41 protein-coding genes, 2 tRNA genes and 1 pseudogene are annotated in these 47,694 nt (G+C 48.5%); 6 read left to right on the plus strand and 38 right to left on the minus strand.

Features of this window, described 5'->3' with window-relative positions:
* Window positions 1-108 precede the first annotated feature (108 nt).
* A pseudogene (locus tag BLQ16_RS08220) lies at window positions 109-245 on the minus strand (transposase); the annotation flags it as partial.
* A gap of 196 nt (window positions 246-441) precedes the next feature.
* Complete coding sequence (locus BLQ16_RS08225) at window positions 442-1,623, minus strand: stalk domain-containing protein (RefSeq protein WP_091792259.1); 1,182 nt, start codon at window positions 1,621-1,623, stop codon at window positions 442-444.
* Window positions 1,624-1,734: 111 nt separating this feature from the next.
* Between BLQ16_RS08225 and BLQ16_RS08230 the strand changes: the two genes are divergently transcribed.
* Complete coding sequence (locus BLQ16_RS08230; protein WP_091792260.1) at window positions 1,735-2,238, plus strand: peptidylprolyl isomerase; 504 nt, start codon at window positions 1,735-1,737, stop codon at window positions 2,236-2,238.
* A gap of 109 nt (window positions 2,239-2,347) precedes the next feature.
* Here BLQ16_RS08230 and BLQ16_RS08235 read toward each other — a convergent pair whose 3' ends face one another.
* The 8 genes from BLQ16_RS08235 to BLQ16_RS08270 all read right to left on the minus strand — a co-directional run bounded on the left by BLQ16_RS08235 (window position 2,348) and on the right by BLQ16_RS08270 (window position 10,046).
* A complete protein-coding gene (locus tag BLQ16_RS08235) occupies window positions 2,348-2,530 on the minus strand; it encodes a hypothetical protein (RefSeq protein WP_091792261.1) in 183 nt (60 codons plus the stop codon).
* A gap of 19 nt (window positions 2,531-2,549) precedes the next feature.
* Window positions 2,550-3,002, minus strand: coding sequence for an SsrA-binding protein SmpB (gene smpB, locus BLQ16_RS08240; RefSeq protein ID WP_091792262.1), 453 nt, complete (start codon window positions 3,000-3,002; stop codon window positions 2,550-2,552).
* Complete coding sequence (rnr, locus tag BLQ16_RS08245) at window positions 2,983-5,142, minus strand: ribonuclease R (RefSeq protein WP_091792263.1); 2,160 nt, start codon at window positions 5,140-5,142, stop codon at window positions 2,983-2,985. The genes smpB and rnr overlap by 20 nt, the downstream gene beginning before the upstream one ends.
* Window positions 5,143-5,315: 173 nt before the next feature.
* Window positions 5,316-6,698 carry an argininosuccinate lyase gene (gene argH, locus BLQ16_RS08250; RefSeq protein ID WP_091792264.1) on the minus strand — a complete coding sequence of 461 codons (1,383 nt, stop codon included), beginning with the start codon at window positions 6,696-6,698 and terminating at the stop codon, window positions 5,316-5,318.
* Complete coding sequence (locus BLQ16_RS08255) at window positions 6,695-7,924, minus strand: argininosuccinate synthase (protein WP_091792265.1); 1,230 nt, start codon at window positions 7,922-7,924, stop codon at window positions 6,695-6,697. The genes argH and BLQ16_RS08255 overlap by 4 nt, the downstream gene beginning before the upstream one ends.
* An 11-nt stretch (window positions 7,925-7,935) precedes the next feature.
* Window positions 7,936-8,859 (minus strand): ornithine carbamoyltransferase, encoded by a 924-nt coding sequence (gene argF / locus BLQ16_RS08260; protein WP_091792266.1) that lies wholly within the window; start codon window positions 8,857-8,859, stop codon window positions 7,936-7,938.
* Complete coding sequence (locus BLQ16_RS08265; protein ID WP_091792267.1) at window positions 8,846-9,190, minus strand: hypothetical protein; 345 nt, start codon at window positions 9,188-9,190, stop codon at window positions 8,846-8,848. Before BLQ16_RS08265 ends, argF begins: the two co-directional genes overlap by 14 nt.
* Entirely contained in the window at window positions 9,183-10,046 is an 864-nt protein-coding gene (locus tag BLQ16_RS08270; protein WP_091792268.1) for a prephenate dehydrogenase, read from the minus strand. The genes BLQ16_RS08265 and BLQ16_RS08270 overlap by 8 nt, the downstream gene beginning before the upstream one ends.
* A 107-nt stretch (window positions 10,047-10,153) precedes the next feature.
* Here BLQ16_RS08270 and BLQ16_RS08275 point away from each other — a divergent pair, with 107 nt between their 5' ends.
* Window positions 10,154-11,392 (plus strand): competence/damage-inducible protein A, encoded by a 1,239-nt coding sequence (locus BLQ16_RS08275; RefSeq protein ID WP_159428056.1) that lies wholly within the window; start codon window positions 10,154-10,156, stop codon window positions 11,390-11,392.
* Window positions 11,393-11,481: 89 nt separating this feature from the next.
* On the opposite strand, the gene BLQ16_RS08280 is transcribed toward BLQ16_RS08275, so the two are convergent.
* The 6 genes from BLQ16_RS08280 to ispE are packed head-to-tail and all read right to left on the minus strand — an operon-like array spanning window position 11,482 to window position 19,909.
* Complete coding sequence (locus BLQ16_RS08280; protein ID WP_091792270.1) at window positions 11,482-12,531, minus strand: peptidylprolyl isomerase; 1,050 nt, start codon at window positions 12,529-12,531, stop codon at window positions 11,482-11,484.
* Window positions 12,532-12,576: 45 nt separating this feature from the next.
* Window positions 12,577-16,086, minus strand: a complete 3,510-nt coding sequence (mfd, locus tag BLQ16_RS08285) for a transcription-repair coupling factor (RefSeq protein WP_091792271.1) — start codon at window positions 16,084-16,086, stop codon at window positions 12,577-12,579.
* 51 nt (window positions 16,087-16,137) lie between these two features.
* Window positions 16,138-16,686, minus strand: a complete 549-nt coding sequence (gene pth, locus BLQ16_RS08290) for an aminoacyl-tRNA hydrolase (RefSeq protein ID WP_091792272.1) — start codon at window positions 16,684-16,686, stop codon at window positions 16,138-16,140.
* Window positions 16,686-17,630, minus strand: a complete 945-nt coding sequence (locus BLQ16_RS08295) for a ribose-phosphate diphosphokinase (protein WP_341443796.1) — start codon at window positions 17,628-17,630, stop codon at window positions 16,686-16,688. The genes pth and BLQ16_RS08295 overlap by 1 nt, the downstream gene beginning before the upstream one ends.
* 29 nt (window positions 17,631-17,659) lie before the next feature.
* Window positions 17,660-19,012, minus strand: coding sequence for a bifunctional UDP-N-acetylglucosamine diphosphorylase/glucosamine-1-phosphate N-acetyltransferase GlmU (gene glmU / locus BLQ16_RS08300; protein WP_091792274.1), 1,353 nt, complete (start codon window positions 19,010-19,012; stop codon window positions 17,660-17,662).
* A gap of 12 nt (window positions 19,013-19,024) precedes the next feature.
* Entirely contained in the window at window positions 19,025-19,909 is an 885-nt protein-coding gene (gene ispE, locus BLQ16_RS08305) for a 4-(cytidine 5'-diphospho)-2-C-methyl-D-erythritol kinase (RefSeq protein WP_091792275.1), read from the minus strand.
* A gap of 144 nt (window positions 19,910-20,053) precedes the next feature.
* On the opposite strand from ispE, the gene BLQ16_RS08310 reads away from it, so the two are divergent.
* Window positions 20,054-20,139: transfer RNA gene (locus BLQ16_RS08310), tRNA-Leu, on the plus strand.
* A gap of 76 nt (window positions 20,140-20,215) precedes the next feature.
* Here BLQ16_RS08310 and BLQ16_RS08315 read toward each other — a convergent pair.
* From BLQ16_RS08315 to BLQ16_RS08400, 18 genes are all read right to left on the minus strand, one after another.
* Window positions 20,216-21,688, minus strand: a complete 1,473-nt coding sequence (locus tag BLQ16_RS08315) for an aldehyde dehydrogenase family protein (protein WP_091792276.1) — start codon at window positions 21,686-21,688, stop codon at window positions 20,216-20,218.
* 130 nt (window positions 21,689-21,818) lie between these two features.
* Window positions 21,819-23,459 (minus strand): ribosomal protection-like ABC-F family protein, encoded by a 1,641-nt coding sequence (gene abc-f / locus BLQ16_RS08320; protein WP_091792277.1) that lies wholly within the window; start codon window positions 23,457-23,459, stop codon window positions 21,819-21,821.
* Between the two features lie 823 nt (window positions 23,460-24,282).
* Window positions 24,283-24,353, minus strand: a tRNA-Cys gene (locus BLQ16_RS08325).
* Window positions 24,354-24,492: 139 nt separating this feature from the next.
* Window positions 24,493-25,002 carry a ferritin gene (locus tag BLQ16_RS08330; protein ID WP_091792278.1) on the minus strand — a complete coding sequence of 170 codons (510 nt, stop codon included), beginning with the start codon at window positions 25,000-25,002 and terminating at the stop codon, window positions 24,493-24,495.
* 93 nt (window positions 25,003-25,095) lie between these two features.
* Window positions 25,096-26,544: a sensor histidine kinase gene (locus BLQ16_RS08335; protein ID WP_091792279.1), complete on the minus strand. Its 1,449-nt coding sequence runs from the start codon at window positions 26,542-26,544 to the stop codon at window positions 25,096-25,098.
* Window positions 26,545-26,546: 2 nt separating this feature from the next.
* A complete protein-coding gene (locus tag BLQ16_RS08340; RefSeq protein WP_091792280.1) occupies window positions 26,547-27,245 on the minus strand; it encodes a response regulator transcription factor in 699 nt (232 codons plus the stop codon).
* Window position 27,246: 1 nt separating this feature from the next.
* Window positions 27,247-28,560, minus strand: a complete 1,314-nt coding sequence (locus BLQ16_RS08345) for a hypothetical protein (RefSeq protein WP_091792281.1) — start codon at window positions 28,558-28,560, stop codon at window positions 27,247-27,249.
* Between the two features lie 52 nt (window positions 28,561-28,612).
* A complete protein-coding gene (locus tag BLQ16_RS08350) occupies window positions 28,613-29,359 on the minus strand; it encodes an ABC transporter permease (protein ID WP_200781903.1) in 747 nt (248 codons plus the stop codon).
* Window positions 29,349-30,074, minus strand: a complete 726-nt coding sequence (locus BLQ16_RS08355) for an ABC transporter ATP-binding protein (RefSeq protein WP_091792283.1) — start codon at window positions 30,072-30,074, stop codon at window positions 29,349-29,351. The genes BLQ16_RS08350 and BLQ16_RS08355 overlap by 11 nt, the downstream gene beginning before the upstream one ends.
* 16 nt (window positions 30,075-30,090) lie before the next feature.
* The gene (locus tag BLQ16_RS08360; RefSeq protein WP_091792284.1) at window positions 30,091-31,101 is read right to left on the minus strand and encodes an ABC transporter substrate-binding protein; all 1,011 of its coding nucleotides are present in this window, start codon (window positions 31,099-31,101) and stop codon (window positions 30,091-30,093) included.
* Window positions 31,102-31,109: 8 nt separating this feature from the next.
* On the minus strand, window positions 31,110-32,210 hold the full coding sequence (locus BLQ16_RS08365; RefSeq protein WP_091792285.1) for a Nif3-like dinuclear metal center hexameric protein: 1,101 nt from the start codon (window positions 32,208-32,210) through the stop codon (window positions 31,110-31,112).
* On the minus strand, window positions 32,191-32,898 hold the full coding sequence (locus BLQ16_RS08370) for a tRNA (adenine(22)-N(1))-methyltransferase (RefSeq protein ID WP_091792286.1): 708 nt from the start codon (window positions 32,896-32,898) through the stop codon (window positions 32,191-32,193). Before BLQ16_RS08370 ends, BLQ16_RS08365 begins: the two co-directional genes overlap by 20 nt.
* Window positions 32,895-33,719, minus strand: coding sequence for a peptidoglycan editing factor PgeF (gene pgeF, locus BLQ16_RS08375; RefSeq protein WP_091792287.1), 825 nt, complete (start codon window positions 33,717-33,719; stop codon window positions 32,895-32,897). Before pgeF ends, BLQ16_RS08370 begins: the two co-directional genes overlap by 4 nt.
* Window positions 33,720-33,728: 9 nt before the next feature.
* Complete coding sequence (cydC, locus tag BLQ16_RS08380) at window positions 33,729-35,474, minus strand: thiol reductant ABC exporter subunit CydC (RefSeq protein WP_091792288.1); 1,746 nt, start codon at window positions 35,472-35,474, stop codon at window positions 33,729-33,731.
* Window positions 35,443-37,152 carry a thiol reductant ABC exporter subunit CydD gene (gene cydD, locus BLQ16_RS08385; protein ID WP_091792289.1) on the minus strand — a complete coding sequence of 570 codons (1,710 nt, stop codon included), beginning with the start codon at window positions 37,150-37,152 and terminating at the stop codon, window positions 35,443-35,445. Before cydD ends, cydC begins: the two co-directional genes overlap by 32 nt.
* Before the next feature lie 55 nt (window positions 37,153-37,207).
* Window positions 37,208-38,215: a cytochrome d ubiquinol oxidase subunit II gene (gene cydB, locus BLQ16_RS08390; protein WP_091792290.1), complete on the minus strand. Its 1,008-nt coding sequence runs from the start codon at window positions 38,213-38,215 to the stop codon at window positions 37,208-37,210.
* Window positions 38,206-39,609 (minus strand): cytochrome ubiquinol oxidase subunit I, encoded by a 1,404-nt coding sequence (locus tag BLQ16_RS08395; RefSeq protein WP_091792291.1) that lies wholly within the window; start codon window positions 39,607-39,609, stop codon window positions 38,206-38,208. The genes cydB and BLQ16_RS08395 overlap by 10 nt, the downstream gene beginning before the upstream one ends.
* A gap of 102 nt (window positions 39,610-39,711) precedes the next feature.
* Window positions 39,712-40,437: a metallophosphoesterase gene (locus BLQ16_RS08400; RefSeq protein ID WP_159428057.1), complete on the minus strand. Its 726-nt coding sequence runs from the start codon at window positions 40,435-40,437 to the stop codon at window positions 39,712-39,714.
* A gap of 85 nt (window positions 40,438-40,522) precedes the next feature.
* Between BLQ16_RS08400 and BLQ16_RS08405 the strand changes: the two genes are divergently transcribed.
* Window positions 40,523-41,344 (plus strand): undecaprenyl-diphosphate phosphatase, encoded by an 822-nt coding sequence (locus tag BLQ16_RS08405; RefSeq protein WP_479724473.1) that lies wholly within the window; start codon window positions 40,523-40,525, stop codon window positions 41,342-41,344.
* 52 nt (window positions 41,345-41,396) lie between these two features.
* Here BLQ16_RS08405 and BLQ16_RS08410 read toward each other — a convergent pair whose 3' ends face one another.
* The 3 genes from BLQ16_RS08410 to dinB form a co-directional block, all read right to left on the minus strand.
* Window positions 41,397-42,053, minus strand: a complete 657-nt coding sequence (locus BLQ16_RS08410) for a glycoside hydrolase family 73 protein (RefSeq protein ID WP_091792294.1) — start codon at window positions 42,051-42,053, stop codon at window positions 41,397-41,399.
* A 199-nt stretch (window positions 42,054-42,252) separates the two neighbouring features.
* Entirely contained in the window at window positions 42,253-43,026 is a 774-nt protein-coding gene (locus BLQ16_RS08415) for a ribonuclease HII (protein ID WP_091792295.1), read from the minus strand.
* Window positions 43,017-44,216: a DNA polymerase IV gene (gene dinB, locus BLQ16_RS08420; protein ID WP_091792296.1), complete on the minus strand. Its 1,200-nt coding sequence runs from the start codon at window positions 44,214-44,216 to the stop codon at window positions 43,017-43,019. The genes BLQ16_RS08415 and dinB overlap by 10 nt, the downstream gene beginning before the upstream one ends.
* A 100-nt stretch (window positions 44,217-44,316) precedes the next feature.
* On the opposite strand from dinB, the gene BLQ16_RS08425 reads away from it, so the two are divergent.
* Window positions 44,317-44,592 (plus strand): hypothetical protein, encoded by a 276-nt coding sequence (locus BLQ16_RS08425; protein WP_091792297.1) that lies wholly within the window; start codon window positions 44,317-44,319, stop codon window positions 44,590-44,592.
* A 244-nt stretch (window positions 44,593-44,836) separates the two neighbouring features.
* On the opposite strand, the gene BLQ16_RS08430 is transcribed toward BLQ16_RS08425, so the two are convergent.
* Window positions 44,837-46,903: a stalk domain-containing protein gene (locus BLQ16_RS08430; RefSeq protein ID WP_091792298.1), complete on the minus strand. Its 2,067-nt coding sequence runs from the start codon at window positions 46,901-46,903 to the stop codon at window positions 44,837-44,839.
* A 146-nt stretch (window positions 46,904-47,049) separates the two neighbouring features.
* Here BLQ16_RS08430 and BLQ16_RS08435 point away from each other — a divergent pair.
* On the plus strand, window positions 47,050-47,694 hold a 645-nt coding region (locus tag BLQ16_RS08435), incomplete at its 3' end, for a tRNA 2-thiocytidine biosynthesis TtcA family protein (protein WP_091792299.1).

Consider the following 47,694-nt stretch of genomic DNA (forward strand, 5'->3'; position numbering starts at 1 on the left):
ATAAGGGGCTGTTACTGGCAGCACTCACGTGCTCTGAATTTCTTTCTCTTGCAACAAATCCCCCAGTTGGCGCTAAAGCGCCTATTTTCATACTTTATTTGACCTGCTTCTCTTGCATAGGTCTCTTAACGCTTTTCCTATGCTTTTTTCAATCTCCCATAGATAACCTGTCGCTTATATTTTGGCGCAAACACGATATGATACTTACAATTCCAACTTGTATGTGCTAAGCTTCTCTTATCCATATGGATACCTCCTTGATATTTTATTGCCGATAACACAATAATTTTATCATAGGAGGTTCTTTTTTTACTTGAAGCTAAAGCTTTTGATTCCTACCACCAGCATAGCTGGTGGTTTATTCATGCTAAAGCGAACAAAAAAGATCGCTCACTTCATTAAGAAGCAAGCGATCCATTCGCTTTAAATGCAGGGCTTAGTTTAGTAGGAAGACATCTCCTGCCAAATTTTTTCAACAATGATTTGCCCGTAGCCATTACCGGGCACTGCCCAACGGCCGTTCAAGTCTGACCAAACAGCTGCTTTACCGCGGTTGCCGTGGTTGAAACGACCATCGTAGAGTTCACAACCCATCGGCAAGGGCTGGGCACTGGCGTAAGAGTACAAATGCTGTAAATGGGCCTCAACACCAATGGCCGGCGTCTCATAGCACCAACCGTGCATGCCGACAGTTAAATGCGCTTTCGAGCCATCTATAGCGGAAAAAACTTGTTTCTGTAAGTCTTCTTCTGTCGTTACACGACCGATGGCCCCTAGGCCACAATAATTGTTTTGCATAGGCAAGACTTCATTGCCATACTGAAAATAACCTGTTTCCTGAATGGCTTGTGCCAAGGCTACATCACCGCGAATACCGTAGCGTGGCGCAATGGACAAATATAAGGCACCAATATTGCGCGGAAAGGGCGTAAATGTTTTGCCATTACGTGCGGCCTGCGTCTTAATCTGCACTTCCTTGGCCGCTAAATAACGGTTGACTTGCTCTAAACTTAATTGCGCATCACCTAAAATGGTCATATTATCCGCCCTATTTCCCGGCAAGGCAGGCGTGCTCTGCGGCTGAGCGGGCTCTTCTGCAATAAAGTCACTTGCTGCCGGCAGGGACTCTTTGGGCGGTGCCCAGGTGCTATCCGGCCTGGACTCTTTTTCAATGAGCTGCCGGTTGTGGTCGCGTACCGTTACCAATCCGTCGTGCCAACCCACTTCTGCGCCAAGGCCTTCAGAAATAGCTCGCAAGGGCACCATCGTGTATCCGGGCGCTTTAATATAGGCCTTCCCCATGCTGGCATCCGTCTCCAGCAGAGTCCCATTAATGTAAATAGCAATGTCCCGACCCGGATTGATCAACCCATCAGAGGCGGTTCCCTGTCGATTAATGGTCACCACTCGGTTATCCCCATCCCAGCGAACATCATACCCGAGTCCCTCAGAAATGGTGCGCAAGGGGACATAAACACGTGAAGACACCAGTTCAGGCCTGGGCTCGGAAAAATAAGTTGAATCGTTAATCAATAATGTAATCGCCGCCTGTGCCGGCGTCTGTAAAATCCCCATACAGGCAAAGACCCCCACCAGCATCCCTGCCATGAATTTTTTCAGCATTCGTTCATAGCCTCCTCATCATCGTTTAAAGCAGCCACATAAAAGGTATTTAAACAAGTACGCGACTATATGTATTTTACCGCAAAATATATGACCAAAGGAGACAAATTAATGACAAATCCAATTGTGACAATTGAAATGGACAACGGCGATATAATAAAGGTCGAACTGTATCCGGACATTGCACCGAATACAGTGGCCAATTTTGCCGACTTGGTGAAAAAAGGGTATTATGATGGGCTGACTTTCCACCGAAACATCCCCGGTTTTATGGTGCAAGGCGGTTGCCCCAACGGTACCGGCACCGGCGGCCCGGGCTACACCATTGCCGGTGAATTTACTTCCAACGGGTTTGAAAACAATTTAAAACATGAGCGCGGGGTGATCTCTATGGCACGCGCCATGGATCCGAACAGCGCCGGGTCTCAATTTTTCATCATGCACGCCAAGGCCCCCCATTTAGACGGAGATTATGCCGCTTTCGGTAAGGTGACGGAAGGCATTGAAGCCGTCGATCACATTGTGGAAGTCCCAAGCCGCCCTGCCGTCATTAAGAAGATGACTTTAGAAGCAGGCGACGTGTCACTGCCTGAACCGAAAGTTCATCGTCGCTAAAAATAAAAAAAGAGCTTAGCCAAGGCTAGCTGCACTTCTTAAGCCGAAAAACCGGTCGGCCAGACCTGCAGTCGTCATGGGCTAAGCTCTTTTTTATGCGTAAAATTCTTTAATGCCTGAAGTTTGGGTTGCTGTTGTCCAAGTCCGAATTGGTTGCCGCATCGGCCAAAAAGATGGACACCACGCCGAGGATGGTGATAAAAAGGGTCCGTGCCACCCGGCGGAATAGGCTTTTTTTCACTTCTGCAAAATAAACTTGACGAATATCTTTTGTGGTTAATTTTTGTCCCATAATGGTCTCCTTCCCGGATTTATGACCGTTGGCGCGATTTCAATGCCCGGTCAATATCCCGCCGCGCCGACTTTTCGGCAGCAACGGCGCGTTTATCGTATAATTTTTTACCCTTTGCAAGGGCCAGGTCTACCTTCACTTTATCATGATCAAAATACAACTTTAACGGCACCAAGGTCAAGCCTTTTTCCTGAGTTTTTTGTGCCAAACGCAAAATCTGCCGCTTGTGGAGCAATAATTTTCGCTTGCGCAAAGGATCAACATTGAAAATATTGCCGTGCTCGTAGGGGCTGATGTGCATGCCCTCAATAAAGATTTCACCATTGCTGATGGAGGCATAAGCATCTTTTAGGGTCACATGACCGGCCCGAATGGACTTCACTTCAGTCCCTTTCAGCACGATGCCAGCTTCCACACTGTCTTCAATATAATAATCATGGCGTGCTTTTCGGTTATCTGTGATGACCTTCATTTTCCGCCTCCTGTTCAGAAACCAATTCAAAATCAAGCTGGACCAGGTCAACATTGGCTTTGAGCAAGCGCACCGTGACGCTTTCGCCTAGTCGATAAGACCGGCCGCTATGCTCCCCAACCAGCAAAAGTTGGTCCGGATTAAAATGATAAAAATCATCCACCATCGTTGAAATATGCACCAGACCTTCCACCGAATTGTCCAGTTGAACAAACAGACCAAATCCGGTCACGCTGACCACCCTTGCCGGAAAAATGTCCCCTACATGAGGGACCATGTATTCCACTTTTTTCAAGGCGACCACATCGCGCTCCGCTTCTTCCGCCATACGCTCGGTAATGCTGGCCTGGTCTGCATACCGTGCCACCAGAGCTTCCTGAGTAACCAAGCGTTTTTTGCTAATTTTATACTGGTGACGAATGTGCTCTTTGATCAGCCGATGGATGGCCAAATCGCTGTAGCGGCGAATGGGCGAGGTGAAGTGGGTGTAGTACTTGGACGCCAGTCCAAAATGCCCCAAGGGTTTCGGCGAATAATAGGCGTGTGTCATCGAGCGCAGCATAACCATATTGATTGGATAGGCTTCCTCTGCACTCACTTCATCCAATACGTCCTGATAATCGCCGGGCTTGATTTTATCGTCTTGAATATGTAGGGTGTAGCCATATGTTTGCAAAAAGGTCCGAACATCTTCAAGACGCTCTTTTTCCGGCGCCTCATGCACCCGGTAAATAAAAGGGGTTTTTAACCAGAAAAAGCGCTCAGCAACCGTTTCATTGGTCACAATCATGCATTCTTCAATGATGCGCTCTGCCACGCCACGCGTTTTCCAATAAATATCAATTGGTTTCCCGTCAGCGTCCAAGCGTACACCGCTTTCAGGAAGATCAAACTGAATCGCGCCGCGTGCCAGTCGTTTTTTCAGCAAGACCCGCTGTAGGTCCTGTAAATCTTCTAGCATGGGTACGATATCCCGGTAAAGGCGGGATATGTGACTGTCACCGGCTAAGATGGCATTGACGTCATCATAGGTCATGCGCGCCTTTGTGTGGATAACACCTTCCATGATTTCATGGGCAACCACCCGGCCCTGTCCATCAATTTCCATAGCACATACCAGGGCCAAACGATCTTCGCCCGGATTCAAGCTGCAGATGCCGTTGGACAACTCCGGCGGCAGCATGGGCAGAACGCGATCCAGCAAGTAAACGCTGGTGCCACGCTTGAAGGCCTCTTTATCAAACACAGAGTCTTCCGTAACATAAGCGCCGACATCGGCAATAGCAACCCGCAAGAAATAATGATCGTTGTCCAAAACTTCCAATTGAACAGCGTCATCCAAGTCTTTAGAATCAGCACCATCTACTGTAATAAAGGGGATATGGCGCAAATCATGACGGTTGTTAAAAGCATCCGCCGTCACCTTTTGCGGAAGCTGACGTGCTGCTTTAGCAACTTTATTGGGAAATTCAACGCGCAAATGGTGGTCATAGATAATGGACAAAATATCAATACCCGGTGCCCCCTGTTTGCCCAGCACCTGCTTGATGATGCCTTCATGGTTGCGGGACCCGTCAGACCATTTTGTAATTTCCACCAGAACCACATCATTTTTCTTAGCGCCATTAAAGTCTTCTTTACGCACAAAAATATCGCCGGCATCATCGGTGAGCACAAAGCCAAAATGCTTGCGCGATTCAAAATTGCCGATAAAGGACGTTCTAAACCGTTCTAAAATACGAATAACTTCCCCGGTCGCCCGCATTTGCTCGCCAGTTTTCGGGTTGGTTTTTGCCGGCGCGCCTAAGCGAACAATGACCATATCTTGGTCTAAAACGCCGTTCATGGCATGGGCCGGTATAAAAAGGTCATCTTTATCGGGATTATCCTGGATTAAAAATCCAAAGCCTTTTTTATTTTTTTTAATCCGCCCTACCACTAAATTCAACTGCTCCGGCAATCCATAGCAATTCGTCCTTGTTTTAACCAGGGCCCCCTCAGCGATTAAGCTGTCAATATTTTTTTGTAAAGCCTTCTTCTCAGCCTTGGTTAAGTCCGGAAAAAGCTTTACGATCCCGTCAAACGACAGCGGACGGGTCGCTTTCGTCTGAAAGATTTTTAAAACAAATTCTTTATTCATGTGTCACCTCTTTCCTATGATAAATGATTCTCTCCTAAAAAGATAGGTGTAGAGGTCAGTGGTCAAAAAAATTACGCGAAATTAACCCAGGGGCCGGTCTATACCCAGACCAAAAAAATACGCCCGGAGTCAGCGCAAGTTTGCGCCTCCCCCGAGCGTGGAATTTATTTTGATTATTTTTCTTGGGCTAACCAGGCCTTTGTGTCTTCAAGGGCTTCCTCCACTTGCGGAAAACCAGGTGCCCCCTTGGTATGCCGTCTTTTAACGCAGGTGTCTACGGCGATGGCCTCATAAATATCTGCTTCAATCACCGGAGAAGCTTTCTGTAGCTCAGCTAGGGACAAGTCCCCCAAAGCCTTGTTGGTATTTAAGGCATAGGTGACCAGTTCGCCGACCACCCGGTGGGCATCTCGAAAGGCAACGCCCTTGGTCACCAGATAATCTGCCAAGTCTGTGGCATTGGTAAAGCCACCTTCGCTGGCGCTGCGCATGCGATCGGCGCGGACATTCAGTGTTTTCAGCATGGGCGCCGCCATCATCAGGCATTTTTGCCAGGTGTCGATGGCGTCAAACAGGCCCTCCTTATCCTCCTGCATGTCTTTGTTGTAAGCCAGGGGCAAGCCTTTCATTGTCATCAACATGGCCATCAGATGACCGGTCACCCGGCCGGCCTTGCCACGAATCAATTCAGCCACATCCGGATTTTTCTTTTGCGGCATAATTGACGACCCGGTGCTATAGGCATCATCTAATTCAATAAAGGCAAATTCTTGGCTGGCCCACAGCACAATTTCTTCACTTAAACGGGATAAATGCATCATGCTGGTCGCCGCAGCATAGAGGTAATCCAAAACAAAATCCCGATCGCTGACCCCGTCCATAGAATTGGCGCAAGGCGCATCAAAGGCCAGGGCAGCCGCGGTCTGTTCGCGATCCAGCGGATAAGTTGTACCGGCTAAAGCACCGCTGCCCAAGGGCATAATGTTGTTATTTTTTTGCCAATCGTTTAAGCGCACCACATCACGGCGAAACATTTGGATGTAGGCCAAAAGGTGATGGGCAAAGGTGACCGGCTGGGCCCGCTGCAAATGGGTATAGCCGGGCATAATGGTTTCAACATGGCGGACCGCCAATTCCTGCAGGACCTCAATAAGTGCCAACAGGAGCTGGCGGGTTTCTGCCACTTGCTCCCGCACATACATCCGCAAATCCACGGCCACTTGATCGTTGCGGCTGCGGCCGGTGTGCAGTTTTTTGCCTACATCGCCAACCTTGGCCGTCAGCAGCCGTTCGACATTCATATGGATGTCTTCATCTTCCGTGGTAAACTGCACCTTTCCTGCTTCAATATCCGCTTGAACGGCCTGTAAACCTTGGACCAGTGTCTCCGCCTCTTCAGCGGTCAACACGCCTACAGCCCCTAGCATCTGTGCATGGGCAATGCTGCCGCGAATATCTTCACGATAGAGCTTTTGATCAAAGCCAATGGATGAATGAAAATCTTCCATCAAGTGGTCGCTGTCTTTTGAAAAGCGACCGCCCCACAATTTACTCATTTTTCCTCCGTGTTTAAGCCTGCTTTTTCTTTCATGAGAGCGTTCACTTTCACCGGCAAGCCGAATAAGTTGATGAAGCCTTCTGCATCCGCTTGGTTGTAAACTTCATCTTCACCGAAGGTTGCAAATTCTTCATTGTACAAGGAATAAGGTGATGTCATGCCGGCAGAATGGCAGCTGCCCTTATAGAGTTTCATCCGAACCTGGCCGCACACCGTTTTTTGGCTAGCGTCCACAAAAGCGTCCAGGGCTTCTTTAAGGGGGGTAAACCAAAGGCCGTCATAAACCAGTTGGGCATATTGGTTGGAAACAGTGTTCTTGAAAAAGATGGTCTGCCGGTCCAGGGTCAATGATTCCAGGGCCAAGTGTGCTTCGTGCAGTAAGGTGCCACCCGGGGTTTCATAGACACCTCTGGATTTCATCCCTACCAGGCGGTTTTCGACCAAATCTTGGATGCCCACACCGTGTTTTGCCGCCAATTCATTGGCCTTTTCCAATAAGGCCAGCGGTGCCAATTTTTCACCGTTGATGGCCACCGGCGTTCCCTTGTCAAAATCAATGGTAACGTATTCGGCTTCATCAGGTGCATCTTCCGGCCGGGTGCAAATCAAGCATAAATCGGCCATCGGTTCATTGGCCGGATCTTCCAGGTCGGCGCCTTCGTGAGATAAGTGCAGGACATTCCGGTCCATACTGTAGGGCCGTTTCTTCGTCACAGGCACTTCAATGCCGTGTGCATCGGCATAATCGACTGCATCTTCCCGGCTCTTAATGTCCCAAATACGCCAGGGTGCAATGATTTTTGTACTCGGAGAGAGCGCCTTAATGGCCAATTCAAAGCGCACTTGGTCATTCCCTTTACCGGTGCAACCGTGACAAATATAATCTGCGCCTTCTTTTTTAGCCACTTCCACCAGGGCCTTACCAATCAAGGGACGCGCACAGGAGGTGCCGAGCAGATACTTGTGCTCATAAATGGCGCCGGCACGAATCACCGGAAAGACATAGTCTGCCACAAACTCGTCTTTCAAATCCATAATATATACTTTTGATGCACCGCTGGCGATGGCCTTATCGTGCACCTGCTTGACTTCATCGCCTTGGCCCACATCGGCACAGCAGGCAATCACTTCACAATTATAATTTTCTTTTAACCAGGGAATGATAATAGAGGTATCCAAGCCCCCGGAATAAGCCATAACCACTTTTGTTACTTTGTTTTCCATATTTTTTCCTCCTATTTCATAACCGATGCCATAATCGCTTTATGGGCGTGCAGTCTGTTTTCCGCTTCATCAAAAACTACAGACGCTGCGCCTTCCAGCACCTCTTCCGTGACCTCCAAGCCCCGGTAAGCCGGCAGGCAGTGCATAAAAATGGCCTCCGGCTTGGCAGCCGCCATCAAGGCTTGGTCCACTTGGTAAGCGCTGAAAGCCGCTTGTCGCTCAGCCTTTTCATCTTCCTGTCCCATGCTGGCCCAGGTATCGGTATAAATCACATCCGCATCAGTCACCGCTTCATAGGGGTCTGCAACCAAGCTGATACGGTCACCGCCGATGGCCTGAGCTGCTGCCAGAACTGATGCATCCGGTTCATAGCCTTTAGGACAGGCACCGACAACCGTCATACCGACTTTGGCACCGCCGATATATAGTGAGTGTAACATATTATTACCGTCACCGACATAGGCGATTTTAATATTTGCCAGCTGGCCCTTATGCTCTTTGATTGTCATCAGGTCGGCAATCACTTGTGTCGGGTGGCACTCATCTGTCAACCCGTTGATGACCGGCACATCTGCACAATCAGCTAATTGCTCTACTTCCGCTTGGGCAAAGGTGCGAATTAGTATGCCATCGACAAAGCGACTCATCACGCGAGCCGTATCGGCAATGCTTTCCCCGCGTCCAATTTGCAGGTCTCGGCTGCTTAAAAAAAGGGCATGCCCACCGAGTTGATACATGCCCACTTCAAAGGCCATGCGCGTCCGGGTCGATGCTTTTTCAAAAATCATGGCCAAGGTTTTTCCTGCCAGATGCGGGTGGGGAATCCCCGCTTTCAATTCTTTTTTCAGCTGCAAACCGGTTGCCACCAAGTGCTCAATTTCCGCACCTGAGAAATCGGCCAGCGCTAAAAAATCCCGTCCTTTAAGATTGATCATCGTTTTTCTCCTTTGCAGGTGACGGCAACAATTTAAAAACAATATTTTTAAAACCGATGCAGCGCGCCCGATAATAGGGGCGGATTTTAATCTCTGCCAGCTCTTCCGGCCTGCATTGCCGATAGAGGGCGCCGGTTTCAGCGTTTATTAGGCAGAACTGCTGGTCTTCAAATGATAAATGGGCATTGAAAAACCAGTCCGTTTCGCTGCCGTCGGTGTTGACAAGGCGGTAATTGACGTGGGTCAAGCCTGCTCTTTCCTGCGCTAAAAAATCATGGATGCCCTTGATCAAAGCAGCAGGCGTTGAAAAGCTTTCAATCCGGTCATTCATCCTCTTCCCTCCAAGCAGCCATGTCCGCATCATTGCTTTCTTTGCGACGCGACCCTTCCGCTAGGAGGCTTTTCAAGAGAACGCCATCCCCTGCATCAATGGCACGGCGCAAATCAAGCAAGTGGGCAATAAGCTCATCAATTTCATGCACCAGATCAGGAGCATTGAATAAAAATAAGTCCCGCCACAAGTTGGCATCCAGCCGGGCCACGCGCGTCAAATCTCGAAAGCTGCCGGCAGAAAAACCGGCCTGCAGGTCTGCTGTCGGACTCATCATGTAGGCGGAACTGACCACATGCGCCAGCTGAGAGGTATAGGCGATAATACGGTCGTGGGCTTCCGGCGTCGTGATAACTGTCCGGGCAAAGCCGATGGCTTTTGCAAAGCGGTCGATCTCCGCCAATACAGGCTGTTCCCTAAATGGTCTCGGCGTCAGTATGAGCGATGCGCCGTCAAACAAATCCACCAAGGCGTGGTCATACCCGTAACGTTCACGTCCAGCCATCGGATGCCCACCGATAAAAATTGGTCCCTCTCCGGCCAGCTCGACAGCCAGCGCCTCATAAATCGCTCCTTTGACGCCACAGGTATCAAAAATCATCGTCTCCGGTGAAAACTTTCTCCAATTGTCTTTTAAATAATCAATGGTTGCTTGGGGATGGAGGGCAACAATTACCACATCTGCCGTTTGAAGATCCCGTTCCGTTGCACGCCTGGCAATAGCGCCTTCGTCAACAGCCTGGGCCACAACAGCAGCATTAGTATCCAGCCCAACGACCAAGTGGTCCGTTCGTCCACTGATGGCCTTGGCCAATGAGCCTCCGATCAAGCCTAAGCCCACAATAAGAAAGGTCATGTATTCACGCTCCTCGCTTGGATAATTATACATCCTAGCTTAATTTTATGCAACACCTTGTTATTGAATCTTTAAAAGCGTATAGTGACATACGAGGTGATCTACTTATGTTAGCTGAAATTATTGCCGTTGGCAGCGAACTGGCCAACGGTGCGGTTATCAACACCAATTCCGCTTGGTTGGCGCGCGCCCTGCAAAAGTACGGGTTAGCCGTCACCCACCACACCATCGTCGGTGACCATACAGCATATCTACGTTCCACGATAAAACAAGCCCAGGCCCGGTCTCAATGGATATTTATCACTGGTGGCCTAGGGCCGACCTATGATGACATTACCAAAGAATGTGTCGCTGCAGAGCTGAATAGACCCTTACACCTGTCCCCATCGGCTATGGACCACGTTGAAGATTTTTTTCGCAACCGGCAAAAGCCCATGACCGCCAACAACCGTAAGCAAGCCCTTGTTCCTCAGGGCGGTGAAGTCCTGGAAAATCCCGCCGGCTTGGCTCCCGGCATTTGGTTGGAAGAGGGAACAAAAACCATCATCCTCTTGCCCGGCCCGCCCCACGAAATGAAAGCCACCTTTGAAACTTCAGTAGCGCCGCGCTTGGCCAGTTTACGCCAATCTGTCATTTGCACGCATTCTCTGCATTTTTATGGTATTGGAGAAGCGGAGCTTGACAACACCCTATCTGATCTGATGGCCTCTTCTGAAAACCCCAAGGTTGCCCCGTATGCAAAAGGTGGCGAAGTGGAATTGCGGTTAACCGCTCAGGGCGAGAGTCCCGCTGCTGCTGAAAAACTCCTAGCGCCCTTAACCCTATCCATCGCTGAACGCTTTCAGGACAATTACTACGGTAAAGATGTCGGCCATCTAAAAAATGCTTTGGCGGCTGCCTTGTCCGACCGTGAATTGACCATTGCTGCAGCTGAAAGCTGCACCGGCGGCTTGATTTCAAAATGGCTGACTGATATACCCGGCAGCTCAAAATACTACCTCGGCGGCATTTGCACCTATTCAGAAACAGCAAAGCAGCATTTCCTCCACGTTTCCCCAAAAACCTTGGCCACAGAAAGCGCCGTCAGTGCCGATACCGCCGCTCAAATGGCCATCGGCGCCAGGCGTGAATTTCAAACAGACATTGCTGTGGCCACCACCGGCATTGCCGGACCCGGTGGTGGAAGCGCCAAAAAACCTGTTGGCCTCGCCTACATCGGACTGGCAACCGCCGATGGGGTAAAAACCTGGCGTTTTCAAGCCGGCAGCCTCCAATGCAAAAGCCGGGATGCCGTCCGCGAAGCCGTTGCCAAAGAAGCTTTTTTCCGCATTTTAAAATCCCTATAGCCCTTTCTTGAACAGGCCACTAACCCTATAAAAAAGAACCGTGCCAACCCTTGAGCACGGTTCTTTATCTATGATCTTAAGCTAATGCCTTATTTTGCTGCAGCCGATGTTTCTTGGGCAGCAGGCGCAGAGCTTTGGGCAGCGGATTTTTGTTGCTGTTTTTCCATCTGTTTCTGCGCTTTTTTCATGAGCTTATCCGGATTGTAATTGTCATCCAGGTATTCGATTTTAGCGTCTTTTTTCAATTTAGCAACCAGTTCTTGCAGTTTTGTTTTAACTTCGCTTTCTTGAAGTTGCTTGGTCAGATCGGCCTTCACTTCATCATAGCTTTGTTGGTGCGGTTCTTTTTTATCTTCTACCTTGATGATGTGGTAGCCGTACTGGGTTTTGACCGGTTCCGTGCTGATATCGCCAGGGTTCATGGCAAATGCAGCATCGGCAAATTCAGCCACCATGGCGTCTTTAGAGAAGTAGCCTAGTTCGCCACCTTTTTCCGCGCTGGCGGTATCTTCACTGTTTTCTTTAGCCAATTTCGCAAAATCGCCGCCATCATTTAATTTCTTGATCAGCTCTTTCGCCTTGGCTTCATCTTTTACAAGAATATGAGAAGCCTTAACCTGTTCGCCAACGTTGAACTGGTCTTTGTTCTCATTGTAATATTTTTCCGGATCAACTTTAATGTCTTTTTTTAATTGATCGGTCAGTTTTTCATACCGCAATTGTTCCTTGAGCATTTCATCAAATTGGTCATCATTGATTTTGTATTTTTCCATAGCCGATTTGAAATTTTCTTCAGAACCGTAAGACTTGATGGATTTCTTCCGCAGTGCTTCAATATCTTTGTCTGTAATTTTAATGTTACGACGGTCTGCTTCTTGGCGAATCAATTCAGTGGTCACCAGTCCGTCAATAATTTGAGCCCTGTAGTAGTCTGCCATGGCGTCGCCATCTTTAATTTGGTTAATGGTCAGCATCTGGTCAATACGTCCGTCCAAGTAGCCGGTCTTCAAGGATGCATCATTAACCTTAATGACCGTCTTGCCGGAATTGACGCCATCAGAACCGCAGCCGGCCAATACGGAAAAGGCCATAATACCTGCCATCATTAGTGCGAGAGTTCTTTTCAATTTCAAATTCATTCGCTCCTTTTCAATTGTCGAGATCTGTCCCTTATTATAAGCGGTTTAATCGACTACCGCAATCTTTTGCATGCCTTTTAAGCGTTCTTTAATTGAATCTACATAAGTTGCCGTTAAACGTTCTTTTAAAAGCGTCAATTTCACTGCCAGCTCACCGCTTTGGTTGCCAATGGTAATATTTTTATAAGCTTGAACATAGGCCATCAGCGCAGGCATGGAAATCGGTGTATCCGGATAAAACATCAGCTCTAGCTGATTATGACGTTGCTTGATTGAGCGAATGCCCAGTTCCATGGCCAGCAGTTTCAGGGAAACCAAAGCCAATAAGTTCACCAGGGGCTCATCAAATAAACCGAACCGGTCTTGCAATTCATCAGCCAAGGCCGCCAGTTCTTCTTCACTTTCAGCTTGCTCTAGTCGCTTATACATGCCCAACCGCACCGCATCGTCAGGAATATACGTTTTTGATAAAAAGGCATTCATGTGTACGTCCAGTTCGACAGTATGCTTTTCTTTAACGACCTGGCCGCTCTGCTTGCGAATGGCTTCATCCAAAAGCTGCATGTAGAGGGCAAATCCAACATCGGCTACATGACCATGTTGCTCGGCGCCTAGGATATTTCCGGCACCACGCAGTTCCAGGTCTTTCATGGCAATGCGGTAGCCGGAGCCTAAAGCGGTGTACTCCTTTAAGGTATTAAGCCTCTTTTCAGCGATATCGGTCAGCATTTTATTCCGTTCGTAGGTCAGATAGGCGTAGGCGATGCGCTTGGAACGGCCCACCCGGCCGCGCAATTGGTAAAGTTGGCTGAGGCCAAAGCGGTCTGCATGGTGGACAATTAAGGTGTTTACATTAGGAATGTCCAAGCCTGTTTCTACAATGGTGGTGCAAATTAAAATGTCGTATTCCTGATTGACAAAGGCCATCATCGTTTCTTCAAGCCGTCGATCTGTCGACCGTCCATGGGCAATGGCCAGCCTGGCTTCAGGCACCAAGGTCTGAATATGCGCGGCCAATTCATTCAGTTCGCTGACGCGGTTATGAATGATGTAAATTTGTCCGCCTCGGTCCAATTCCCGGCGGATGGCCTGGGTCAAAATGGCATCGTTAAACTCAACAATATAGGTCTGTATGGGGTACCGGTCTGCCGGCGGCGTTTCAATAACGCTCATATCACGCAGGCCGACCAGTGACAATTGCAGGGTCCGCGGAATCGGTGTGGCAGATAAGGTCAACACATCCACATCCGTCTTCAGGGCCTTAATGCGCTCTTTATGGGTAACGCCAAAGCGCTGCTCCTCATCGACCACCAGAAGGCCTAAATCGTTAAACTTAACCGATTTACCCAGTAATTTGTGGGTGCCAATAACCACATCTATTTTGTGATCGCGAAGGTCGGCCAAAATTCCAGCCGTTTCTTTAGCGGTATTGAAGCGGCTAAGCACGGCCACTTTTGCCCCATAGGGGGTAAAGCGTTCGGAAAAGGTTTGGTAATGTTGCTGCGCCAATACCGTGGTCGGCACCAGTACTGCCACTTGCTTGGCATCGCAAAAGGCTTTAAAGGCTGCACGCACCGCCACTTCCGTTTTACCATAGCCGACGTCTCCGCATATCAGGCGATCCATGGGCCTGGTCCGCATCATATCTGCTTTGACGTCTGCAATGGCTTTAAGCTGATCATCCGTTTCCACATAGGGAAAGTCCGCTTCAAAATCACGCTGCAAATCACTATCCGGCGGAAAGGCATGCCCCGGCTCCTGCTCGCGCTTGGCATAAAGACGAATCAATCGGTCCGCCATATCTTGCACAGACTGGGTCACCCGTTTTTTCGTACGCTGCCAGTCACCAGTACTCAAGCGGTTAAGCTTGGGCTTCTGCCCTTCATGGCCGATGTACCGCTGCAAGAGGTCAAACTGGGACACTGGAATATACAACTTGTCCGTGCCGGCGTATTTAACGATGAGGTAGTCTTTTTCCACGTCACCGATTTTTTGGTGCTTCATGCCTAAAAATTGACCAATTCCGTGTTGGTCATGCACCACATAATCGCCAACGCTCAACTCTTCCGCACTGTCGTAACGGTCTGCTTCATCTTGGCTCCGCCGCCGGCGGCGCTGTTTTTTACTACCGGTGAGCGCTTGCCGAAGCGGCAAGACAACCAACCGCTCTTCCCAAAAGATACCGCCCACAGCCAAGGGACTCGGCTGCAAATAAAGTCCTGGCCGCTCAGCCAGGTCCAGTGTATCCACAAAAGGAAGATCATGGTCTTGCAAAAAAATGCGAAATTTTTCTCTGATGGCTTGGTCATCATAAAGCGCTAAAATCCGCATGCCCAGGTCACGCCACCGCAATAATTCGCTTTCAAGTAGGTTCAGTTGATTAAAGTAGTGGGGCAAGGATTCTGTCCGGTAGAGGCTGTAATGAATGTCTGTCCAAATCTTAGGCACTCTCTTTAAGACCTGAAAGGCCAAAACCGCCTGGTTGGCAAACAGGGGTTTAAAATCCTCCGCCGTAAGATAGCTATCCCACTGACCCGGCAAAACGATGCCCTGGGTGAGCAAGTCGGTAAATTGCAGATGACGTTCTTCATCCGAGGCCAAAATATCGTCTTCAATCCGGTTCAGTTCATCAAAAATAACGAAGGGCCGCTCCTGATAATAATCCAAAAGCGTGGTGATTTTGTCAAAAAAATACCCGCGAAACAAGTCCAGCTCTTCATCGGCATTGGCTGATTTGAGGGCCGCGTAAACGGGGGCCAAACGCGCTCTTAAATTTTGTGCAGCCTGTTTTTCAGTTTTGCCGTTAAATTGTTGCACCAGGTCTTTTTCCGCCTCTTTGATGCGCTCTGTCCACCTTGCCGCCAAGTTGGAATCGACAAAAACCTCTCTGGCCGGCGTCAGCACAACTTCTTCCACCGATTTAACAGAGCGCTGATCCCGCGGATCAAAGAAGCGCATTGAATCAATTTCCGTATCAAAGAACTCAATCCGGATCGGTTCTTCATAAAGCGGTGAAAAAACGTCTAGAATCCCACCCCGCAAAGAAAACTCACCACTCTGTTCCACCACCGGCTGATGGCGGTAGCCTTTCTCGACGAGAGAGGCCATTAAGGCTTTCAGGTCAATATCTGCATTAACGGCCAATGCGGTGCTGTGCGCCATCCAGTCAGCGCAGGACATCAAACGCGCTTTCAAGGCATCCGGGGTCGCAATAATGATGCCATCATAGCCCTTCTGGCTGACCTGCGATAAAATGCGCACGCGCGCATTGGCCACTTCCCGGCTTTGCGCCAACACTTCAAAGGCAATGGCCTCCATGGGCAAAAAAAGCTCTACCGGGCGCTGGGTCAAGGGCTCCAGTAGGTCGCGCAAGCTTTTGGCCCGTTTTTCCGAGGCACACAAAATAAGCACCGGCCCGGCTTGGCGGTTGATGGCTGCGGCCATAACCAAGGCCCGCACCTCATCTTCCAGACCACTATAGGTGATTTTTTCGCCGTACGTCGGCAACTGGGGCAGACAGATTAAGTTCGTCAGTGTCACCGATTGGGTGCTCATCTCATCCCTCCACGTCAAATAGGTGGACGTCCTAGGACCCCCACCCTGTGTTTAATTGTATTCATTCATGGCCCGATCAATGCCCACATCCAGCCATAGATCACAAGCCTGGACAAGGGTGATCAGCGCGTCGTCAATTGCTGCCCTCTCCTGCTTGGAAAAGGGCGACAAGACGTGACCGATCACATTGTCTTTTTTCCCAATGCCTATTTTTAAGCGGTCAAATTCCTTGGAATTGATGCATTGGATAATGGACTTAATGCCATTATGCCCACCGGATGAGCCGCGCCTTTTAAAACGGACCTGGGCCACCGGTAAATCCATATCGTCATAGATGATTAAAAAATCATCCAGTTGGTCTGCATAGTAATCAATCAGCTGCCACACCGCATCGCCGCTTAAATTCATAAAAGTTTGTGGTTTGACCAAAAGCACCTTTTCGCCATTGTGAACACCACGGCCGGTCAAAGCGCTTTTTTCTTTCTTATCAACCACTAGGCCCCAGGCATCTGCCAAGGCATCAATGGCCATAAAGCCTACATTGTGCCGCGTGCCGTCATATTTTTTCCCCGGATTCCCCAATCCGACAATCATTTTCATTAACGAAACATCCTGCTCACAGACGCATCTTGGAAAATACGCATGATGGCTTCAGCAAACATTGGGGCAACCGATAAAACTTCCAGCTTATCGCACTTTAAGTGTCCGGTTGGAATGGTGTTGGTCGTAACCACTTCTTTCAAACCCGATTGATTAATCCGGTCAATGGCCGGGCCTGAGAGGACCGGGTGGGAGCAGGAAGCGTAGATATCTTTTGCACCACGTTCATGCAAGGCATTCACCGCATTGGTCATCGTACCGGCAGTATCAATCATATCGTCAATCATAATGATATTTTTACCCTTAATATCGCCGATGATGTTCATCACTTCAGAGACGTTCGGCATGGGACGGCGTTTATCAATAATCGCTAAAGGCGCTTCCAACATCTCGGCTAAAGTCCGTGCACGACGTACTCCGCCCATATCCGGAGAGACCACACAAATATCCTTTAATCCAAGTTCTTTATAGTATTCAGCAATGATGGGCGCAGCAACCAGGTGGTCCACCGGTACATTGAAAAAGCCTTGAATCTGCTGTGCGTGCAAATCCATGGTTAAAACTCGGTCAACACCGGCTACAGTTAGAAGGTCTGCCATCAACTTAGCGGTGATTGGCTCACGGCCACGGCTCTTGCGGTCTTGGCGGGCATAGCCGAAATAAGGAATAACAGCTGTAATGCGTCTAGCCGAAGCCCGCTTTAAGGCATCAATCATAATCAACAGTTCCATAATGCTGTCATTAACCGGTGAACAAGTGGATTGGATGAGGAATACATCACACCCGCGAACACTTTCATCAATGTTCACGTTTAATTCGCCGTCACTGAATTGCGTATTACTGCTTTTACCCAATGGAATTCTCAAACAATCTGCTACTTCTTGCGCAAGCACTTTAGAGGAGCTGCCGCTAAAGACTTTCAGATGTCGCAAATCTTTTTCCAAAGGAAACTCGTACATGGTCTCTGCCTCCATTATTTGTCCTTGTTCCAATCGTCGCGTGTTTTTAATTTATAATCCATAAAGCTCAGGGACTCACCTTTGACATCTTTTCTAATGGTGGCACCTGCCGCAATATAGGCGTGTTGACCAACGGTGACCGGGGCAATCAAATTGGTGTTGCTGCCGATGAAAGCATGGTCTTCAATCGTCGTACGGTATTTTTTCTTGCCGTCATAATTACAAGTAATGCTGCCACAACCGATGTTAACACCACTACCGATGTCCGCATCACCCATATAACTCAAATGAGGGATTTTGCTCCCCTGGCCAACATGACTGTTTTTCACCTCAACAAAATCACCGATTTTAACTTGGTCGGCTAAAACCGTTCCGGGACGTAAATAAGCAAAAGGCCCAATATTTACCCCCTTGCCCACTGTCGCATCCCAGATCACCGTCTGCTTGATGTGGCAATCTTGGCCAATCTGCGCATCGATTAATTCACAGTTCATGCCGATGACGGTGCCGCTTGCTACGCTGGTATGGCCTTTTAAGGCAACCGGGGCCTCCAAAGTGACATCCGCCTCCAAGCTGACATCCGATTCAATGGTAATTGCTGCCGGATTGGTCATGCTGACCCCTTGGTCCAACCAGTGATCGTTGATGCGCATTTGCATCAAGCCTTGTGCCCTTGCCAATTGCTTGCGGTTGTTAACGCCTAGCGACTCATTGGCATCAGGCATTAAAAATGCATCGGCGCCGACACCTTCTGCATGTGCCGAAGCGATCAAATCCGTTAGATAAAGCTCCCCTTGGGCATTATCCGTTGTCAAGGCCTGAATAGCCCGACGCAAGAATCCCAGGTCAAAAACATAGGTCCCGACATTGATCTCTTGAATTCCTTTTTCCTGCTCATTGGCGTCTTTTTCTTCGACAATCCTACAGACCGCACCCTTTTCCCGGACGATGCGACCGTAACCGAAGGGGTCTGCCAATACGGTGGATAAAACCCTTACCGCTGCAGGATTGCTGGTTTCTGTTAAGGCCTCTAGCGTTTCCGACCGCAGCAAGGGGGTATCTCCACAGGTCACCAGCACCTGCGCCTGATCAACATCTGTTACAGCCGCCAGGGCCACCTGGACCGCATGGCCTGTGCCAAGCTGTTGGTCTTGTTGGACATAGGTCACCGAGTCGCCTAGAATCTCCTGGATTTCATCTGCACGGTGCCCGCAGACAACATAAATGGTTTCATAACCGGCATCTCTCACCGCATCACAGACCCAGGCAATCATCGGTTTCCCGCACAACTGATGGGCTGCTTTGGCGTGGGCAGACTTCATCCGCGTTCCCTTGCCCGCCGCCAGCACGATAGCAATTTTCTGCATTATCTCCCTCCCTTAGCTGATTACAATACGCCGTTTCAAATCATTTTCACTAACCGTTGATGTTAAATAAATCACCGGAAAATGCGATTTTGCCCTTTGATAAAAACGCCAAGCCGCTTTTTCTTCTGTAAAAGCGGCAAAAACGGTCGGCCCGCTGCCGCTCATCAGAACATGCTCAGCGCCCAAGCTATATAATTTTTCTTTCACACTCTGCACTTTAGGATACATTGAAAACGTTGTTTCTTCAAGGTCGTTATACAAAGAATTTAAAATAGCCGACACATTTTGACCTTTTATATCCGTTAAGAATTCCCTTAATCGGTCAGCCGGTGCCTTGGCTTTTTCCGGACTGGAGTAGGCCTGATAGACCTTAGCCGTTGATACGCCAAAATTTGCTTTAATCAAAACCAGATGAAAAGGCTGCAATAAGGGCAGCGGCTCAATCAGCTCGCCGCGTCCGGTGGCCAAAGCGGTCCCGCAGGACAGGCAAAATGGCACATCAGATCCGATTTCCGCCGCATAGGTCATCAGTGTTTGTTGGGGTAAGTTTAAGCGGAAAAGGGCATTTAAGGCCAATATCACCGCGGCGGCATCGGTTGAACCGCCCGCCATCCCTGCTGATACCGGGATACGTTTTTCCACCTTAATGGTCACCGGCGGCAGCTCCAGCTTGGCCTGCATCAACAAGGCCGCCTTCAAGGCCAAGTTTGAGGCATTATTCGGCACATAGGGGCTGTTTGTAAAAATATGATTGGCATGAGCCTCTGCCACATGAATGCGGTCGCTTAAACGTACGCCCTGCATAATCATATTTACGGCATGATAACCGTCTGGACGTTGGCCAAGCACCTCCAGCAATAAATTGATTTTACCAAAAGCTGCCACCTGCACTTCCATCAAACCGCCTCCTCGCCTCTATTATAGCAGGCAAAGGCCGGACGGTCATCCTTACGACTGCCTGATTTTACAAAAGCATGGTATTTCAGCCTTTGTGCTTGACATTTTAAGTGTCACCGCCTATAATTCGATAGTAAGCTTTTTGCCGGAGTGGCGGAATAGGCAGACGCACGGGACTTAAAATCCCGCGAAGGTAATACTTCGTACCGGTTCGACCCCGGTCTCCGGCATTTTTTCTATGAATACAAGAAACCGACCTAAAAAAGTACCGAGCCTCATGGCTCGGTACTTTTTTTGTAAGCACATTTATTCCGGGAACCGAATGGTTGCCACCGCTCTTTCAGTGAAAAATTCAATGCCATCATGGCCTTGTGCCTTCAACCCGGAGCCTAAGAGAGAATCTTTCGTGCCACCAAAGGGCAAATACGGCATGGCCGCCGGTACGCCAATATTGACCCCGGCCATGCCAACGTCAATACGGTTCAAAAATTCTTCCGCATAATGGCCGCTTTGGGTAAATATGGCACCACCATTCCCATAACGAGAGCTATTCATAAAAGCCAAGCCCGCTTCAAAATCCGCCACTTTAATCAAAGACAGGACTGGCCCGAAAACCTCCTCTTGAGCAATGGTCATTTCCGGCGTCACATCCGCCAGTATGGTGGGTTTGACAAAGTATCCCTTTTCCAGTCCGCTGGCCATCTCCGGATTTCGTCCGTCTAAGATAAGCTTGGCTCCTTCGCGAACAGCCCCCTCAATATAACCGTTAATCCGTTCCACGCTTTGCCGAGAAATCACCGGACCCATATACACTTCTTCATCACGTGCATCACCAACAGGCACCGCCTTGGCCATTTCAACAATCTTCTTAACCATGGCATCATAGCAAGCCGCTTCAATCACAACATTTGATCCAGCCATGCAACGTTGTCCTGCTGCGCCGAAAGCCGAATTTTGCAATTGTGCCAAAAAATCTTCTACTCGGCAATCTTTTAACACCAGGAGCGAATTTTTTGCCCCAGCCAATACCATGGCCCGTTTTTTATTTTGAGCCGCTTTTTCTGCAATATGCTGTCCGACAGTCGTTGACCCGACAAAACAAATTCCTTTAATTTTTTCCGCCGCTAAGAGGGCTTCACCAACCCGGTAATCACCGTTGACCAGGTTAACAACCCCTTTCGGTAACTCGACCTCATCAAAAATTTCCATCATCCGTTGCATAAAAAGCGGCGACTGTTCACTAGCTTTATAGACAATGGTATTTCCGCACCCGATGGCGTAGGGAATAAACCAGCCAAAAACCAAGGCCGGAAAATTAAACGGAGATAAACCGCCGATTGGCCCCAGGGGCTTGCGCAACACTTGCCCACGTGTACTTGCTGAAATTTGAAACGTTTCGCCAATTAACATATTGGGCAGGCCACAGGCATTCTCAACAATTTGAATAACCCGTCCCACTTCCCCTCGGGCATCAGCGATATGCTTAGCCTGGTCTCTTGCAATGATTTGGGCCAACTCCTCTTGATACGCCACCATCTTATTGCGAATGGCAAAAAGATACTTGCAGCGCCTGCCGGCGTCCACGTGCCGCCATTTTGTAAAGGCTTCTGCAGCAACATCCACCGCCCGTTCCACCTCTTCAGCAGGTGTCAATGGCACATTACCAATCTCCTCCCCTGTAGAAGGATTGTACACCGGTAACCTCTCCTCCGTTGCCGGCCTGCTCCATTCGCCGCCGATTACATTACGCACATCAATATAGTCTTTTCTGTAATCCATTGATACCACAAACTCCTTTCAAAATAAGCTGATAATTCTAATTAAACTTATTCTTATTATATCTGATGACTGCAAAATGTACACAAATAAATCATCCGGATAAGAAAAAAGCACCTGCAACTGCAGATGCTTATAAGTTTAAAAACCACAAATAAGGGATTAAAGAGTTGGCTATTTTTTTCATTTTGATGAGATTGTTATAGGCTGCTGTTAAAGCAAGGCGTTCTTTTTCGGGAATATCCATTGAGAGCCTAGCATTAATCGCCGATATCCGAAAATCCCTCAACAGACTATCCCCTGTCCTTCTATCATCTGTAGATATTTTCTTATGACTTTTATCATACGCTTCTAGATTACCTTTAAAATCAATTATTTTTTTATCCTTAATCATCAAAATTGACGTGGCGATATGGTTGATAAAAGCAACATCATGGGTGACAAATAAACAGGGCCTGTCATACGCTTTAAGAAATGCTTCCAAACTTTCCAAGGCTTTGATGTCTAAAAAATTAGTCGGCTCATCCAATATTAAATAATTGAAATCTGCTGTTAATAATTTTGCCAACTTTACTTTAGCCCGCTCACCATCGCTTAAAACAGCCACTTTTTTATATACATCGTCTTGTTTGAAGCCCAGTCGCGAAAGAATGATGCGCGTCATTGTCTCATCATATATAGATGTGTCGGTTAAGTTATCCAAAATATTTCTAGAAATATCCAGCATGTCTTCGGTCTGACTATAGTAACCAATGTTCAATTTCGGGTGTACCCAAATATTGTCTTGCTCTCGTATCATCCGCAACAACGTTGTTTTACCGGAACCATTTGGACCAAGGAGGGCAATTTTGCTCTCATTTTCAATGGCAAATGCTGCCTCTTGAAAAATAAGCTTATCGCCAAATTTTTTGTCCAAATGCTCCGCTCGGATTAAAATTTTAGCGTGCAGTTTTTCTATTTCTGGAATGGTTAATTTTATTGGAAGGCTCTCTTTCGGCTTTTCTTTTATCTCCAACTGTTGCAGCTTTGAAGCAACAGCCCTCGCCTGTTTATCCAATTTCTTTTTATTCTGCTGGCCACCCATCTTATGAAGTCGGGCTTCTGAGTTCCCCATGCGCTTGGGAGTTGTTCTTACAGCCCGTGACTGCTTTTGGATATCAACGGCCAATTTTTCTAATCGTTTCTTTTCGCTTACATAGTGCGCATATTCTTTTTTTGCAAACTTATCTCTTTTTACTTTCTCATCCTGATAAAAGGCATAATCACCGTTAAAAACCTCTACTCTCCCATTCACCAATTCAAAGATTTCATCACAAGTCTTACTAATAAAATCCCGATCATGAGAAATAACGATGAAGCCTTTTTCCCTGGTTTGAAGTCGCCTAACCAATTCATCTTTCTTTTCAATATCCAAATGGGAGGTTGGCTCGTCAATCAATAAAAAGCTTTTTTCTTTCGACAATATATTCTCAAGTCGTCTGTATTGATATTGGCCCGGGCTATACGGTTTCTCACAAGTGCCAGAAGCTGAACCGTATGCCCTAGCAATGTACTCCTCATCCATATCATTGAAAAGATAGTCAATCGACGTATGAACAGATACAGAACCGCTATACTCCTTATCAAGACCTGCTAGTATTTTAAAGAAAGTGGTTTTCCCTACGCCGTTATCGCCGATTAAAGCAATCTTGCGATTTTCATGAATCCTCAAGGCCTCCACTTCAAACAGCCTTCCGCTTGCAACTGTTTTGACCACACGATTAAGGCTTATCATAAATCCTCCTCGTAAATATTGAGAGGATTTCTCCCCTCCTACAACATCGCTACATCAACTTGATAAACCATTTATCGCTACCTCCAAATCTTGTAATTATTACATAATATACCACATGCCACCTATTTCAAACACCATCTGGTCGTTATAGTAAGGACATCCACAGTGGCTTTAGCCACGCACACAGGTATCGTTTTACAGAAACCCAACAGATTTAACATCTGTTGATGGCGTATTGGTCTTTATTTGCATTTATATAAAATTTCAGGGGTACTTTATTATAAGTGCTAGCTTCCGACCCATGAAAGATAATTCATCATAATCATCAAATAGTATCGCTTGACCTTATATTTATTTTTGTGCTTTAAACAGGGATTACCCCTCCAGCTGTCTCTGCACCCTCGGTATGTACCTTGACATACACTCATAGGGCTTACCTTCTCTTTAAACGGATTGGCCGACTTTAGATTTCCATTTTTCCGTGCTATACTAAGGCCTGCAAAAGGACACCGACTTGAACGACAAGGGCCCAAGCTTAATCGCCAGGTCGATGCCAGCAACCAGAACCCACGGTTTTAATTCTTCCCGCATACGCGGGGGTGATCCCATGATACTTATGTAAGAGGGGTCTATTTTTTATTTTTCCCCGCACACGCGGGGGTAACCTGGTGGTAAAAACAGTGGAACAAGCACAATAGCCCCAAATATTATTGTATTTTGTCCTGCCGGCAGACTCGCCATCGCGTGTAAGCTGGGAGGACAAAATTATAAAACACAAAAGCGGGTCCCGAGACTTATCTCGGGACCCGCTCCACTAACGTAAAGGCGACACCCAGATTCGAACTGGGGGTGAAGGATTTGCAGTCCTCTGCCTTACCACTTGGCCATGTCGCCGTGTCAAATGAGTGACAACAAGATTATTATAGTTTCAAAAGCGTCATATGTCAAGCACTTTCGCCGTTTAACGCTGTTAAACTTATTAAAACTAAAAAGACCTGCCGGCATCTGCCAGCAGGTCTTTGCACTTAATGGCTTAAGCTATGGTTGGTTCAACAAAAGTACGTGCAAGTAAGTCTTGGTTCATTTCCCAAAGGGCATGCTTGTCTTCGCCAAAGATTTCGTAGCGGTCAATTAAGTTTTGAGCGTTTACTTCTTCTTCATATTGTTCACGGATAAACCAATCTAAAATTTGGCGGGTACGGTAGTCATTGTCCTGCACCGACAATTCGTACAGGTTATTGATGGAGGCAGTGATTTCCTTTTCGTGTTTTAAAGAAGCTTCCAAGGGGGCTTTGTAGTCATTATATGTTTGGCCCGGTTTGGCAATGGATTCCAAGTTGACGTGACAGCTATGGTCTAAAAGATAGTTAACAAACAACATGGCATGGGCCATTTCTTCTTTGGCTTGGACGTTAAACCAGTTTTGGAAGCCATCCAGCGATTCGTCTGCATAATAATTGGCCATCTCCAAATACAGGTAAGCAGAGTAGAATTCTTTGTTGATCTGCTGATTGAGGGCTTCTGTCATTTTTTCACTTAACATGTAACCGTCTCCTTATTTTTTCGTCTTCGCGTTTATCGTTACTGACTATTACATACCCAAAAATGTTATTTTAAAACAAAAATCGACCGGCGGTTAAGCGTCGGTCGATTTTCGTTTAGAAGCGGTATCGGTCATCATGCTGTCCTCCAAATCGCGATCGGCAATCGGCAGAACAACAGATACTTTTGTACCGATGCCACGAATGCTGTCGATGTATAAGGTGCCCTTGTGAAGCTCAACAATTTCGTTGGCAATGGATAGGCCTAATCCGGTGCCGGATTGTTTGGTGGAACCTTTGTAAAATTTTTCTTTTACGCGTACCAATTCTTCAGAGCTCATGCCGGGCCCATTATCTTCTATTGTGATGACGACTTGGTCATCCAGCATGTGAGATTGAATGATAATTTCCGCATTGGGCCGTCCTTTTACAAACTTAAAGCTGTTGTCAATAATATTGATCAGTACTTGGCGCAAGCGGTCTTCATCCGCAAGAATGATGGGCTCTTGGCTATCCAAATGGAGACGCATAATGACATTTTCCTGGTTGGCCTTGGCTGCAAATTGGTGATAAATGCCTTTAAGCAAGTCGTCCAACCACAGGGTGTCAATGTTTAGCTCAATCCGATGGGACTGTAATTTAGAAAAATCCAGCAGGTCGTTGACCAAATGAATTAACCGGTTGGTTTCCCGGTCAATGATGTCAATCCCAAGCTGAACGGTTTCATCGTCTTTGATGTTATCATCAATGGTTTCCGCCCAGCCTTTAATGGAGGTCAAGGGCGTCCGCAATTCATGGGAAATGCTCGAAATAAAGTCGGTTTTTGCCTGGTTACTGCGCTGTATTTCGTCGGTCATTTTATTAAAAACGTTGGCCAAATGACCAATTTCATCGTGATAGTAACGTTTTGCTTTGACGGTCAGATTACCGGCGGTCACTTCCTGGGTGACCCGGATCAGGTCTTTAATGGGCACCAATATCCGATGACTCATCATATATCCCAATAAGGCGGCAACCAAAAGAATGGTTAGCCCTAAAATCAGCGCCATAACCGCATTGCTCCGCATAACACTGTGGGCGGGGGCCATGGAACTGACGTAACGTAAAACACCGACGACTTGATCCCTGTCTTTGAGGGGCACGGAAACGGACATAATGGATTCATTGGTCTTGGTCCTGCCACGCCATATGGCTGTATCCCCCAAGAGGGCTTCCTCGTAATCTTTGCCCAGCGTAACATGGCTGGATTTATTGCCGGTGTTGTCAATGATGAATTGTCGATTAGGCCCGTAAACTTCTACCAAGGCATTTTCATCGACTTTCATGTTTTCGTAAATATAGGCCGCTTTATCGTCAATGGTGCCGGCCGGCGCATATTTATCGTACATAGTGGCACTTGCTTCAGCATGATTAACTAAAGTTTGGCTCATACCAGACACGTAGTACTGATAAATGGCCATGCCAAATAAGCTTTCTAAAACAAGAACGGTAATGAGGCTGATTAAAACATAGCTATAGGTCAGTTTCCGCCCTATACTCGGCACCTTCAGTCACCACCCCACCAGCGATATCCGTAGCCCCATACTTTTTCAATAAATTTAGGTTCCGACGGATCGTCTTCAATTTTTTGGCGAATTCGCCGAATGTTCACATCGACGATTTTAAAATCGCCTACATAGTTATATCCCCAAACGTTGTTTAAAATTTCATCTCTATGGATGGCCTTGTTGGCATTTTCCATAAAATATTTGACCAGAGAGAATTCAATTGGTGTCAGTTCAATCTCTTCGCCATCTTTGGTGAAACGACGCTCATCAACAACCAAGCGAAAAATACCGGATTGAAGTTCATTTTCATCTTCCTGGATATCGTCCACCTGAATGGATAAGCGGCGCAGCAGGGAATTGATACGTGCCAAAAGCTCTTTTGGACTAAACGGCTTAACGATGTAATCATCTGCACCGGCTTCCAAGCCTTCAATTTTATTATCTTCCTGTCCTTTAGCCGTCAAGATGATAATGCCCAGCTGCGGGTACATTTCTCGTGCTTGCCGGCAAACTTGAAAACCGTTGATGCCCGGCAGCATCACATCAAGTAGCACAACGTCAATGCTTTCATCCAGACGCTCCAGCGCTTCTTCACCGCTGCCGGCTTCAATTACATCAAAGTTATTGCGCTTTAGGTTAACTTTTATAAAGCCGCGAATGGCTTCCTCATCTTCAACGACTAAAATTTTTGTTGCCATTTTACTGGCCTCCTTCAATACGAAATGCTTCTGCAATATCAGCAGTGGTTATTTTTGCTTTGCCAAAGCTGTCTTTACCCAGTTTGGCCAAATAAACCCGCTGATTTGAGGGCGATGCGCCAAGGAATAGATAGTCTTGCTTTAAGGCATCAATATCCACATTTTTATCGACTTCACGCGTCATAACCGTAATGGACGGCTCGCCGGTATTATTATCTTTATCGAAAAATTTAAGCTGATTATTACCGCTTTGCGGAACATACTGGTACTGCAAACTCGCCAACCAAGGAACGGGAATGTTAAAGCGATAACCATCTGCCTTGTTATCAATGTAGGCTTTAATCGGCGTCAATCCGGCGTTACCATCCCAGGTGTTCCAAATCTGTAAAAACTGGCGCGGTTCCATTTTTGAGGCATCCGTAGGCGGAAGAACAGACAAGACATCCAAAACACCATCTTCATTGATGTCGCGAATCATCCCTTCCGGCTGCTCTGCTAAAGCATTAACGTATAGTACCTCACGTCGCAATTGTTCCCGCAACACCTGATCTTGGTAGCGTAAAAGGACAATATTCAGGTTGTTGAAGTCTGAACTCAAGGCCAAATACAAGCCGTTTTCAGCAGAAGCAATCGGCCCGTATTTCATTTCTTGGCAAAAACCATCATATTGCTTACGGAAGATGCGATTAATGCGATTATCCACCCAATCATAAATATTGATATCTGTTCGTGGCGATTCTTGTGCCGCATCGGTTAGAGCAGTAATCAAATTCAGCCGATTATTGCCTTGTAAAGGGGCAAAGGCCAAGTGGGTGTAATTGATTTGGTCCACCAAAATCAACCCCTCTTTGGCATCTGCACCGAAAATGTAGAGGGTATTATAAGCACCGCTGTCAATGCCGAGGAATAATTCTTCCTGGCCGTTGCCATCCAAATCGTAGGCTTTGAAATAGGATACCGACCGACCGGACAGCCGTTTCTGGTCCCAAACAACCCATTGATCGCCTTTCTGCTTCTGTAAAATATTGATCCCCGTTTGGTAGCCGTTATTTTTCGCCCAAAAAACAATTTTTTCGTCAACCCCATCTTTGGTCAAGTCCAAATTGATGTAGGGGGCCGGGTTATCCATCTTGCCTGGAACCACCAAATGCTCGTCGTCTGCCAGTAAGGACATAATGATTTTGCGTTCTTTCAACTGAGCCGTATCGGTGGCCGGCGCTGTGATTAGGGTTTCCGGTTCTGCCAACACCATGGAACAGCCGGACAAAAAAGTCAGCCCGACTACTAAGCCTAAGGCCAAGGCACGTTTTTTCATAAGCGCCTCCTTTTTGCTCACATTATACTGAAAGATCTCCCATGATACAAGTTTATATCTTTTGAGTTCTTTTCCAACGACACAAACGGCGTTCAACCAGGCCAATCACTTCATAAAAGAGTACGCCCAAGAGCGAAAGTGCAATAATGGCGCCATACATAGCCGCATAATCACGCCGCTCCATCCCATTTAAGATAAGCGTCCCCAGGCCATCAAAAGAAGCAAAGGTCTCTGCAAAGAATAGGACTGAAACCGCCGTTCCCATGCTAACCCGCAAGGCCGTCAATAAGTCGGGCAAGCACCAAGGCCAAAGCAAATGTGTAAACATGGCCAGGGGGGACGAGGACAGCATCCGCATGGCTAAGAGGCTTTCCATCGGGACAGATGTGGCCGCATCGCGAACCACAACTAGAACCTGGAAAAAAATAATTAAGGCAATCAAAGCTATTTTCGGTGAATTGCCCAGCCCTAAAAGGACCACAAAGATTGGTAAAAGGACCACTTTCGGCACTGGGTATAAAATAGAAATAAAGGGATCCAAGAGTGCATTAATCCGCTCATGGCGTCCCATCAAAAGTCCGGCCGGTACGGCAAAAACCAGCGCCAGCGATGTACCGGCTAAAACGCGCGCACTGCTGATGGCAAAATTTCTTGCTAAGTCACCACTTTTTGCCAACAGTAAAAAGCCTTTAAAAGACGCTGCCGGCGTTGGTAAAAAAGGCTTGTCTACCACTAAACTCAGCAAGTGCCACAATACCAATAATATAAATGTTGCTACAAGAGCTGACTTAACTTTCATGGAGCCCCTCCCGCAAGGCATCGGAAATGCGCATCGCCACAGCTGCGTCATCCTCCTGGTCCGCTTTTTTATGCAATAAGGCACTGCCACTGCCCTGCGGATACAAGAGCAAAAAATGATCCGCCAGGCGCACGGCTTCATCAATTTGGTGGGTCACCAAAACGGAGGTCATATCATGTTTTTGCAAGAGGTCCATCAAAAACAATTGCAGCGTATCGCGCGTAAAGGCATCTAAGGCTGAAAAAGGTTCATCCAGCAACAAAACTTCAGGGCGTGTCATCATGGCACGCCCCAAAGCAATACGCTGACGCTGCCCGCCGGAAAGGGCTTGCGGATAAGCATCTGCATAGTTTTCAAGTTGTAGATGACGCAGCATTTCTTTTCTCGCCAGTTCGCGTTCTTGCCTGCCCAGGCCTTGCAACCGCAAGGGCAGCTCAATATTCTCCGCCACTGTTTTCCAAGGAAAAAGCCCGTAGGTTTGAAACACCATTTGAATGGACGCATCCGGCGCCAACAGATCTTTGCCCTGATACTGTACATGCCCCTCCATCGGCTGAATAAGACCGGCCAACAGTTGAAGCAAGGTGCTTTTCCCGCTTCCTGAACGGCCGATAACGGCCCAGCGCTCACCGCCCTTAATCTGCAGAGACAAATCTTTCAATACAGGTTGATCGCTTGCATAATTAAAGTTCAAATGCGTCAATTCATAGATCATGATTACTCCTTAGCATCTATTTAATAAATTGTTGGTCCACCATTTCCTCATAAGTATAGGCTTTGTCAATCAATTGCCGCTGAACGAGCCAGTCCGTGACACGTTTAACCTCTTCCTTGGTTGGCACTGCATTTGGGGTATATGTCGGCATCCGATAAGTGGACTTAATCGCATCCGGCACATGAGCATTTTCAAGGGCCAAGGCCTTATATTGATCCGGATGGTCATTAATGCGTTTCATGGCGTCAAAATAAGCTTGAGTAAATTTTTTCAGCATTTCCGGCTGGTTTTTAATGCTGTCTGCTGACGCCAAAACCACCGATTGTGAAAAGTTTTTATCTAAGCTTGTATCGTCAATGACCGTCTTGGCCCCTTGGGCCACAGCAGCACTGGCCAATGGATCCGGCAATATGGCCGCATCAATGTCGTTGCCGGCAAGCAAGGTTTCCATGCGCAGCATTAAATCCGGCATATTGACCCGTTCAACGCTGTCGCGGTCAATCTTGTAGTAATCCAGATACTCGTCCAAGAGAAAATCCATCATGGTGTTATTGGAGATGGCCACCCGTTTGCCAACCAAATCTTCCGGTGAGGTAATGTCGCTTTTTGGAGAGGATACAATTAAAAAGCGTCCTTCTTCAGGATTAGCGCCAAATGCATAAGAAATAATCCGTGTGTCCGTCCCGCTTTTTTTCATCAGCCCTTGAACAATCATGTCATTCATGACCACATCCAACTGACCAGCTTCAAAGGCCTTGGATTGATCAATACTGCTTTTAAAGGGGAAGAGCTTAACATTAACACCGTATTTTTTAAACAGGCCGTCTTTTTCAGCGACGACAAAGGGCAGGACATCATCAATAGAGAGGACCCCAACTCGCAAGGTAGCATCGCTCCCATTATCAGATGCAGCAAGGGAAGATTGGCCGCTGGCCTCTACCGGTGCTTTCTGGCCACCACAAGCGGTCAAGATGCCAATCGAAAAAGCCAACAGGGTTACTACAGAAAAAATCTTTTTAAAATTCATATAACACCTCACATAAATTGATTTTTTTCTTGTCCATCAATCATAATATCCACTTGGTCACCAAAACAATTTTGCAAGTGGTCCCGAACTGCCGACAAGACCGGTCGCTCGGTGGCAAAATGGGTCCCGTCAATCAGAGCAATGTCCAATTCCATCGCTTTCTGAAAATCGTGGTAACTGAGATCACCGGTGACATAGCAATCGGCACCGGCAGCTTTAGCTTGGGCAAGGTAGCCGGATGCGGCACCACCGCAAACGGCCACCCGTTGAATCAACCGTTCCCTGTCAGGACTGGTTCGCACGGCTGCCTTCAAATTTTTCGCCACTTGTGCGCTGAACGTTTCAAGGGACACAGCAGATGGCAATTGGCCAATGCGTCCCAAACCCAACGCCTTACCTTGCTTTTCTTCCCGGAAAATATCGTAGGCAACTTCTTCATAGGGATGTGCTTTTTTTAACGCTGCACACACATCAGCCAGGTTTGGTTCAGAAACCAACACTTCCAGACAGTGTTCGGCAACGGTAGAAACATGACCGGCCCTTCCCAAGAAGGGTTGAGCTTGCTCTCTTGGACGGAACTGCCCCTCGCCAAGCACTTGCCAGGCACAACGGTCATAATCGCCCTGTGCGCCGGCACCTGCGGCAAATAAGGCTTTTTTGACCACTTCCAGGTGGGTTTCCGGGACGAAAGCACGCAATTTGTAGAAGCCCTCTACCCTTTCCACCGTAAGCGGTTTAAGGTCTGTCAGGCCCAAGTGTTCGGCCAATACATCGTTAACGCCGCCCGGACAAATATCCAAGTTGGTATGTGCTGAAAAAAGAGCCATCTGTCCACGGATCAAATAGGTCAGTTCTCGTGCCGGAGAGGCCGTTTCCGCCAGTGATGCCACTGGTTTAAAAATAAGCGGATGGTGGGTAATAATCGCATCACATCCCTCGTTCCGGGCGCGGGTGAGCACATCCATGGTCGGCGTCAATGCCAGCCAGACCTTGCGAACTTCCTGGCCCGGATGACCACAGGCCAAGCCCGGATTATCCCAGGACTCTGCCAAGGCTTGCGGCGCCATATCATTCATTGCCGATATGACATCAGCCATTAAAACCGTCATATTCTTCCTCCCAGCTTTGCCAAATGCACAGCAAATAGTCAATTTTTGCTTGAACTGCCGGATTTTCTGCCGCCACCTTACGCATATGCGCCAGAGCCCGCTGATCAGCCTCTTTTCGCCAGGCCAAATATTGCCGCGTGAACAGATCCTCTCCAGCGGCCAATACTGGCCCTAAGTGAATGGCCACATCACTTAACGGGGGGCCAGCAGACCCGGGCTCCAAGACAATCACCTCATAAAAATAACCATTTTCCATGATAACGCGTTCATCGACAATCCTGAATTGATGTTCAGAGGCCCACCGACGCACCATCCAGGGCGACCGCTGGGGTGAAAGAATGAGCCGCTTGGCCTGGTCCACCACCTGCGGCACCTGGTCCAGCATTTTTTGGATCAACTTACCACCAACACCGGAAATAACGATCACATCACATTCTCCAGGCGCCAAAATTTCCAAGCCATTTCCCTGGCGAAAAATCAACCGTTCACTTGAAAGGCCTTCCGACTGCGCCGCAACCTTTGCGCGGCGCAAAGGCTCCGCGCGCAAATCAGCGGCAATGGCCTTGGACACATGGCCACGTGCCGTTAAAGACCGGGCCAAGAGGGCATGGTCACAGGCAATATCTGCAAGGGTCCCCCCTTTTGGAACGTAAGCGGCAATAGCCTCCAACCGTTCAGACAGGCTCATCGTTGACTGTCCAGCATAATGAAAGCCCCCATGCGGCCGGTTTCACCGGCACTGCGCCGGTGAGAAAAGAACAAATCCTGCCGGGCGAATGTACAGAGGTCAACGTGACCAATATTCGTCGGTAAGACACCGGCCGCTTCCAGTTGCCAGGTCAGCGCACGGCGAATATCAAACAAGGCCCTCTCCCCATTGCTGCTCTGCTTGAGAAGGTCCATCCAGTCGCCACTATGGGCCATTACCTCTTCAATCACTTCTGTTGACACCTCAAAGGCCTCTTGAGCAATGCAGGGACCAATCACCACTTCAAGGCGCGCCGGATCACTCTCAAAATAGAGCTGCATGGCACGCGCTGTCTTGGCCGCAATACCGGCAAGAGTACCACGCCAGCCGGCATGGCAGGCACCGATGGCGCGGTGAATGGGGTCAAAAAACAAAACGGGCGGGCAATCTGCAAAGGTCAAAAACAAGGCACAGCGCTCGGCCTGGGTAATCATGCCGTCTGCTTCCGCCGACGAAGAATCAACGCTTAAAAAACCTGTGCCCCGATCTTCCGCACCAATATAAGCCACCTCATTGCTGTGCACAAAGGACAAGCTGACCGCTTCATCTGCCGAAATACCAAATTCACCCATAAAAAGCGACCGGTTGGCACGAACATTGGCCGCATCATCGGCTGTTTTAAGCCCCAGGTTCAGCCCCCGGTAGGGATGGGGGCTCACACCGCCGAGGCGCGTGGAAAAGGCATGAACAAATCCCCGATGCCGTTGCCATTCGGGGATATCCAGCCAGGTTATCTTGCCATTAGTCTTTAATTCAACCATGTGCCCTCCCTAAATACGTTCCTGCTCCAACTGCCATAAGTCACGATATTCCGCCGAATGCTGAATGAGCTCCACATGTGAACCACTGGCTAATATTTTACCATATTGAAACAGGCAAATAAAGTCAACAAGGGGTAACGTTTTTAGATCGTGACTGATCAAAATAACCGTCTTGGCCTGCGCCCAAGTCGCTAAAAATTCTTCCAGCATGCGCGAGGTGACGCCATCCAAATTGTGCAGGGGTTCATCCAAAATAACAACAGACGGATTTTGCAAAATAATGCGCGCCAGTGCCAGGCGCTGCCGCTCACCGCCGGATAAGCGGCAGCCATTTTCCAGAATAGACGTATCCAGCCCATCTTCCCAACTGGCAACCAAGTCGTACAAGTGAACGTCTTTAAGCACTTGCCAAAGCTCTGCGTCATTTGCTTGAGGATCGGCCAACCGCAAATTATCCCGCAAGCTTGTATTAAAAAAGGATGGCGTTTGTTCCAAGTAACCGATGTGCTGACGCAGGCAGGTTTCGTCGATGTCATCCAAAGGCACACCGCCGATTAAAATTTCCCCTGTATCCGGCCGCCACAGGCGAAGCAGCAAACGCGCCAGACTGGTTTTGCCGCTGCCACTGCTGCCCACAAAGGCGACATGACGTCCATAAGTAATGGCTAGGTTAAGGCTCTTCAATACAGCCTGGTCCGCCCTATGATAATTAAAAGAAAGGTTTCTTATGTCAATATCCCAGGAAGCCGGTTTTCGCTCACCTTCTGCCGGCATATCCGCCGGTGGCTGGATCGCGGCCAGGTCTTTTGCCGCCTCTATGGACATCCAACATTCCCGAAGGGCTTGTGGCATTTGATTAACCGTTTCAAACGATGCCATGGCCACCAGGGTCAACATTGGCAACACCCAAGGCGACAGTTCACCTTGATGAACCGGCGGCAGCGTGAAAAGTAAGACCACCAGAGCCGTTTCGTGTGCCACAAATTCCAAACCGTGAATGGCCAAGCGCTCCGTCCAAATTCCCCTGCCTTGTTCATGTAAGTCTGCTTGTGCCAGCGCATCCACCCGGTCTTGACGGTCATCACCGCCGGCGGATGTTTGCCATTCAAACAAGCCATGCACCAGATCGCCAAAGGCATTGGACAAGGCATCCCGCAGCTGGCGACGTTTATGGTCAATTTGTATTTGCCGGCGGACCGTTGCCAGTGGCACAGCGATAACGGAAAGGAGTAAAGCCCCTGCTAGAAAAGCGCCAGCCGCCGGAACGAAGAGAGCCGTATAACCAGCAACACCTAGAATTACAAGGGCAGTGCCCAAGGGTAGGGATACCACCCGCAAATAAAAGAATTTCAGGATTTCCACATCGCCAATCAACCGATTGTACAGTTTGCCTTCAGAGTACCCTTGTACGCAGTCCGGTACCAAAGGTTCCAGCCGGCGGTACAAGTCTTCCCGCAGACCGGTGAGCAAGCGAAAGGCAAGGCTATGGTTAAAAAGACGTTCAGCATAGCGCAAAGCCGCCCGGGCCGTCCCGAAAAACCGTACCCCGGTAATGAGCGGCATCAAGAGCAAGAGTTCCGGCTTAAAGGCAGCCCGCGTCAGCAGGACGCCGGATGTCGCCAAGAGGCCCACATTGCCGAAAACTGTGGCCGCCACTAAAAAGGCACCGAGAAAAATCCGATATTTCATCGGCTGCAAAAGTCCCAGTAAAAATGCCCGCGCTTCATGCATGTCTTTCACCTCCCACCAAGGCATAAAAAGCCCCCTTCTCTTGCATCAGCGTCCGGTAATTGCCTTGCTCAATGATACCGCCATGCGACATAACCAATACCTTATCCGCGTCGCGAATGGTGTGTAAGCGGTGCGCGATGATAAATGCCGACCGGTCCGCCAGCAACGTTTCCAGCGCCGCCAGCACCTTTTTCTCACTCTTCAAATCCAGATGGTCTGTCGGTTCATCTAAAAAAATGGCTTCCGGCGAACGATAAAAAACTCTGGCCAAAGCCAACAAGGCTGTTTGCCCGCCGGATAAGGTGTGTACCCCCTGTCCGACAGGGGTATCCAGCCCTTCCGGAAAGTCGGCAATAAGCGTGCTTAAACCGGCACGATCAGCAGCTTGGCGAACTTTTTCTTTATCAGCTGCCTGGCACATGGCGATGTTTTCGCCAATCGTTTCACGAAATACATGGGGGTCTTGCGGCACAAAACCGATGGAGGGGCCCCAGTTACCGCCCTTTTCGGACAAGGGCTGGCCATTGCGTAAAATGACCCCTTCCGTTGGCCTTAAGAAACCCAAGGCCAAGTGCATGAGCGTCGTTTTCCCGCTGCCGCTGGCCCCGACAAGAGCTAATTTTTCGCCGGCATGCCAACTGAATTGAATGTTTTTGACCGCTGGTTGGTCTGCTCCCGGATACGTATAGGATACATTTTTAAATTCTAAGCTTTCAAAAGCTGTCGACAGCTGGGCCTCAGCCGGCATCATATCCGGACGCGCCAAGAAGGCATAAATATCCTTTGCCGCTTCATCTGCATCCAAACCTGCATGAAAAAATCCGCCCAGTTCACGCATAGGTTGATAATATTCCGGGGCCAGAAGCAAAATAAAGAGCGCCGGCAGGTAAGTTAATTCGCCGTTGACCAACCGTAGGCCAAGCCCTACGGCAACAACGGCAATAGACAGGGTTGCCGCCAGTTCCAACACCAAGGCCGATAAGAAGGCCCAGCGCTGTACCCGCAGCGTGGTGATCCGATAAGTTTCGCTCACTTGGGCAATCCGCTGCCCTTGTTGCCGGCTTCGGCCTAAAACCTTAAGGGTTTCGAGCCCGCGCAGAACATCTTGCAAGTAGGCGGCAAGGGTCAATAATTTGTCCCATTGTAAGCGCGTCATACTCTGCGTCCATTTACCGATTAAAATCATAAAAAATGGAATAAGCGGCAAGGTCACCATCAGTATAAGCCCGCTGATCCAATCACGTGGTAAAATAAAAATCAAAAAACAGACAGGAATGGCACAAGACTTGACCAGTTGTGGCAGGTAGCTATGAAAATAAACCGCCAAACTGTCAACGCCTTCCAGATAAGTGCTCATCAACTTGCCGATTGACACCGATTGCGTTTCCAGTGGATTGGCTCGCCGTACTTTTTCCAACAAGGCCCGACGCAATTCTCCTTGAACTTTTTCGCTCAAACGCAGACCAAAATAATCTGACATTGCCCGCGCAAGAACTTTTAGTCCCAACCCGACCAAGGTCCACAACAAGTTTGCCCAGAGCGTCTGTTCATCGGCATGGGTAAAAATAATGCCATTGATTAGTGAGGCCAGAGACCAATATTCCAACACTGTGGCAAAAGCGCCGACAAGGGCTAATAGAATGGTCCCAACAAAAAAGCCGGGCGCTTGTTTTAATTCTTTTACTAAATTTTTATTAACCAATAGAGGCCTCCGTCTAAAAGAAAACGACCACCCTCAGGTGGTCGTTTTACTTGCCTTAATAATGAACGTCTTCCTTTTTGATCCGTTTGCGGAACACGTAAAAGGACCAAGTTTGATAAGCCAACACAACCGGTACAAGGCAAATCGCTACAATGGTCATCAATTTCAGCGTATACGGACTGGATGACGCATTGTAAATATCCAAAGACCATTCAGGATTTAAAGTGGAAATCATGATGTTCGGGAAAAGCCCTGCAAAAACAGTGACCGTGGTCAATGCGATGGCCAAAGCGATGAAGATAAAGGCAATCCCATGGCGAGCCTTTAAATTGCACAATACAGAAAGAATCATGCAAACAGCAGCGCCGGCGCAAAGAGCGAAGCAAATCGGTTTATCAAACATACCGGTGGTAAGATAAGCATACACCACCCAAAGAACCGTTGCAACAATCATTGCAATACCCAATTTAGGCGCCAAGGCGTGTAAGCGATCCAAAACCGTCTGTTCTCCAACTTTCAGTTGCAGGTAGGTTGCGCCATGATACAGGAAGATCAGGGCAAAAACAACACCGCCAAGCACTGTAAAGGGAGACAAGAGGGTGAAGAAATTGCCTACAAATTCCATATTTTGATCAATGGGCACACCGGCAACCAGGTTTGCCACAGCAACGCCCCAAAGAACGGCTGAGAGCAAGGAGGTCACTGAGATAACTTTATCCCAGTTGTTGCGCCAGCTGCTTTCCGCTCTTTTAGACCGGAATTCAATGCCGCAAGCGCGTAAAATTAGGCAGACAAGAATCAGGAACAGGGCCAGGTAAAAGCCGCTGAACAAGGTGGCATACACATGCGGAAAAGCTGCAAAGATAGCCCCACCGGCTGTGATCAGCCACACTTCATTTCCATCCCAGAAAGGCCCAATGGTGTTTAATACCACGCGTTTTTCCTCATCGGTCTTACCGACAATGGGAATCAAGGCGCCGACACCGTAATCAAACCCTTCCAGGAAGAAGAATCCGATGAATAGAACGGTAACGAGAATAAACCAAATGATATTTAAATCCACAATGAGCCCTCCTCTTTTGCCATAGGTTCTTTGGCTTCATCGTCAATTTTTTTCGCATATTTTACAATAAGCTTCACGTCAATAATTGCCAATACCAGGTAAAGCAGGGTAAAGCCAACCAAGGTAATGAGCACATATGCGTCCGGCATCGCTGTGGAAACAGCGTCTTCGGTTTTCTGCAAGCCATATACGATCCAAGGCTGACGGCCCATTTCAGCAATCAACCATCCGAAAGTGTTGGCCAGATAAGGCAGGGCCATCGCCGGAAGCAGGATCTTATAGAGGACATTCACCGCGCCGCCGGCGTGATATTTCTTCCGCCAAGCGACAAGCAAGGCCAAGAGCGCCAGCAAGACCATGACACTACCGGCACCAACCATGATGCGGAAACTCCAGAACATGCTGAAAACATCCGGAATATAGTTGCCGTCACCATATTGGGCGACATATTGTTCTTGCAGGTTGTTGATCCCTTTAACTTCTGAATTGAAATCATTATTGGCCATAAAGGACAACATCTTAGGAAGCCCAATTTCAGTCGTATTCATGCCGTTTTCTTGATCAATACCGGCAAAGAGTGCTAAGGGGGCACCTTCCGTATCTTCCCATAAAGCTTCCATAGCAGCCAACTTCATCGGTTTTTCCTGACCTAAGTACTGGGTCTGGACGTGACCGACACCGGCCACAGCCAAGGAAGCAATGATGGCTACAACAGCAGCTAATTTAAAAGATGATTGGAACACCGGCTTATATTGACCCTTGGCCAAGTGGTAAGCGCTGATGCCCAGGACAAAGAAAGCGGCAGTGCAGAGACCAGCAGTAAAAACATGTGGAAATTGGTGAAGCACGTAGGGGTTTGTGATGACTTCGGAGAAGCTTGACATTTCTGCCCGCTCCATTCCATTGTCTTGAGTGACAATCTGATAACCGACCGGATTTTGCATGAAAGAGTTGGCAATCAAAATCCAAACGGCGGACAAGTTGGAAGCAAAAGCCACCAACCAAATGCAAAGGCAATGAATTTTTTTCGGCAACCGATCCCAACCAAAGACCCAAATGCCGATAAACGTCGATTCAATAAAGAAAGCCGCCAGCGCTTCAATGGCCAACGGAGCACCAAAAATATCCCCCATAAAGCGGGCATATCCGGACCAGTTCATCCCAAACTGGAATTCCTGTACCAGCCCGGTGGCAACCCCTAATACAAAGTTAATAATAAATAACTTACCCCAAAATTTCGTCATGGTTTTGTATTTAGGGTCTCCGGTGCGCACATACTTGGTTTGCATCAAGGCAATCATAATCGGCAGTCCCATGGTTAAGGGGACAAACAAGAAATGATACACCGTTGTGACCGCAAATTGCCAGCGTGCCAACAACAACTGTTCAAACATAAACTAACCTCCCTTTAATTTGGAACGCAACCGTCCAACCGCGCCCCTACACGAGGCCAAACGGCATTGTTCTTTTAATATAACCCGCATTGTCACTTTTACTCAATACCAATTATAAATATTTTGCGGAGAAAAATCAAGATAATCTGACGAAACTAATTGAAATTTCGTCGAATTCATTAAAATCGGTTCAAATGAGGCACAATCATCCCCATGAAGATGGCCATAAACACAATAATTCACCTGATATTTTTGTAAAATATCCGTAAAAATGCTGGGCACCCCCGGCCGTTTAAAGGGGGGAAAGTGCAATAAGGCAAATCGCACGCTTGCATCTTGTGGAAATTTTGATAAGCTGGCTTCCAAGCGCATGGCCTCACGGCGCATCATTTTTTCCTGATGATGCCCCCCTTCCTGGTCAAAGAAGCTCCAGCCCCGGCTACCCCCGAAAGCCATTCCTTGGATACAAACCGCATCATTATGAATGATCTGCACCCCCGGCGGTAATTTTTCGCGAAGCCGCCCAATGCTCTGCCACCAATTGTCATGATTGCCGCGGCCAAGTATTTTTTGCCCCGGGAGGGCCGCCAGCCATTCAAGCGTCGGCAAAGCATCTTCCGGTTTGTTTCCCCAGCAAATATCACCGGGAATGAGGACGATGTCCTCAGGCCCCACCGCCAGGCGCCAGGCATTTTCAATCTGTTCGGCATGGTCTTGCCAAAAATCGCCAAAAATATCCATCGGTTTTGCCAATTCCGGCCTCAAGCCAATGGACAAATGCAAGTCACCAATAGCCCATACCGATCGCACTGGTTTTGACGTCGTCAATACAATATTCCTTTCTAACCTCTTGAACAGAAATGGCATATCCATTAAAATGAGCGTATTGTCATTGCCATTTAGGAGGAAAAACGTGAGTATTATTGAATTGGTAAAAATATTAATTCTCGGTATCGTCGAAGGGATTACCGAATGGCTCCCCATTTCCAGTACCGGACACATGATCTTAGTTGAGGAATTCATTAAGTTGAACGTTTCCCGGGAGTTTTGGGAAATGTTTTTGGTGGTCATTCAGCTGGGGGCAATCATGGCCGTCGTCGTCCTTTATTTTGATAAGCTCAACCCCTGGGCAAGGCGTAAAACCGCCATTGAAAAACGGGCGACCTTCAGCCTGTGGGGAAAAACCTTGGTCGGCTGTTTGCCGGCTGCGGTCATTGGCCTCCCGCTCAACGACTGGATGGAAGCACATTTTTTTAATGCCACGGTCGTTTCAATTGCCCTGATTGCTTACGGGATTGTTTTCATCGTGATTGAACGGCGCCATCAAAACAAGGCCTTTAAAATCCAATCTTTTTCCGACCTCAGCTATAAAACAGTGGTCGCCATCGGCTTTTTCCAAGTGCTGTCCCTTATCCCGGGCACGTCCCGGTCGGGCTCGACCATTATCGGCGGGATGCTTTGCGGCACCTCTCGCTTCATTGCCACAGAATTCTCCTTTTTCATGAGCATCCCCGTGATGTTTGGGGCCAGCTTACTGAAATTGGTAAAATTCGGTTTTGACTTTACTGCCGTAGAAGTTATTTACCTGCTCTTCGGTATGGTCGTGGCTTTTGTGGTCTCCATACTGGCCATTAAATTCCTATTGAATTACCTGAAACGAAATGACTTTAAGGCCTTCGGCTATTATCGCATCGTGCTGGGCCTCATCGTTTTAGGCTACTTCTATTTCATATAAGACGACAATTGCTTAGCCCAGCTTGCCTGATGATTTTATCATCGGGCTTTTTTTATTGCCCATCATATTGCTTTAAATTATAGGTTTGTATCATATGGATGAGTTTTTCCGCGTAAGCCGGATCCGTAGCATACCCGCCCTGGACCAAGGCCCGTGCCGCTTCTTCCGGTGAATCGGCTTCAACAACGCCCCGATACCTTGGCAAGGTGCCCACTAAGACGGCGTAATCTTTGACTGAGTCCTCCACCGAATCATAGGCACGAAAGTTGGCCGTTACCGTGACCGACTCGCCCCCCAAGACCTCTTCCGTCTGGTAGGCCGCACTACTTTCTTGAGCAGTGCGTTTTATGCCGAAGAAGTTATGGTGGACCTTCGCTAAATCCGATTGACCAAAGCCCGATTCCAAAGCGGATTGGGCCAAAATCAAAGACGGATAGATGCCTTGCTTCCGGCCATACTTTTGCGCCAATGGTGCCATCTGCTCAAAATAGGCCTCATGGTTGCCGGTAAATTCTCCGGTAAATTCTATTGAAGCGCCCCTTGTTTGGTTAACATTTAAACCGATGGCTAAGGCCAAAAGGGCAAAAAACACAAGCAAAATAAAGGCCCGGCTTTTAAAAACTTGCGCATTGCGCTGTCGATAGCGCCGGTTTCTTGGAACCGCTCGCTTTGAACCACGTCGTGGACGACGGGAAGGGGTTGTCACCATAGGCACCTCCTATTATCTTTATTGTACCCTATTGCCGGCTTTTACAAAAGCCCCGCCTTCACCCTGAGAAAGTCGGTAATCGCCTATAGCTGGATAAGGGCGATTGTAGCCTATTGGCTTACAGGCGATAAGTCTTTTTTACTGGCAATCTGCTTGCTGGTCACCAACAAGCGACGCTTTTCAAGGGCCATCATGCCTTTTACTGAAACAATTTAAAAGACTTCCGATGACAGGGAGACGGTCCATACCGACGAATGGCGGCATAATGGTCTGCGGTACCATACCCTTTATGCTGGGCAAATCCATATTGGGGATAGCTTTGATCCAGCTTTAACATTAAGGCATCCCTATGCACCTTTGCCAAAATAGAGGCCGCTGCAATGGAAGCACTTTTAGCATCCCCGCCAATGACATTTTTCTGCCGATACTTTCCGTCAACTCGATTCGTTCCGTCAACCAGCACAATCGAAAAATCCCCCAAAGCCGCCAAGGCACGATTCATTGCCAATTCGGCTGCATGTAAAATATTAAGCCGATCAATCTCAGCCTCTGAAACCTCGCCAATGGCATAAGACAAGGCCGCTGCCCGTATCCGTGCCGCCAAAGCCTCTCTTTTAGAGGCATTTATTTTTTTAGAATCGTTTAGTCCGGGCAAAAATAAATTATCCGGCAAAATCACCGCCGCCGCCACAACCGGCCCTGCCAAGGGGCCCCGACCGGCCTCATCGGTGCCGGCTATACGGCAATACCCGTCTGCCTGAAGCGCTCTTTCAATCTGCCACATATGTGCCAACCGCTCTTCTTCCATGGCAACCTTCTGCAACCGACGCTCAATTTGCTCTGCCAAGGCTTGAATGCCCTTGCGCTCATCGGCGCGCAATATGGGTATCCATGCCTTTTGTTCCGCAAGCGATAAGTCTGAAAGCTGGTTTTTAACCGCCATGACCGATTTTTTACTGATATTTATTTCCACTGGCCCTCCTCCTCATGCTGATGCCCCGACAAGGCGTTGGCACGCATAATCCTGTCTTTACCGTATTTTTCTTGCAAGTCTTTAATCAAGCCGGTTAATCGGTTTGATTTTGCCGCTTTTTGAACCGCGTCATCAAAAAAGGATAATTGTACGTCTGCTTCCTTTTCGCCAACCAATTGGGAGGCGGTCATGCCGATGAGACGCCAGGGTTCACCGTGAGCGCATTCATTTAACAGGCTAAGAGATGCTCTCCACAAGAGGTCAAAATGATTGGTGGCCCGGGGCAGTTGAACCTGTCGGGTATGGGTCGTAAAATCCGTTAACCGCCATTTGAGAGTTACCGTTTTGACCAAGAGCTCCTGTCGACGCAAGCGTCTGCTGACATCTGCAACCAAATCGGATAATATTTTTTCTAAAATTGGACGGGAGACAATATCCTTGGGAAAGGTCTGTTCTCGACCGACCGATTTGACGTCACGCTCTACAATGACCGGGCGGGGGTCAAGGCCGTTGGCGCGCTGGTAAATGTCCGTGGCGCGTTTTCCCAAGAGGTTCTGCAAAAGAAGTGGGTTGACCTGGGCCAGCTGCCCGATGGTATACAGGCCTTCAGCTTCCAAAAGGGAGCGGCTGCGCGGGCCGATCCCCATCATCCGCTCAACGGGCAGGGACCATACCAAATCCTTAAAGTGCCTTTCTTCAATAACCGTCAAACCGGCTGGTTTATTGAAATCGCTGGCCAGTTTGGCGGCAAACTTTTGGTAGGACACGCCCACTGAGCAGGTCAGCTGACGCAGTTCAAACAGACGACGTTGAATCGCTGCCGCCAAATGCACGGCCTGCGCCATATCAGCTGTTTGCTCTGTTACATCCAAAAAGGCTTCATCCACTGACAGCACCTCGACCAAGGGGGTCACCTTACGAAACAAGCCCATGATGATTTTCGATTCTGCACGATAAACGCCTTTTCGCACCGGCACATAAATACCCTGCGGACAAAGGCGTTTGGCCTGCATTATAGGCATGGCCGAATGGACCCCGTAAGCACGGGCTTCATAAGATGCCGTGGTCACAACGCCGCGATTGTCTGAAGCACCAGCCACAATAACCGGTTTGCCTTTTAAAGCAGGATTGTCCCGCTGCTCAACGGATGCAAAAAACGCATCCATATCAATGTGTAAGATTCGTCGCATAGGCACCCCCCCTTCGCTTTATACTACCTTGAAAAGAAAGCCTGCGCAACAGAGTTGGTATGAACTTCTCCCTATGCTATAATGGCCTTGAGGTGATGATATGAAATTTAATGGTGCATTGGTAAAAACCGATGAACGCGTTATCGGCGTAGCCGTCGTTGAAAATGATTTTTTGGATTTGGATCCCGAGGTGCGCGCCAAACGCTTGATGCAGTATCACAAAGGATTTGGCGGGCAGGTGCCGGTCCTCGTCCTATTGGAATCTGTCGAAAATAAAGAAAAATATTGGGGCCGCCCTGATTTGATCCCTTTGGTCAAGGATGTTCCCTTAAACATGATGACCTTCAAAACCTGGACGGCACCTGATGAGGTTTAGCCTTTTTATTTGAAGATAACTGCACCAGCCTTTTATGACCCTGGTCTTTCCAATGAAGTTTTTACTTTGTGGATAGATGAGGGTCCTTTTTTTGAAATAACCTGAGGAAAATCCCGGCAAGACCTGTCCTGACTGGCCCTCGGACCAAAAAAAGTCATCGGCATCCGAGGCTGGCCCCTATCCCGATGACTTTTTATAAATCATTTTTTAACTGAACCGCCCAGCTGAGGCGTATTTTTTATGCTCACCGTTTGGCAACGATACTAACCGTTCGTGAAGCATTGTCATAGCTGACGTCCATGCCAATGGCCTCGCTAATGAAACGCACCGGTACAAAAGTGCGACCTTGGCGAATTTGCGGCGCCACGTCAATGGCACGGGTTTGTCCGTTTAAGGTCAGTTGAGCCTGATCCACCGGTAAAATGAGATGGTCATTATTGATGACAATGTCCACCTCTCTGCTGTCCGCCAGCCAATTGACTTGACCACCGTAGGCTTCTGCGATCAAGCGCAAGGGCACCAGGGTGCGGTCTCCGTAAATGAAGGGGGCTGCGTCCAGTGGGTGCTGACTGCCATCCAGCCAGTAATAGGGTTTAGCAATGGTCATGTCTAAAAAGCGGTAAGCCGGGTTGCCCAAGTAAACGTGGGCCTCATGCTGGCCGAATTTTGCGGTCACCACACCATTTGCCTGACCGGCCAAGTCGGTTATGCTGAAGGCGCCGTATTCACTGATTACATCTCCCTTAAATCCGGATAAGGACCAGTCAATGACACGGGGCGACAAGCCCACAGTCCGGCCATCCGGCATAACAGCGAAGACCCCAACGTTAACGGTCTCGCCCGGTTTCACCATAAACTTATCTGCCTTTAAATAAATTGAACTGGCGGCTTCCGGTCCCAGGATGGTGATGTCTTTGCGTGCAATTTCTCCTCCGGCGGCATTCGCTTTTAAGGTGACTGGACCCGGCTGAAGGGCTAAAAACCAAGGGCCGTCCCAAGCACCGTGGGCACCGTCATCCGCATAGGTCAACGGTGTTTCGTTTGGCGCTTTCGGATGATAGTTGGCATCCCAGGCCTTGGTCAAGGCAAATTGGGCACTTGCACCTTGAAGAAGCGTCGACGGGCCGCCCATCCGCCCTGCTGCTATGGGACCTACCGGTGTATTGTTGTAGATACCAATGCCGTTGACCACCGGTCGCTGGGCTGCATAACGTTCCGGCGCAATGGCCACTTCACGGTTAAAGCTGCCCAAAGGACGGCTGACCAAGGTGCTGGACCCACCGCCATCTAAATTTACAGCCTTGGCACATCCCAATTCGGTCATAAACCGGCTTAATTGGGGCAAAGACAGGCCAGCGCTTCGGTTTGTACGCCCTTCTGCACAGACAATATAAACGGTCTTGCCGTCTGCTGAAATCCCAGCCGCAGTCCGCGCCCGCACACCGCCTAAAACGTTGATATCTTTGGTATAGGGAACCGGCTGACCCTTGTTGACCAGCAAGGCATGTCCGCCGACCAGAAATTGCCACTGGCGATTCGGTTGAACGCCGGCCCAGACAAGGGCTTTTTGGCCGACCCGCAAATGCTTGGTCACAAATTTTTCACCCTGTCCATTGGCTTGCAAGATCATTTTACCGTCGGGCACCGGGTAGGGTAGGGTTTTTCCCATGGAAATGCGCTCAACAGTCCCATCATAGCCAATCAAAACCTCGGTATTGTTCGCATGTCCCCGGGAAGCGCTGCCCCAGAAATCATTGTAGAGCTGGATGGTATCCGTATGGCTTTCTTGACCGGAGGGATCATGCCAATAGTAGGTTTTGTTCAAACCATCCAAGGGAAAACTGGCCCCATCCGCTGCCTTAACGCCGCCATTAAAGGTAAAGGCTTCAATATACGCTGTACGGGTATTGTCAATGCCCAGAGAATACAGTCCCATGATCACTGCAGGAGAACTTTGCAGGCGACCGTTCACAATGGACGGGCCAATCGGTGACCCCTGCAAGGCCATGTTAAAATAATCCCCATTGGTCATGGCCACTGCATTGGTCGTTGCGGTCATTTGACCGACCGTCGCCCGCTTGGTGTATTCGCCGGCGCCTGCGGCTAAGCGCAAATCCGTATTGGGATTGGTCAAGTCACAGCGCAAGACACCAATGCGTGCATTCTGCCAATGATGGATTTCCTGCACCACCCCGGGCGCTATCGGCTCAGCGCTGACCGGCGCTGCAAGGGCCAGGGGTGCCAGGGCCATTGACCAGATGACGGTGCAAAGCACGCCGCTCAATAGCGCAAGGATAAATTTCTTTTGCATCTTACCTACCTCCTAGTTTCATTTGCTTTTACTATACCCCAAGGCGCCGGTGCGCTCAACCGGTCCGGCAAACTGTTTCTTTTTTGTTCCTCTTGCTTGCCGTTTGCCCTCTCCTTTCCTATAATAAAAGGCAAAGGAGCGATAAAATGAAACGAAATTGGCGTGCATTAAACAAAGAGCTGTTTGCCCCCATGCGACGGGCCAGCCGAGACTATGGGCTGATCCAAGAGGGTGACCGCATCTGTGTCGGTCTATCCGGTGGCAAGGACAGCACCCTCCTCCTCTACAGCTTAGCGGTTTTACAGCGCACCCTGCCGGTGGATTTTCAAGTGAAAGCCATGAGCGTTGACATGGGCTGGGAAAATGATTACAGCGGTCATAAACGTTTGTGCGCCGAGCTGGACATTCCCTTCGATATTGTAGAAACGAACATCGGGCCCATCGTTTTTGAGGAACGCAAAGAGAAAAATCCCTGTTCCCTATGTGCCCGCATGCGCCGCGGCGCCGTCAATAACTGGGCCGCCGAAAATGACTGCAACAAGGTTGCCCTGGGCCACCATTTGGACGACGTGATTGAAACCTTGCTGATGAGCCTGTTTTATGAAGGTCGCCTGCATACCTTTGCACCTTACGCTTATTTAAGTCGGGCAGATGTTACAGTGATTCGGCCGCTGATTTTCGTCAAGGAAGCGGACATTCGCCGGGCCGTCAAAAAATTAGACCTGCCGGTCATGCACAACGCCTGCCCGGCCGACGGTTTTACCCAGCGCAGCAAAGAAAAAGAGCTGATC

The organism is Peptococcus niger (assembly GCF_900101835.1).
Taxonomy (GTDB): Bacteria; Bacillota; Peptococcia; order Peptococcales; family Peptococcaceae; genus Peptococcus; species Peptococcus niger.

Excerpts from the sequence above, each read along its gene's own strand:
- BLQ16_RS08225 (WP_091792259.1), bottom strand. The coding sequence starts at position 1,623 with ATGCTGAAAAAATTCATGGCAGGGATGCTGGTGGGGGTCTTTGCCTGT.
- BLQ16_RS08230 (WP_091792260.1), top strand. The coding sequence starts at position 1,735 with ATGACAAATCCAATTGTGACAATTGAAATGGACAACGGCGATATAATA.
- BLQ16_RS08235 (WP_091792261.1), bottom strand. The coding sequence starts at position 2,530 with ATGGGACAAAAATTAACCACAAAAGATATTCGTCAAGTTTATTTTGCA.
- smpB (WP_091792262.1), bottom strand. The coding sequence starts at position 3,002 with ATGAAGGTCATCACAGATAACCGAAAAGCACGCCATGATTATTATATT.
- rnr (WP_091792263.1), bottom strand. The coding sequence starts at position 5,142 with ATGAATAAAGAATTTGTTTTAAAAATCTTTCAGACGAAAGCGACCCGT.
- argH (WP_091792264.1), bottom strand. The coding sequence starts at position 6,698 with ATGAGTAAATTGTGGGGCGGTCGCTTTTCAAAAGACAGCGACCACTTG.
- BLQ16_RS08255 (WP_091792265.1), bottom strand. The coding sequence starts at position 7,924 with ATGGAAAACAAAGTAACAAAAGTGGTTATGGCTTATTCCGGGGGCTTG.
- argF (WP_091792266.1), bottom strand. The coding sequence starts at position 8,859 with ATGATCAATCTTAAAGGACGGGATTTTTTAGCGCTGGCCGATTTCTCA.
- BLQ16_RS08265 (WP_091792267.1), bottom strand. The coding sequence starts at position 9,190 with ATGAATGACCGGATTGAAAGCTTTTCAACGCCTGCTGCTTTGATCAAG.
- BLQ16_RS08270 (WP_091792268.1), bottom strand. The coding sequence starts at position 10,046 with ATGACCTTTCTTATTGTGGGCTTAGGCTTGATCGGAGGCTCATTGGCC.
- BLQ16_RS08275 (WP_159428056.1), top strand. The coding sequence starts at position 10,154 with ATGTTAGCTGAAATTATTGCCGTTGGCAGCGAACTGGCCAACGGTGCG.
- BLQ16_RS08280 (WP_091792270.1), bottom strand. The coding sequence starts at position 12,531 with ATGAATTTGAAATTGAAAAGAACTCTCGCACTAATGATGGCAGGTATT.
- mfd (WP_091792271.1), bottom strand. The coding sequence starts at position 16,086 with ATGAGCACCCAATCGGTGACACTGACGAACTTAATCTGTCTGCCCCAG.
- pth (WP_091792272.1), bottom strand. The coding sequence starts at position 16,686 with ATGAAAATGATTGTCGGATTGGGGAATCCGGGGAAAAAATATGACGGC.
- glmU (WP_091792274.1), bottom strand. The coding sequence starts at position 19,012 with ATGCAGAAAATTGCTATCGTGCTGGCGGCGGGCAAGGGAACGCGGATG.
- ispE (WP_091792275.1), bottom strand. The coding sequence starts at position 19,909 with ATGGAAGTGCAGGTGGCAGCTTTTGGTAAAATCAATTTATTGCTGGAG.
- BLQ16_RS08315 (WP_091792276.1), bottom strand. The coding sequence starts at position 21,688 with ATGGATTACAGAAAAGACTATATTGATGTGCGTAATGTAATCGGCGGC.
- abc-f (WP_091792277.1), bottom strand. The coding sequence starts at position 23,459 with ATGATAAGCCTTAATCGTGTGGTCAAAACAGTTGCAAGCGGAAGGCTG.
- BLQ16_RS08330 (WP_091792278.1), bottom strand. The coding sequence starts at position 25,002 with ATGTTAAGTGAAAAAATGACAGAAGCCCTCAATCAGCAGATCAACAAA.
- BLQ16_RS08340 (WP_091792280.1), bottom strand. The coding sequence starts at position 27,245 with ATGGCAACAAAAATTTTAGTCGTTGAAGATGAGGAAGCCATTCGCGGC.
- BLQ16_RS08345 (WP_091792281.1), bottom strand. The coding sequence starts at position 28,560 with ATGAAAAAACGTGCCTTGGCCTTAGGCTTAGTAGTCGGGCTGACTTTT.
- BLQ16_RS08350 (WP_200781903.1), bottom strand. The coding sequence starts at position 29,359 with ATGAAAGTTAAGTCAGCTCTTGTAGCAACATTTATATTATTGGTATTG.
- BLQ16_RS08355 (WP_091792283.1), bottom strand. The coding sequence starts at position 30,074 with ATGATCTATGAATTGACGCATTTGAACTTTAATTATGCAAGCGATCAA.
- BLQ16_RS08360 (WP_091792284.1), bottom strand. The coding sequence starts at position 31,101 with ATGAATTTTAAAAAGATTTTTTCTGTAGTAACCCTGTTGGCTTTTTCG.
- BLQ16_RS08365 (WP_091792285.1), bottom strand. The coding sequence starts at position 32,210 with ATGACGGTTTTAATGGCTGATGTCATATCGGCAATGAATGATATGGCG.
- BLQ16_RS08370 (WP_091792286.1), bottom strand. The coding sequence starts at position 32,898 with ATGAGCCTGTCTGAACGGTTGGAGGCTATTGCCGCTTACGTTCCAAAA.
- pgeF (WP_091792287.1), bottom strand. The coding sequence starts at position 33,719 with ATGGTTGAATTAAAGACTAATGGCAAGATAACCTGGCTGGATATCCCC.
- cydC (WP_091792288.1), bottom strand. The coding sequence starts at position 35,474 with ATGCCTTGGTGGGAGGTGAAAGACATGCATGAAGCGCGGGCATTTTTA.
- BLQ16_RS08395 (WP_091792291.1), bottom strand. The coding sequence starts at position 39,609 with ATGTTTGAACAGTTGTTGTTGGCACGCTGGCAATTTGCGGTCACAACG.
- BLQ16_RS08410 (WP_091792294.1), bottom strand. The coding sequence starts at position 42,053 with ATGGTGACAACCCCTTCCCGTCGTCCACGACGTGGTTCAAAGCGAGCG.
- dinB (WP_091792296.1), bottom strand. The coding sequence starts at position 44,216 with ATGCGACGAATCTTACACATTGATATGGATGCGTTTTTTGCATCCGTT.
- BLQ16_RS08425 (WP_091792297.1), top strand. The coding sequence starts at position 44,317 with ATGAAATTTAATGGTGCATTGGTAAAAACCGATGAACGCGTTATCGGC.
- BLQ16_RS08430 (WP_091792298.1), bottom strand. The coding sequence starts at position 46,903 with ATGCAAAAGAAATTTATCCTTGCGCTATTGAGCGGCGTGCTTTGCACC.